Origin of the sequence: Armatimonas rosea, assembly GCF_014202505.1 — a bacterium.
Classification (GTDB): Bacteria; Armatimonadota; Armatimonadia; order Armatimonadales; family Armatimonadaceae; genus Armatimonas; species Armatimonas rosea.
Window position 1 is genome coordinate 109,644 of record NZ_JACHGW010000008.1, and the last position, 54,809, is coordinate 164,452.

Annotated in this window: 55 protein-coding genes, 3 tRNA genes and 1 riboswitch (2 of these 59 cut by a window edge); of the genes, 30 read left to right on the top strand and 28 right to left on the bottom strand. The window is 63.6% G+C overall.

The features are described 5' to 3' along the window. A protein-coding gene (locus tag HNQ39_RS27665) for an outer membrane protein assembly factor BamB family protein (RefSeq protein WP_184203842.1) crosses the window boundary here: on the bottom strand, window positions 1–718 show its 5' portion. 557 nt of this gene lie to the left of the window's left edge; the window shows 718 of its 1,275 coding nt (coding positions 1–718); the start codon lies at window positions 716–718; its stop codon lies off the left edge, out of view. Between the two features lie 3 nt (window positions 719–721). Next, window positions 722–1,843 (bottom strand): iron-containing alcohol dehydrogenase, encoded by a 1,122-nt coding sequence (locus HNQ39_RS27670; protein WP_184203843.1) that lies wholly within the window; start codon window positions 1,841–1,843, stop codon window positions 722–724. 191 nt (window positions 1,844–2,034) lie between these two features. Here HNQ39_RS27670 and HNQ39_RS27675 point away from each other — a divergent pair, with 191 nt between their 5' ends. The 11 genes from HNQ39_RS27675 to HNQ39_RS27725 all read left to right on the top strand — a co-directional run bounded on the left by HNQ39_RS27675 (window position 2,035) and on the right by HNQ39_RS27725 (window position 13,712). After that, on the top strand, window positions 2,035–2,724 hold the full coding sequence (locus tag HNQ39_RS27675; RefSeq protein ID WP_184203844.1) for a M15 family metallopeptidase: 690 nt from the start codon (window positions 2,035–2,037) through the stop codon (window positions 2,722–2,724). Continuing rightward, window positions 2,721–3,005 (top strand): DUF3817 domain-containing protein, encoded by a 285-nt coding sequence (locus HNQ39_RS27680; protein ID WP_184203845.1) that lies wholly within the window; start codon window positions 2,721–2,723, stop codon window positions 3,003–3,005. The genes HNQ39_RS27675 and HNQ39_RS27680 overlap by 4 nt, the downstream gene beginning before the upstream one ends. A gap of 9 nt (window positions 3,006–3,014) precedes the next feature. Next, window positions 3,015–3,494: a hypothetical protein gene (locus HNQ39_RS27685; RefSeq protein ID WP_184203846.1), complete on the top strand. Its 480-nt coding sequence runs from the start codon at window positions 3,015–3,017 to the stop codon at window positions 3,492–3,494. 9 nt (window positions 3,495–3,503) lie between these two features. Then, window positions 3,504–4,400 (top strand): hypothetical protein, encoded by an 897-nt coding sequence (locus HNQ39_RS27690; protein WP_184203847.1) that lies wholly within the window; start codon window positions 3,504–3,506, stop codon window positions 4,398–4,400. Between the two features lie 223 nt (window positions 4,401–4,623). Further along, window positions 4,624–6,402 (top strand): glycoside hydrolase family 127 protein, encoded by a 1,779-nt coding sequence (locus tag HNQ39_RS27695; protein ID WP_184203848.1) that lies wholly within the window; start codon window positions 4,624–4,626, stop codon window positions 6,400–6,402. A 3-nt stretch (window positions 6,403–6,405) separates the two neighbouring features. After that, window positions 6,406–7,119 carry a metal-dependent hydrolase gene (locus HNQ39_RS27700; RefSeq protein WP_184203849.1) on the top strand — a complete coding sequence of 238 codons (714 nt, stop codon included), beginning with the start codon at window positions 6,406–6,408 and terminating at the stop codon, window positions 7,117–7,119. 236 nt (window positions 7,120–7,355) lie between these two features. Beyond that, a complete protein-coding gene (locus tag HNQ39_RS27705; RefSeq protein WP_184203850.1) occupies window positions 7,356–8,867 on the top strand; it encodes an NAD(P)H-hydrate dehydratase in 1,512 nt (503 codons plus the stop codon). After that, on the top strand, window positions 8,864–9,739 hold the full coding sequence (locus HNQ39_RS27710; protein ID WP_184203851.1) for an FHA domain-containing protein: 876 nt from the start codon (window positions 8,864–8,866) through the stop codon (window positions 9,737–9,739). Before HNQ39_RS27705 ends, HNQ39_RS27710 begins: the two co-directional genes overlap by 4 nt. A gap of 93 nt (window positions 9,740–9,832) precedes the next feature. Beyond that, window positions 9,833–11,158 (top strand): FHA domain-containing protein, encoded by a 1,326-nt coding sequence (locus HNQ39_RS27715; RefSeq protein WP_184203852.1) that lies wholly within the window; start codon window positions 9,833–9,835, stop codon window positions 11,156–11,158. Window positions 11,159–11,162: 4 nt separating this feature from the next. Then, window positions 11,163–12,515: a vWA domain-containing protein gene (locus tag HNQ39_RS27720; RefSeq protein WP_184203853.1), complete on the top strand. Its 1,353-nt coding sequence runs from the start codon at window positions 11,163–11,165 to the stop codon at window positions 12,513–12,515. Between the two features lie 198 nt (window positions 12,516–12,713). Next, window positions 12,714–13,712, top strand: coding sequence for an FHA domain-containing protein (locus tag HNQ39_RS27725; protein WP_184203854.1), 999 nt, complete (start codon window positions 12,714–12,716; stop codon window positions 13,710–13,712). Window positions 13,713–13,776: 64 nt separating this feature from the next. On the opposite strand, the gene HNQ39_RS27730 is transcribed toward HNQ39_RS27725, so the two are convergent. From HNQ39_RS27730 to HNQ39_RS27740, 3 genes are read right to left on the bottom strand one after another with little or no spacing between them, the layout of a single operon-like run. Next, on the bottom strand, window positions 13,777–14,175 hold the full coding sequence (locus HNQ39_RS27730) for a hypothetical protein (RefSeq protein ID WP_184203855.1): 399 nt from the start codon (window positions 14,173–14,175) through the stop codon (window positions 13,777–13,779). Between the two features lie 37 nt (window positions 14,176–14,212). Beyond that, complete coding sequence (gene metX, locus HNQ39_RS27735; protein ID WP_184203856.1) at window positions 14,213–15,358, bottom strand: homoserine O-acetyltransferase MetX; 1,146 nt, start codon at window positions 15,356–15,358, stop codon at window positions 14,213–14,215. Next, complete coding sequence (locus HNQ39_RS27740; RefSeq protein ID WP_184203857.1) at window positions 15,355–15,621, bottom strand: NIL domain-containing protein; 267 nt, start codon at window positions 15,619–15,621, stop codon at window positions 15,355–15,357. The genes metX and HNQ39_RS27740 overlap by 4 nt, the downstream gene beginning before the upstream one ends. A gap of 161 nt (window positions 15,622–15,782) precedes the next feature. Here HNQ39_RS27740 and HNQ39_RS27745 point away from each other — a divergent pair, with 161 nt between their 5' ends. The 5 genes from HNQ39_RS27745 to HNQ39_RS27765 all read left to right on the top strand — a co-directional run bounded on the left by HNQ39_RS27745 (window position 15,783) and on the right by HNQ39_RS27765 (window position 20,325). Beyond that, window positions 15,783–16,199 carry a hypothetical protein gene (locus HNQ39_RS27745; protein ID WP_184203858.1) on the top strand — a complete coding sequence of 139 codons (417 nt, stop codon included), beginning with the start codon at window positions 15,783–15,785 and terminating at the stop codon, window positions 16,197–16,199. A gap of 10 nt (window positions 16,200–16,209) precedes the next feature. Then, window positions 16,210–16,470, top strand: coding sequence for a hypothetical protein (locus HNQ39_RS27750; RefSeq protein ID WP_184203859.1), 261 nt, complete (start codon window positions 16,210–16,212; stop codon window positions 16,468–16,470). A 34-nt stretch (window positions 16,471–16,504) separates the two neighbouring features. Beyond that, on the top strand, window positions 16,505–16,810 hold the full coding sequence (locus HNQ39_RS27755; RefSeq protein ID WP_184203860.1) for a hypothetical protein: 306 nt from the start codon (window positions 16,505–16,507) through the stop codon (window positions 16,808–16,810). A gap of 144 nt (window positions 16,811–16,954) precedes the next feature. Further along, window positions 16,955–18,550 carry an ABC-F family ATP-binding cassette domain-containing protein gene (locus HNQ39_RS27760; RefSeq protein WP_184203861.1) on the top strand — a complete coding sequence of 532 codons (1,596 nt, stop codon included), beginning with the start codon at window positions 16,955–16,957 and terminating at the stop codon, window positions 18,548–18,550. Window positions 18,551–18,747: 197 nt separating this feature from the next. Further along, window positions 18,748–20,325 carry an aldehyde dehydrogenase (NADP(+)) gene (locus tag HNQ39_RS27765; RefSeq protein ID WP_184203862.1) on the top strand — a complete coding sequence of 526 codons (1,578 nt, stop codon included), beginning with the start codon at window positions 18,748–18,750 and terminating at the stop codon, window positions 20,323–20,325. Window positions 20,326–20,803: 478 nt separating this feature from the next. Here HNQ39_RS27765 and HNQ39_RS27770 read toward each other — a convergent pair whose 3' ends face one another. Together HNQ39_RS27770 and HNQ39_RS27775 are read right to left on the bottom strand one after the other, a co-directional pair. Further along, complete coding sequence (locus HNQ39_RS27770) at window positions 20,804–21,871, bottom strand: tetratricopeptide repeat protein (RefSeq protein ID WP_184203863.1); 1,068 nt, start codon at window positions 21,869–21,871, stop codon at window positions 20,804–20,806. A gap of 66 nt (window positions 21,872–21,937) precedes the next feature. Further along, a complete protein-coding gene (locus HNQ39_RS27775; protein WP_184203864.1) occupies window positions 21,938–22,717 on the bottom strand; it encodes an alkaline phosphatase family protein in 780 nt (259 codons plus the stop codon). Between the two features lie 178 nt (window positions 22,718–22,895). On the opposite strand from HNQ39_RS27775, the gene HNQ39_RS27780 reads away from it, so the two are divergent. The 6 genes from HNQ39_RS27780 to HNQ39_RS27805 all read left to right on the top strand — a co-directional run bounded on the left by HNQ39_RS27780 (window position 22,896) and on the right by HNQ39_RS27805 (window position 28,059). Continuing rightward, window positions 22,896–24,479: an NAD(P)/FAD-dependent oxidoreductase gene (locus HNQ39_RS27780; protein ID WP_184203865.1), complete on the top strand. Its 1,584-nt coding sequence runs from the start codon at window positions 22,896–22,898 to the stop codon at window positions 24,477–24,479. Window positions 24,480–24,727: 248 nt separating this feature from the next. Then, window positions 24,728–26,311: an anthranilate synthase component I gene (trpE, locus tag HNQ39_RS27785; protein WP_184203866.1), complete on the top strand. Its 1,584-nt coding sequence runs from the start codon at window positions 24,728–24,730 to the stop codon at window positions 26,309–26,311. 136 nt (window positions 26,312–26,447) lie between these two features. After that, on the top strand, window positions 26,448–26,744 hold the full coding sequence (locus HNQ39_RS27790) for an antibiotic biosynthesis monooxygenase family protein (protein ID WP_221290400.1): 297 nt from the start codon (window positions 26,448–26,450) through the stop codon (window positions 26,742–26,744). Then, window positions 26,741–27,124, top strand: a complete 384-nt coding sequence (locus tag HNQ39_RS27795; RefSeq protein ID WP_184203868.1) for a hypothetical protein — start codon at window positions 26,741–26,743, stop codon at window positions 27,122–27,124. The genes HNQ39_RS27790 and HNQ39_RS27795 overlap by 4 nt, the downstream gene beginning before the upstream one ends. Next, the gene (locus HNQ39_RS27800) at window positions 27,117–27,506 is read left to right on the top strand and encodes a hypothetical protein (RefSeq protein WP_184203869.1); all 390 of its coding nucleotides are present in this window, start codon (window positions 27,117–27,119) and stop codon (window positions 27,504–27,506) included. The genes HNQ39_RS27795 and HNQ39_RS27800 overlap by 8 nt, the downstream gene beginning before the upstream one ends. Continuing rightward, complete coding sequence (locus HNQ39_RS27805; RefSeq protein ID WP_184203870.1) at window positions 27,490–28,059, top strand: anthranilate synthase component II; 570 nt, start codon at window positions 27,490–27,492, stop codon at window positions 28,057–28,059. Before HNQ39_RS27800 ends, HNQ39_RS27805 begins: the two co-directional genes overlap by 17 nt. Window positions 28,060–28,069: 10 nt before the next feature. Here HNQ39_RS27805 and HNQ39_RS27810 read toward each other — a convergent pair whose 3' ends face one another. Together HNQ39_RS27810 and HNQ39_RS27815 are read right to left on the bottom strand one after the other, a co-directional pair. Further along, entirely contained in the window at window positions 28,070–28,321 is a 252-nt protein-coding gene (locus HNQ39_RS27810; RefSeq protein ID WP_184203871.1) for a hypothetical protein, read from the bottom strand. A 337-nt stretch (window positions 28,322–28,658) separates the two neighbouring features. Continuing rightward, entirely contained in the window at window positions 28,659–30,605 is a 1,947-nt protein-coding gene (locus HNQ39_RS27815) for a DUF6785 family protein (protein ID WP_184203872.1), read from the bottom strand. A 93-nt stretch (window positions 30,606–30,698) separates the two neighbouring features. After that, window positions 30,699–30,763, top strand: a riboswitch (S-adenosyl-L-homocysteine riboswitch). A gap of 195 nt (window positions 30,764–30,958) precedes the next feature. On the opposite strand from HNQ39_RS27815, the gene ahcY reads away from it, so the two are divergent. Next, window positions 30,959–32,386, top strand: a complete 1,428-nt coding sequence (gene ahcY, locus HNQ39_RS27820) for an adenosylhomocysteinase (protein ID WP_184203873.1) — start codon at window positions 30,959–30,961, stop codon at window positions 32,384–32,386. A 60-nt stretch (window positions 32,387–32,446) separates the two neighbouring features. Here the strand turns inward: ahcY and HNQ39_RS27825 are convergent, their stop codons facing one another. The 9 genes from HNQ39_RS27825 to HNQ39_RS27865 all read right to left on the bottom strand — a co-directional run bounded on the left by HNQ39_RS27825 (window position 32,447) and on the right by HNQ39_RS27865 (window position 37,161). Further along, complete coding sequence (locus HNQ39_RS27825; protein WP_184203874.1) at window positions 32,447–33,076, bottom strand: formylglycine-generating enzyme family protein; 630 nt, start codon at window positions 33,074–33,076, stop codon at window positions 32,447–32,449. Continuing rightward, window positions 33,073–33,522 (bottom strand): HNH endonuclease, encoded by a 450-nt coding sequence (locus tag HNQ39_RS30895; protein ID WP_184203875.1) that lies wholly within the window; start codon window positions 33,520–33,522, stop codon window positions 33,073–33,075. The genes HNQ39_RS27825 and HNQ39_RS30895 overlap by 4 nt, the downstream gene beginning before the upstream one ends. Continuing rightward, entirely contained in the window at window positions 33,519–33,746 is a 228-nt protein-coding gene (locus tag HNQ39_RS27835; protein WP_184203876.1) for a hypothetical protein, read from the bottom strand. The genes HNQ39_RS30895 and HNQ39_RS27835 overlap by 4 nt, the downstream gene beginning before the upstream one ends. 72 nt (window positions 33,747–33,818) lie before the next feature. Continuing rightward, complete coding sequence (locus HNQ39_RS27840; protein ID WP_184203877.1) at window positions 33,819–34,427, bottom strand: cytochrome P460 family protein; 609 nt, start codon at window positions 34,425–34,427, stop codon at window positions 33,819–33,821. Window positions 34,428–34,469: 42 nt separating this feature from the next. Further along, window positions 34,470–34,835 (bottom strand): competence type IV pilus major pilin ComGC, encoded by a 366-nt coding sequence (locus HNQ39_RS27845; protein ID WP_184203878.1) that lies wholly within the window; start codon window positions 34,833–34,835, stop codon window positions 34,470–34,472. A 32-nt stretch (window positions 34,836–34,867) separates the two neighbouring features. Further along, window positions 34,868–36,445, bottom strand: a complete 1,578-nt coding sequence (locus tag HNQ39_RS27850; protein ID WP_184203879.1) for a TROVE domain-containing protein — start codon at window positions 36,443–36,445, stop codon at window positions 34,868–34,870. A 149-nt stretch (window positions 36,446–36,594) separates the two neighbouring features. Next, window positions 36,595–36,666, bottom strand: a tRNA-Trp gene (locus HNQ39_RS27855). 147 nt (window positions 36,667–36,813) lie between these two features. Continuing rightward, window positions 36,814–36,942: transfer RNA gene (locus HNQ39_RS27860), tRNA-OTHER, on the bottom strand. A 146-nt stretch (window positions 36,943–37,088) separates the two neighbouring features. Continuing rightward, a tRNA-Met gene (locus HNQ39_RS27865) sits at window positions 37,089–37,161 on the bottom strand. Window positions 37,162–37,233: 72 nt separating this feature from the next. On the opposite strand from HNQ39_RS27865, the gene HNQ39_RS27870 reads away from it, so the two are divergent. The 4 genes from HNQ39_RS27870 (at window position 37,234) to HNQ39_RS27885 (ending at window position 41,797) form a co-directional block, all read left to right on the top strand. Then, on the top strand, window positions 37,234–38,949 hold the full coding sequence (locus HNQ39_RS27870; RefSeq protein ID WP_221290402.1) for an amidase: 1,716 nt from the start codon (window positions 37,234–37,236) through the stop codon (window positions 38,947–38,949). Window positions 38,950–39,008: 59 nt separating this feature from the next. Then, window positions 39,009–39,809: a mechanosensitive ion channel family protein gene (locus HNQ39_RS27875; protein ID WP_184203880.1), complete on the top strand. Its 801-nt coding sequence runs from the start codon at window positions 39,009–39,011 to the stop codon at window positions 39,807–39,809. Window positions 39,810–39,927: 118 nt separating this feature from the next. Next, window positions 39,928–40,968 (top strand): LacI family DNA-binding transcriptional regulator, encoded by a 1,041-nt coding sequence (locus HNQ39_RS27880; protein ID WP_184203881.1) that lies wholly within the window; start codon window positions 39,928–39,930, stop codon window positions 40,966–40,968. Between the two features lie 13 nt (window positions 40,969–40,981). Beyond that, a complete protein-coding gene (locus HNQ39_RS27885) occupies window positions 40,982–41,797 on the top strand; it encodes a PIG-L deacetylase family protein (protein WP_184203882.1) in 816 nt (271 codons plus the stop codon). On the opposite strand, the gene HNQ39_RS27890 is transcribed toward HNQ39_RS27885, so the two are convergent. From HNQ39_RS27890 to HNQ39_RS27900, 3 genes are all read right to left on the bottom strand, one after another. Further along, a complete protein-coding gene (locus tag HNQ39_RS27890; protein WP_184203883.1) occupies window positions 41,771–43,072 on the bottom strand; it encodes a zf-HC2 domain-containing protein in 1,302 nt (433 codons plus the stop codon). The genes HNQ39_RS27885 and HNQ39_RS27890 overlap by 27 nt on opposite strands. Beyond that, window positions 43,065–43,610 (bottom strand): RNA polymerase sigma factor, encoded by a 546-nt coding sequence (locus HNQ39_RS27895; protein WP_184203884.1) that lies wholly within the window; start codon window positions 43,608–43,610, stop codon window positions 43,065–43,067. The genes HNQ39_RS27890 and HNQ39_RS27895 overlap by 8 nt, the downstream gene beginning before the upstream one ends. 64 nt (window positions 43,611–43,674) lie before the next feature. Then, a complete protein-coding gene (locus HNQ39_RS27900) occupies window positions 43,675–44,622 on the bottom strand; it encodes a PEP-CTERM sorting domain-containing protein (RefSeq protein WP_184203885.1) in 948 nt (315 codons plus the stop codon). A gap of 67 nt (window positions 44,623–44,689) precedes the next feature. Between HNQ39_RS27900 and HNQ39_RS27905 the strand changes: the two genes are divergently transcribed. Continuing rightward, window positions 44,690–45,847, top strand: coding sequence for a HEAT repeat domain-containing protein (locus HNQ39_RS27905; protein WP_184203886.1), 1,158 nt, complete (start codon window positions 44,690–44,692; stop codon window positions 45,845–45,847). Window positions 45,848–45,887: 40 nt separating this feature from the next. Here the strand turns inward: HNQ39_RS27905 and HNQ39_RS27910 are convergent, their stop codons facing one another. The 7 genes from HNQ39_RS27910 to HNQ39_RS27940 form a co-directional block, all read right to left on the bottom strand. Then, window positions 45,888–46,664, bottom strand: a complete 777-nt coding sequence (locus HNQ39_RS27910) for a GNAT family N-acetyltransferase (RefSeq protein WP_184203887.1) — start codon at window positions 46,662–46,664, stop codon at window positions 45,888–45,890. Next, window positions 46,651–48,582 (bottom strand): COG1470 family protein, encoded by a 1,932-nt coding sequence (locus tag HNQ39_RS27915; RefSeq protein WP_184203888.1) that lies wholly within the window; start codon window positions 48,580–48,582, stop codon window positions 46,651–46,653. Before HNQ39_RS27915 ends, HNQ39_RS27910 begins: the two co-directional genes overlap by 14 nt. A 197-nt stretch (window positions 48,583–48,779) precedes the next feature. After that, window positions 48,780–50,087: a c-type cytochrome domain-containing protein gene (locus tag HNQ39_RS27920; RefSeq protein WP_184203889.1), complete on the bottom strand. Its 1,308-nt coding sequence runs from the start codon at window positions 50,085–50,087 to the stop codon at window positions 48,780–48,782. 70 nt (window positions 50,088–50,157) lie between these two features. Continuing rightward, window positions 50,158–51,666, bottom strand: coding sequence for an ABC transporter permease (locus tag HNQ39_RS27925; protein ID WP_184203890.1), 1,509 nt, complete (start codon window positions 51,664–51,666; stop codon window positions 50,158–50,160). Beyond that, window positions 51,667–52,602 (bottom strand): ABC transporter ATP-binding protein, encoded by a 936-nt coding sequence (locus tag HNQ39_RS27930; RefSeq protein WP_221290404.1) that lies wholly within the window; start codon window positions 52,600–52,602, stop codon window positions 51,667–51,669. Between the two features lie 4 nt (window positions 52,603–52,606). After that, a complete protein-coding gene (locus HNQ39_RS27935) occupies window positions 52,607–53,305 on the bottom strand; it encodes an SIMPL domain-containing protein (protein ID WP_184203891.1) in 699 nt (232 codons plus the stop codon). Continuing rightward, window positions 53,302–54,120 carry an ABC transporter permease subunit gene (locus tag HNQ39_RS27940; protein ID WP_184203892.1) on the bottom strand — a complete coding sequence of 273 codons (819 nt, stop codon included), beginning with the start codon at window positions 54,118–54,120 and terminating at the stop codon, window positions 53,302–53,304. The genes HNQ39_RS27935 and HNQ39_RS27940 overlap by 4 nt, the downstream gene beginning before the upstream one ends. Before the next feature lie 110 nt (window positions 54,121–54,230). Between HNQ39_RS27940 and gatC the strand changes: the two genes are divergently transcribed. Both gatC and gatA read left to right on the top strand, forming a co-directional pair. After that, window positions 54,231–54,530, top strand: coding sequence for an Asp-tRNA(Asn)/Glu-tRNA(Gln) amidotransferase subunit GatC (gene gatC, locus HNQ39_RS27945; protein WP_184203893.1), 300 nt, complete (start codon window positions 54,231–54,233; stop codon window positions 54,528–54,530). Between the two features lie 2 nt (window positions 54,531–54,532). Continuing rightward, window positions 54,533–54,809 carry the start of an Asp-tRNA(Asn)/Glu-tRNA(Gln) amidotransferase subunit GatA gene (gene gatA / locus HNQ39_RS27950; protein WP_184203894.1) on the top strand. Its footprint extends 1,184 nt past the window's final position, so only the first 277 of its 1,461 coding nucleotides appear in the window; it begins with the start codon at window positions 54,533–54,535; the stop codon falls past the right edge of the window.

The following is a 54,809-nucleotide window of genomic DNA, read 5'->3' on the forward strand; positions in this document are numbered from 1 at the left end:
CGCCGCCGGAGATCAGCAGCTGGGTCTTTCCCTTGACGGTGTGGGGGATCGGGGTGCCATACGACTCACGAGACTCATTACTCGCCTCGCTGGGACGCGCACTCCGCCAGAGCTCCGCGCCCGTGCTGGGGTTGAGCGCCAGCAGAAACGACTCGGGGACTCCCTTGCCGCGCGGCCCGACCGGCTGGTTGCGCTGGAGGATCTGGATGTAGAGCTTGTCCTTCCAGAGCTGGGGGCTGCTGGAGAAGGTCCACTGGAAGGCAAAGTCGCCGTAGTCTTTCTGGAGGTTGCGCTGCCAGAGCTTCTTGCCGCTGTGGGTGAAGGCCGCCAGGTCGCCGTTGCCAAAGAAAAAGACCACCCGCTTGCTGTCGGCGACTGGCGACGGTGCGGCGTAGTGGCTGCGCTCATCGAGGCGGACCTTGTTGCCCTGGCCGCCGGGCTGGTAGCCGCTCCCCATCGCGTCCTGCCACTTCACCTTCCCGGTCTTGCGGTCCAGGCAGTAGGCGAGCAGGAGCTGCTTGTCGATATCCGCCGACGTGATATAGACACTGCTACCCAGCACGATCGGGGTGGCGGCGGTGGGGCCAGGCATGGGGGCAGTCCACTTCAGGCCGGTTGTCGGGGAGAACTTCACGGGCAGGTCGCTGGCATCGGTGGAGCCGTTGTAGCTCGGGCCGCGCCAGTTTGCCCAGTCCTGTTTACTCGTTCCGTCTTGCATAGGTCACAGTGCCTTTCGGTAGAGCCCGGCGAGGTCCACAGCGGTTACCGGGCGTGGGTTGAAGCTCGCGGTCCACTGCCGCGCGGCCTCCGTGGCAAGGGTCTCGATCGCCTCGCCGCTGACTCCACATTCACCAAGCGTGGTCGCCATCCCTGCCTGCTGGAGCCAGAGCGTCACTTGCTCGCTCAGCGCCTCGGGGCTCTGACCGAGGGCCGCGTAGGCGCGTCGCGTCGTGGTGTCCTCGGCGTTGAAGGCGATCACGTGGGGGAGCATCACCCCGACCGCTTGCCCATGGACCACCCCAAAGTGCGCGGTCAGCGGGTTTGCCACCGAGTGGGCGATCCCCAGCATCGAGTACTCAATCGCCAGCCCCGCCCAGGTCGCGCCCAGCAGCATCGCCTCGCGCGCCTCCAGGTCGCTCGAGTTTTCCAGGACTCTGGAGAAGCTCGACGAGAGTAAGCGAAAGGCCTCGTGGGAGAAGAGCAGCGAGTGTGGTGTGCGTGGCTTGGTGACCGCGGTCTCGATCGCATGGACCAGGGCATCGATCCCGGTCTGGGCAGTCACGGAGCGTGGGAGGGTGAGGGTGAGCTCGGGGTCGAGGAGCGCGAGGGTGGGCTCGGCTCCGGTCTCTCCGAGGGCCATCTTGGCGTGGCTCTGGGAGTCGGCGATCAGGGCGTGGCACTGCACCTCGCTGCCCGTGCCCGCCGTCGTGGGGATCGCGATGGTCGGCAAGAGCGGCTGGGTGAGCCCGCGGCGGCTCGGGCTGGCGACCCAGAAATCGCTCAGGGGGCCGCCGTTGGTGAGGAGGAAGTTGGTCCCCTTGGCCGTGTCCATCGCCGAGCCCCCGCCCAGCGCGATGAGAAGATCCGGGGCAAAGTCTTGGGCAACCTCCAGACAGGCAGCGACATCTGCGGTGGTTGGGTTCTCGTGGACCTGGGCAAAGACCGCGGTCGCCACGCCCGCTGCCTGCAAGATCGCCTCTGCCCGCCCGAGGTGGCCTGCCTGCACAATGCCGGGGTCGGTGACGAGCAGCGCCCGCGTCCCGAGCCCCCGTGCGAGCTCGCCCAGCCGTGCCAGTGCCCCCGCGCCGCAGACAATCCGCGTGTGTAGCTGCCAGTCAAACATGGGGGGATTGTACCTAATTGCCCGAGGAACAAGTCCTCGGGCTTAAAAGGGCGACGGGCACCTACGTGCCCAGTGTATTCGGTTGGCTGCGAAGGCAGCCGTCGCCCTCTTAAGCCTGGACACTCGTTGTCTGGGTTTCTGCGTTGTCTGGGCTGATCTGTCTGGGCCTACCGTCCGGGTACAATCTCCCCATGCCGCGCCGCCTCCACACTGCGACTTTTGACCCGGCGCTCGCTGCCCGCCTGCGTGCCGTGAGTGGCCCGGAGCCCATTGCCGCGCTGAACCGGGTGAAGGAGCACGAGTGTGGCGAGCCGCTGGTGGATATCCGCAAGCACTGCCCGGGTGTGCAGGTCTCCCGAAAGTGCCTGCCCTATCTCCGCCGCACGGTCGCCGACAAGCTCAACCAGGCACAGGCGGCCCTTCCCACCGGCTACCGCCTCCGAGTCACCACGGCTCTGCGCACCAAAGAGACCCAGCAAGGGCTCTTTGACACGTACTTCGCCGAGCTCACCGAGAAGCACCCGGACTGGAGCTACGCCACCCGCCGCCGCCAGACCTGCCGCTTCTTCGCTCCCTACGACCAGCCCGCCCCGCCTGGCCACTGCACCGGCGCTGCGGTCGATGTCCACCTGCTCCTGCCCTCCGGCAGGCTCGCCGAGCTACGCAAGCCGCTCACGGGCTGGAAGTCCGCGCGGAGCCTCGTGCATGGTCTGAGCGAGCGTGCCGTCCGCAACCGGGAGCTGATCTTCACCGCCATGCTGGAGGCGGGCTTCTCCAACTGCGCCGAGGAGTTCTGGCACTACAGCTGGGGCGATGCCGGCTGGGCCGTGCGGGTCGGGGAGCGCACCTGCGTGTACGGCTGGGTAGAATTACCCCGATGATTCAGAACCTGCGCCGCCTTGGCCTGATCGAGGCCCTCTCGTTTCTCTTGCTCACCGGAGTCGCCATGCCCCTCAAGTACCTGGCGCACAAGCCCGAGGCCGTGAAGATTGTCGGCACCGCCCACGGCGCGCTCTGGGTGCTCTATATCGGGATGCTGGGAGTCGCCTTTCTCACCAAAAAGCTCCCCTTCACCCTCGCTCTCTTGCTCGGGGTGGGCTCCGTGCTCCCCTTTGGCCCCCTGCTCTTTGAGAAAAAGCTCAAGGCGCTGGAGTCGAAGTAGCGGTACACGATGCCATCCCTAGAGCTTGCTCTCGAACTCACTCCCCTGGAGCTGGTGGATCTCCAGCGGTTCGCGGGCGAGAGGGGGGTGAGGTTTGAGACACTGATTAGCCAGTGGGTTCGGGAGAGAATCCAGCAGGAGCAAGAACGGCAGGCACAAGAGGCTAGGGAGTGGACCGCCCAAGACGTCCAGGAAGCCATTGCGCAGCTGGAGCGCTACAAGACCAATATCTACCAGCCCAAAGCCCTGCAAGCGCTCTACAAGCTAGAGAGAATCGCCCGAGAGAAGCCCATGCCCGGCCTGCGAGCCGCGCTGCCTTTCTTACGTCCCAACTGGTTCATGCTCACTCTTCCCACAGAGTATGCTGCCCTTCGAGCGACTATCGAAGCAGCCACCGCGCAGTGGAAAGACCTGCCCCGGCCGGCTGAGAGCGACGACGAGCTCCTCGATGCTGACTTGCCCCGGCCCGTCTCCCCGCCTGACGTATAATAAAGGCCCATGCCCGAGCTGATAATCTCCCTGACCGATGAGCAGCTTCAGCTCCTGCGCCGCGAGGCGGACCAGCAGCAGCTCACCCCCGAGCGGCTCGTCCTGCGCGTTCTCCAAGAGCAGCTACAGTTTCCCTATCCCACCTCTGAACCCGATGAGCCGCTTCCGCTCTGGCGCCAGGAGGAGGAAGCGCTGATTCCCTTGCTGGAGTCCTCGGACTCTCAGGAGCAGCAACGGGTGAAAGAGGTGCTCCAGCGGCGTGGCACGGGGGCCTTTGATGCGCTAGAGCAGGGGCTGAACCACCCCAGCCCGGTGGTGAGACACACGGTGTCGGAGCTGATCGTGGAATCGGACTCAATCCTGGCTCTACGTCCCTTGCTGATTGTCTACTCACAGGCCGAAGCCATGTACAAGGCCGCGTGTTACCAGGAGCTAGAGACACTCCTGGGACGCTACAGCCAGCTCCCCGACGATGCCTGGCGCGCGATTCGGCTCTGCACGCTCCGCACCGCGCCGCTCGTGGCGCGGCAGCTCAAGACGACCCTGGCCCTACCGCTGGGGCCAAAGGACGAGCTCGACCCACTGGTCTTTCGGGAAGAGTCCACGAGCCCCGAGATCGCGTCGCTGACCGCCCTCCTGCGCTGGCAGCGCACCGGAGAGGCCGCCAAGCTCGCCGCACAGGCGCTCCACCAGATCGCTCTGGCACACCCCGTTCCCACGCTCCGCCAGGCGCTTCCCTACCTCAACCGCGCCTGGCACATCCGCTTCGCCCACCCGGAGCTGATCCAGGCGCGCAAGGCAATCGAGGACGCCACCGCCCCCTGGAAAGACCTCCCGATCCTCGCCGAGAGCGATACCGACGTGTCGGGACGAGGCCTCCCGGTGCCTGTGGATAACTCGCCCTAGCCTGTGGATAACCTGTGGATAACTCATGATCCCCCATGGAAATCGCCAGGACGGTAAACGTCCGGCTATGGGGCGAGCAAGTCGCCGCCTCGCTTCGCTCGGAATAATTTTGTACCGACGAGGAACGAGGAGGCGGCCGAAGGCCCTATAGCCCGACGTTTACCGTCGAGGAATGCGGGACGTTTACCGTCCACGCAAAGACCCGTGCAGGTATCATAAGCCCATGGCCGACTCTGTAATTGTAGACACCCGGCGCAGTGCCCATGCCGCGCTTCGCCCCGTGCCTGTTGCTTCCGTGGTCCTGACCGATCACTTCTGGGCACCGCGTCTGGAGCGCAACCGAACCTCGACGATTCCTGGACAGCTCGCCCACTGCGAGGCAACGGGGCGGATTCAGAACTTCCAGCGCGCCGCGGGCAAGCTCGATGTCCCGTTTGAGGGGCTCTTTGCCTTCAACGACAGCGATGTCTACAAGTGGCTCGAAGCCGCCGCGTGGTCACTGGCAAGCCACCCGGACCCGGAGCTGGACGCAAAGGTGGACGCCGTGATCGCGGAGGTGGCTGCGGCGCAGCAGCCCGATGGCTACCTCAACACCTACTTCATGTTCGAGCGGGAGAGCGAGCGCTTCACCAACCTGCGGGACATGCACGAAATCTACTGCGCCGGACATCTTTTCCAGGCCGCCGTGGCGCACTTCCGGGCAACCGGCAAGCGCTCCCTGCTGGAGGTCGCCTGCAAGCTCGCCGACTGTCTCGCGCGGGTCAATCCGGGGGCCTGCGGCCACCCCGAGGCGGAGCTGGCACTGGTCGAGCTGTTTCGCGCGACCGGCGAGGGGCGCTACCTTACACTCGCCAAGCACATGATCGCGGTGCGCGGCCAGAAGCCCGCGCTCTGTGGCGGCGGTGCCTACTGGCAGGACCACGTCCTCTACACCGAGCTGACAGAAGTCACCGGCCACGCCGTCCGCATGCTGTATCTAGCATCGGGGGCGGCCGATGTGGTCCTCGAAGACGGCGACCCGGCGCTCCTAGCCGCGCTCCAGGCCCAGTGGGAGAGCTTCACCACCCGGCGGATGCATGTCACCGGCGGCGCGGGCGCGCGCTGGGAGGGCGAGGCCTTTGGCAAGGACTACGAGCTCACCAGCGAGCGCGCCTACACCGAGACCTGCGCCGCGATCGCCAGCGTGATGTGGAGCTGGCGTCTGTTCTTATTGACAGCCGATGCAAAGTATATCGATCTATTGGAGTGGACTCTCTACAACGCCGTCCTCCCCGGGCTCTCGCTCAGCGGGACGGAGTACTTCTACCAGAACCCGCTCGCGGACCGGGGAGGCCACCGGCGCAAGGAGTGGTTTGGCTGCGCCTGCTGCCCGCCCAACCTCGCCCGCACCTTGGCCCAGCTTCCGGGCTACTTCGCCGCCGAGCGCGACGGCGATATCTACCTGACGCTCTACGCCGATGCGACCTTAGAGGTGGGGGACACGACCATCACCGTGGAGACAAGCTACCCCGAGCGCGGGCAGGTGCATGTCATCGCACACGGCTCGGCGCGGCGGCTGTTTCTGCGTATCCCGGAGTGGGCCGGTGGGCCGAGCTGGCACATTGTCCCCTTGGAAGACCGCGAGGCGACCGTCACCCTGGACTTCCCGCTGACCCCGCGCCGGCTCTACGCCAACCCGCGCGTGCTGGCCTGCCGGGGCCAGGTCGCGGTGGCTCGTGGCCCGCTGCTCTACTGCGCCGAGGAGGCCGACCATGCGGGGGTGGACCTCTGGGACGCTACCCTGCCCGCCCAAGCGCCCCTCACCGAAGCGCCGCGCCCCGAGCTTCTGGGCGGCATTGTCGCGCTTCAGGCCACGGGGACGGTCCTAGAGGGGGCCGGGCCGCTCTATGCCTCCGCTCCGCACGGGCCGGGGCAGGAGCGCACCCTGACCTTGATTCCCTACTACGCCTGGGCCAACCGCACGCCCGGCACGATGACAGTCTGGCTAAAGGAGGACAACTAAACCATGATAACGACCTACTTGGGGCACTCCACCGTGCTCATCGAGACACAAAACAGCAAGCGCATCCTGATCGAGCCCTGGACCTACGGCAACCCGGCCTGCCCCGCGGCGCTGAAAAATCCCGGCCCGCTGGACTTAATCCTCATCACCCACGGCCACTCCGACCACATGGGCGATGCCGTGCGCCTCGCGCAGGAGAGCGGGGCAACCGTGGTGACGATGTTTGAGATCGCGCTCTTTCTGGGCAGCAAGGGAGTGGCCGAGAGTCAGCTGATCGGGATGAACCTGGGCGGCTCGGTGTCCCTGCCCGAGCTGGGGCTCACGGTCACCCAGGTGCCCGCACTCCACTCCAGCCGGATCGACGACGGGGGAGAAGTGGTCTATGCGGGAAGCGCGTCGGGCTTTGTCGTAACCGAAACGGGTGGTTCTGCGTTCTATCATGCAGGAGACACCGCGCTCTTTAGCGACATGCGGCTCATCAGCGAGCTCTACGCCCCGACCTTGGCGTTCCTGCCGATAGGGGACCGCTTCACGATGGGCCCCCGCGAGGCCGCCTATGCCCTGGAGTTTTTAAGCTCGGTCACCGAGGTGATCCCGATCCACTGGGGGACGTTTCCCCTCTTAGCGGGAACCCCCGAGGCGCTGGAGGCAGAGCTGGCAAAGCGAGGGCGAGCGGTCCGTGTGCATGGCCTAAAGCCCGGAGAGTCGCTTGCCTAGGGGCGATCTAGAGTGCGAAAAAAAATAATCAAAAAAAATATACTCCGGACGGAACAAAAGAAACCGGAAGTTTGTCCATAAAAAACTTCTGGATTTTTCGGAAGAAAGTTCTGAGAGCTCTAATACCTCTCACTCTCAGAATGGACCGATAGAAAAACGGGAAGTGCCTCTGGCTCTCTTGCTGCTACCCCCTCAAAGAGAGAGTCAGAGGGCCCTTTGGGTAGGTGGAGACGGCTATGAGAATCGCGACGGCAGCAGAGCTACGGGAGGCGGACCGCCAGGCGATAGACGACCTGGGAATTCCCGGTGCCTGCCTGATGCAGTCCGCGGGTGAAGCACTCGCCCGCGCCTGTGCCGGGGCGCAGCGGATCGCGTTTCTCTGTGGCAAGGGCAACAACGGCGGGGATGGGTTTGCGGCGGCGCGGCTTCTGGCAGTGGCAGGGAAAGAGATCACAGTTCTGCTCACGACGTCCGAGGAGGAGATCACCGGACTTGCCGCCACCCACCTCGCCCCGTTGCGTGCCTCGGGGGTCACGGTCGCTCCCTTCAGCGATGCCGCTCTTGCCGGCCATGACTTGCTGGTGGACTGCCTGCTGGGAACAGGCACACGCGGTGCGCCCCGTGGCCTAGTCGCCGAGGCGATTCGGGCGGCCAATGCCTCTGGGATTCCCCTCGTCGCTTGTGATCTTCCCTCAGGAGTCGATGCCGACACGGGGGAGGTTCCCGGCGACGCGATCCGCGCACGCGCGACCGTCACCCTCTCGGCACTCAAGCCCGGGCTCTTGCTCTATCCCGGCGCGGAGCTGGTTGGAGAACTAACCCTCGCCCCGATTGGCCTGCCGATTCTCACGCCACCGACACAAGAGCTGACAACGATTGGCTGGGTTCGCGCCACACTGCCCAAGCGCCAGCAAGGCCGGGATGCCAATAAAGGGGCGTTTGGGACGGTCTTGGTAGTGGCAGGTGCACGGGGGATGGCCGGGGCCGCCGTGCTCACCGCCACTGCCGCGCTTCGTGCCGGCGCAGGGCTGGTCTATCTCGCGGTCCCGGAGAGCCTCGTGGCGACGGTCGCCGCGCTCTCTGCGGAGGTGGTTGTCCGCCCTCTGCCCGAGACACCCGACGGCACCCACGGGGGAGAGGGGGCGCTTGAGACGCTCCTGCCGCTGGTGGCCCGCGCCGATGCAATTGCGCTGGGGCCGGGTCTCACCGCGGGTGCGGCTGTCCAAGACTTTGTCGAGGCGCTCCTGACACACACAAACCTGCCGCTTGTGATCGATGCCGATGGCCTCAACTGTATCGCCCAGAGAGCCGCGCTCCTGAGTCGCCTCAGCGGGCGGGAGCGGGTCCTCACTCCCCATCCCGGCGAGCTAGGGCGGCTCTTGGGGCTTCCTACCCGCGCGGTGCAGGCGAGCCGCACGGAGGTCGTGGGGCGTGTCGCGCAGAACTTTGGCTCGGTGACCTTGCTCAAGGGGGCCCGCACCTTGGTCGCGAGCCCGGCAGGTCAGCTATACTACAACCGAGAGGGCTCGGTGAGTCTGGCGACCGCGGGAAGTGGGGATGTCCTCACGGGCGTGATCGCGGCCCTGCTGGCCCAAGGGCTGACTGCGGAAAACGCCGCGCGCTGTGGTGCCTACTGGCACGCACTGGCGGGGGAGTCGCTCCCCGTGGGCTCTCTGGCAGGAGAGATTCGTGATGCCCTGCCCGCCGCACGGCTACGCTTAGAATCGGGGGATATTGGCGACCTATGAAGACACAACTAACCGCACTTGCTCTTGTCCTGGCGACGGGCGCACTGGCCCAGACACCGAAGCTGGAGCCGCCCAAGACCACCCTCGCCGCGACACCCACCCCCGCGCCCAAGGAGGCAGGCACCAAGGCGACACCCACCCCCGATCCCAAGGCGACGCCGGATCCCAAGGCCGCAACGGCAACCCCGACACCCGACCCGAAAGCCGCTACGCCTGCGCCCGCCGCGACTCCCGCGCCTATTGTTGTCGTGGTTCAGTCGCAAAAAGAGCCTGAGCAGAACAATGGCAGCAGCCTAATCGCCGGGTGGCTCGGTCTCGCGGTTCTCGGGGTGGGTGGGTTCTTTGGCTGGCGTGCGCTCAAGAGCAAGGGCCTGACGGTCACGGGAGCCTTCAAGCAGCTCGGGGTCGAGCTTCCGCAAGAGGCGCCCCCTGCCGCCGCCCCTGTGGGCAAGCCCGCGGTGGCCCCGCTCCCGCCGCTCCCCTCGCTCTCCGAACTGCCCTCGGCGGGTGCCGCACCCGCTGGTGTCGCCGTTGCCACGGGAGCCTCTGCCCCTGCCGCTCCACCGCTTCCCGCGCCCAGCGGCCAGCCCAAGCTGGTTGGCTACAGCGGCCCCGCCGCCGGAAAAGTCATCCCTCTGATGGACGCCCTCACCGTGGGCCGGGAGCCCGACAACGCGCTCTCCCTTCCCACCGACAGCACGGTCAGCCGCAAGCACGCGGTCTTTCTCCCCACCGGCACGGGCTGGGAGCTCTCCGACAGTGGCTCGGCCAACGGGACCTTTGTCAATGGCCAGCGCCTCGCCAACCCGCAGGTGCTCTCCCACGGCGATGAGATCAAGATCGGCTCCTCGAGGTTGCGCTATGAAGCGTGATACCAACCCCCTAACCCCCGCTGGGCGGGGGGACAATAAGGAAGGGGAATACCTCTTTTCCCCCCCGCGGAGCGGGGGCTGGGGGGGAGGGCTATGAACTTTCCGTCGCGCATCTTGCTCTTCCTGCTGGCGGGAGCCGCCGCCGGGCTCCTTGTCGTCTTCCTCACCGATGTCACCGGAATCCTACGCATCACCGACCAGTGGCCACCCACCAAGACCGACCTGAACAACACGACCGCGGCGGCGGTCTGGTTCGGCGGCTTCCTCGGGGCGCTCTTTGGAGTCGCCAGTAACCTGGCATCAGGGACCCGGGACTGGGTACGCGCGATTGGCTTTGGACTGGGAATCGGGATCGCGGCGGGGTTTGTGGGGATCACGTTTGGGATGGCGGTCTTTGCCCCACTCTATGTGGAGAAAGCGCGCAACCCGCTGGCATTTCTGGGCAACGTGGTCGCCCGTGGCCTCGGCTGGTGCTTTATCGGGGCGCTCGCCGGGACCGCGGAGGGCTGGCGCAAGCAGAGCGTCCGTGTGGGCCGCAATGGCTTGATTGGAGGCGCGATTGGGGGCCTCTTGGGCGGAGCGGTCTTTGAGATCGCGCCCTATCTCATGCCCGGCGTCCGCGCCGGGGCCGTCTCGCGCACCCTGGGCTTTGTGATCACCGGCGCGATGATCGGGCTGTTTATCGCGCTGGTTCAAGAGTGGCTCAAAGAGGCCTGGGTGAAGATCCAGGTGGGCCGCAATGAGTTCAGCAAAGAGATCCTTTTAGAGAAAGCCGAGAGCAAGATCGGGCGCAACGAGCTCTGCGATATCCCGCTTTTTGGCAACCCGCAGATCGGACGGAGCCATGCGCTACTGGTCGCGCTCCCCAGTGGCGGCTACGCCGTGCGCGATACCGGCGAGTCCCCGATTGGGGTCTTGGTCAATGGCGCAAAGATCGCTGGGGAGCAGAAGCTACGCTCCGGCGACCAGATTCAGATCGTGGACCGGGTGCTGGTGTTCTTTGAGAAGCAGGTCCGCCAGCGCACCGTGCTCGAAAATCGGGATGTGAAGCAAGCGCCCGCCGTGCCGGTCGCACAGCCGGGTGTGTCGCCGTATGCTTTGAACCCATCCCCCGGCCCCTTCCCTGCCACAGGGAAGGGGAGTAAGCTGGTTGTCGTTGCGGGGCCGCATGCGGGGCAGAGCTTTGCCTTGCAAGCGGGGCTGGTCTTTGGCCGCGACCCGGGCAACAGCGCCGCGCTTCCCGCCGATACCAAGGCATCGCGGCGGCACGCACAGCTTGTGGCCGAGGGCAGCGGCGTGGCACTGGAGGATATGGGGAGCACCAACGGGACCTTTGTCAATGGCCAGCGCATCACCCGTGTCGCGCTCGCGCCGGGCGACCAGATCGTGATCGGCAGCAGCACCCTGAGAGTGGAGTAGAACTATGGATCAGACAATTCGCGTGAATCCGACAATGATGGGAGGCGATCCCAACCGCACCCAGATGGCGCAGCCGACCGTGATGGGCGGTTTCCCCCAAGCCGCGCCGGGCGGCCCGTCGCTGGCGCTCAACGTTAAAGTGAGCAATCGCTACGCCTTTGCGGGCGACCGGACACGGGCGCACGTGCTGACACAGATTTCCGCAGGCGGCGCGGGGGGCTTTGTGCCGGGCGGCAAGCGCTTGCCGGTGAATGTCTGCCTGGTGATCGACCGCTCGGGCTCCATGGACGGCTCCCCGATCCAGTATGTCAAGAAGGCCTGCGAGCACGTCGTGGACCTGCTCACCCCCGACGATGTGCTCTCGATCGTGACCTTTGAGGAGTCGGTGGAGGTGCTCATGCCCGCGCGGCGTGTGACCGACCCGAATCTGATCAAGCAACACATCCAGCGCATTGTCGCCGGAACCACGACCAACCTCTTCGACGGCCTCTACGCTGGCGGCTCCCAGGTGGCGTCGGTGCCGATGGCGGGCTACGTCACCCGCGTCCTACTCCTCACCGACGGCGAGCCGACTGCGGGGCTCAAAGACTTCCAGAGCATTGTCCAGCAAGTTGCGGACCTAAAAGCACGCGGCATCACGGTCACGGCGCTGGGCTTCGGACCAGAGTACAACGAGGAGCTCATGGCTGGGATCGCCCGCCGCTCCGGGGGGAACTACTACTACATCGAGCGCCCCGAGCAGATCCCCGAGGTCTTCCAAAAAGAGATGCTGACGATCCTTGGTGTGACCGCCAAGAACATTCGCCTCACCCTCACGCTCCCGCGCGGGGTCACCGTCCGCCAGTGCTACGGCTCCCCGCCCGAGCTGGGCGCCCGCCACGCCGCGATCTCATTGCCCGATATCGAGCGCGGCGCGACCGTCACCAAGCTCTGGGAGGTGGACTACGACCCACACGCCGTGGCTACCTTCCGCACCGCAAAAGTTATCCTCTCCTGGGACGATGGCGCGACCGGCCAGCGCGAGACCCTCACCGCCAACGCCGTGGTTGAGTTCACCGGAGACGCTGCCCGCGTCCCCTCGGGTGCTGACCCTCTCGTCTCCCAAGAGCTCAACGCCATGCAAGCTGCCCGTGACCTCGAAAAAACGATGATGGGCATGCGCACTCAGCAGCTCAACCTCGCGGACCTAACCGCTGCTCTCAATAAGACGCAGCAGATGTTCACCCAGCAAGGCAACACCGAGGCCGCCAAGACCGTCCAGATGGCCGCGCAAGCCGCCCAGCGCGGCGACACCGGCGGCGCGGAGAAGACTCTGATTGGGACGATCTACAGCCTCGATCTCGGGAAGAGGAGCTAGGGCACTCCCCCAGAACACTCCCCCGGCTCGTTCCTCGCCACCCCCTCTCCCTCTGGATCCACGTTCCGTGGGAGGAGAGGGGGTAGGTAGAGCAGAGGGAGTATGTAAACGTGAAGCCCCTCAGACTCCCCCTTCCTTCGCCCCTCGGAACGAGGGTTTCAGGCGAAGGAAGGGGGCCGGGGGGATGGATGCAAAAAAATGCTTGATTACTACGCCATTCTAGGAGTCTCGACCAGCGCGACCGAGAGCGAGATTCGCACCGCCATGCGCGAGAAAACCCCCGCGGCCCAGCAGGACCCGGACACATTCGCGATCCTGATGGATGCCTTCGAGACGCTCAAAGACCCGCAAAAACGCGCCGAGTACGATGCGCAGCGCTCGGCCTCCCCTGCCCCCACGAGTGGGGGAGCCCGCGTGGCGGGTGGGGCGCTTGTCGTCGCCGGGGCGTGCCCGGTCTGTAACACGCTTGCGCCTGCCGACGAGGGCTTCTGCTCGGAGTGCGGCTACCTGCTCAGCAGCACCGTGGGGGCCACGCCGCAGGCCTCGCCCTTGCCCAAGCTGGTCGAGGAGAGCGGGCGTGAGCTGATGCTACGTGTCGGGGAGAGTATCGTGGGCCGCGAGGGCGCCGATGTCGCGCTGCCGCACCCGACCATCTCCCGCCGCCATGCGCGCTTCATTGTCTCGGGCGGCAACTATGTCACGCTGGAGGACCTTGGGAGCACCAACGGCACCAATGTGGCAGGCCAGCCGCTTCCCGCCGGGAGCCAGAAAGCCCTCACCCACGGTCAGGCGATCCAGTTTGGCTCGGTGAAACTCACAATCCAGATTCCCCATGTCGCCCAGCCGGAGCGCCGCTCGCTCGGTGCCAAAGACCCCGGCCGCGCCCCCATCGCCGCCCTCAGTGGCAGCGTCAGTGGAGCAAGACTGGAGGGGCCGTCGGGCTCGCACACGCTCAAGGCTGCGGTCACGACCGTGGGCCGGAAAGTCGGCAACGACATTGTGATCTCGACCGACTCGTTTGTTTCGGGGAGCCATGCCAAGCTTGTCTTTGAGAATGGTAAGTACTCCGTGATAGATATTGGGAGCACCAACGGGACGCGGCTCAACGGGCGCAAGCTCAGCGCCAATGTCCCCGAGGCACTTGCCAGCGGCGACACGATCCAGTTCGGCCAGACCGCGTTTACGTTTAAGGGGTGAGTGGCGCTTGACCAGCGGGCGGCTAAAGCGGCACCGCTGGTGCGGCAAGCAGGCTAAAGCCCGCTCAGGCTTGCTTAGGTAGGTGCGCGTGGACGGCATCCCAGAGCGCTTGGAACTTGTGGCGGTCGGGATGGGGGGAGTCGGCGGGAGCGATGACGTACTTTTCTACTCCGTTCCAGCGAAGGACCAGGAGGTAGGTAGAGAGATAGTCGTCGCTGCAGCCACTTGGCGGCGGTGCGGGGAGCTGGTCAGGAAGCAGTGCAAAGCCAAGCTCCTCAAATCGGAGCAAGAGCTGGAGCACGGCGTCCTGCCCCAGAAAAACCTGCTCTTGACGCGTCTCATTCGGAGAGTCCTGAATCCACTGGAAGAGATTGCCTTCGTCGTCGATACAGAGCTGCCATTTCGTAAAGTCGTAGAAACCGCCGGCCTGAAACTGCGCCCCAATCACCGCCCCCGGAGGCATGAGCTTTCCCGAACGAAAAAACGCACGCGCTCGCAATCTAGCCGCCCGTAATCCCGTCCATGAACGCGCGGAGAGGGGGGAGCATTTTTCGGTATTCCACCAGGAAGGCATCGTGGCCGTAGGACGAGTCCACGATAAAGCTGGTGACATCGACCCCACGGGCCTGCATGCGCTCGATCATCTCGTGGCTCTCACGGACCGGGAAGAGGTCGTCGCTGGAGATCCCGATCACGAGGCACTTGGCCTGGATGCGCGCCAGGGCATCGGTGAGCGACGGGTAGCCGCGGGAGACATCGTGGAGATCAATAGCCCGTGACAGATACAGATAGCTATTGGCATCAAAGCGCTTAACCAGCTTCTCGCCCTCATCGTGGAGGTAGCGCTCGACATCGAAGCGAGCGTGCAGGTCGTGGCGGAAGGCGGACTCCTGGTCGGTGCGGGTGCGGCCAAACATGTCCTGCATCGTCGCATCGGTCAAAAACGTGATGGTCGCGATCATGCGGGCCAGCGCGAGGCCGGAGTCGGGGCCGCCGCCTTCGCTGTCGTAGTAGCTGCCGCGCTGCCACTTGGGGTCGAGCAGGATCGCGCGGCGGGCGCACTCGTTGAAGGCGATGCTCCGCGCCCCGACCCGTGCGCTCGTGGCGATGGGAATGCAGTTCTTGACACGCTCCGGGTAGATCACGGCCCACTCCAGCGCCTGCATCCCGCCCATCGAGCCGCCCGTGACTACCGCTAGCTCCGTCACCCCGAAGTGCTCGCGCAGGAACTGCTCCTGCACCCGCACCATGTCCCGGACCGTGATGATCGGGAAGGTCATGGCGTAGGGCTTGCCGGTCAGCGGGTTCACCGACGATGGCCCGGTCGTCCCGCGGCAGCCGCCCAGCACGTTGGGCGCGATCACACAGTACTTGTCGGTGTCGAAGACCTTCCCCGGGCCGATGAAGCCGTCCCAGTAGCCCAGGCTCCGGTTGCTCCAGTCGTACTTCCCGGCGGCGTGCGACGAGCCGGTGATGCCGTGGAGCACCAGGATCACGTTGTCCTTGGCCGCGTTGAGCTCGCCGTATTTTTCGTAGGCGACCGTCACTTCCGGGAGGGTCTGGCGGTTCTCGCAGATAAACTCCCCGAGAGTCACACTCTCTTTGGTCACCAGCCCGATACTACACTCGACCTCATCGGGGCTCATCTGCCAATCACCCACTCGTCTTCACCGGTCGCCCCACCCACCTGAACCTCAATTCCCTCGGTCGCGGCCCACTCCAGGGCGGCGTCGATATTGGCGCGGGTACCGGTCAGGTCCAGTACGGTGTAGCCGCCGATCTTGGAGTCGATATTGGCCTTGCGGATGGAGAACTTCAGGTCCCAGTCGTGGGCGAAGTGCCAGATAATGGGCTTGGTGGCCTCGGCCAGCGGGAAGTTAAGCTGCACGCGGATGGTCTCAGTAGTCACGCCTTTATTGTACCGGGGATTGGCCGGGCAATAAATTACCCGGCAGAGAGTGGGGAGCGTCCCGGGGACGCGCAGAGCACAAGCCCTTCCCCGCGTCCTCGGGACGCTCTCTCCCTGTGCCGGGTAATTTATTGCCCGGCCAATCCCCGGTACAATATTCCATGCGATCTTTGCTTCTTAGCGTCGCCCTTGCTCTCCTCACCCTACCTGCAGCGGCGCAGGTGCAGGTTCAGCTGGGCGGGACTGCGGGGTTTGGCTCGTCGGACCCGTACTCCGTGGGGGATGCGTACGCGTCTGCCTCGCTTAAGGTGGGAAGCGCCTTGCATCTCTACAGCGAGAGCCTCTACGCGCTACGCCGCAGCCGCCAGGGCTTTAGTGGCACGGGAGTCTCGCTCCAGCTCGATGTGGACTCAGGCTACTTTGGCGCGGGTGTCGGTAGCTACGGCTGGCGCGGCACGGGGACACGGCTCTTTATCGGCTGGCCGACCGGGCCCCACCAGACCTTCGAGCTCTCCTACACGCGCCTCCGCACCGGCGGCCCCACCGACCCCGTCTTCACCTATGGCATTCGATTTTAGGAGAGCGTCCATGCAAAAACAGAAACCGCAAACCCCTTTCGTGCAGCTCCAGCCGCAGCCCATCACGCCGCTGGCTTGGGTGCTGATGGCGATGATCCAAGTCCTCGCGTTTCTCGGCTCGGTGAGGCTGAGCATGCACCACGGGGAGTCGCAGGCGCAGGCAGTGCGGCTGGCCTTGAGGATTCTCTTGCTCGTTGTCCCCACGCAGCTCCTCCTGATCCTCTGGGGCCGCCGCTGGCTGGTGAAGGTCAGCCAATCGTCACCGCGCTAGTGAGGTTTGTTTTCTCACTTCTGTATAATGAAGTATGAAAACGGCACGTATCCTCTCTCTCCTCTTCTTGGGACTGCCCGTGATGGCACTCCTGCCTGCCCAGGCCCACAACGGCGCACGGCAGTCGTATACGTTTCGTTTCAAAGGGAAGACCTGGACCATTCAGTCGGAACGGATACAGCGCAAAGGTACGCTTCTAACCTTCATGGGCAATGTCAAAGCTACCAGCAATCGCGGCGATAAAATCTTTGCCGATCGTGCCGAACTATGTAAGACCCCAGGACACGAGCAACTAACCTTAAGTCCTGTTAAGATTGGCCATATTGTCACAGACCAATAGACGAGGACTATGGGGCTTTCCGCCATCCCGAGGGTACCCGGCGGGCTGCTTTAGCCGCCCGACCCCATGACGCCGCCCGATGATTATGCGTTTCATTAGCGAAAGCCCCCCTCTACGCGATACAATCGGGGGGTTTTTCCAAAAATGTTGACCGCTGAAAAAATATATAAATCGTTTGGGCCGCAGGACGTGCTCAAAGATATCACTCTGCAACTTGGGGACCGCGACCGGATCGGTGTCGTCGGGCTCAACGGGCAGGGTAAGTCCACTCTGATTAAGATTCTCGCCGGGCTTGAGGAGCCAGACAAGGGCGTGGTGCACCGCCACGGCTCGACAGTCGGGTACCTCAACCAGGAGTCCCAGTGCCGCCTGGGAGTGACGGTCGGGGAGGAGATGCGCTCCGCCTTCCCCGATATGGCCGATGTCGAGGCACGGCTCATCGCCGCGTCGCAGGCAATGGCCGGGGACGCCAGCAAGTCCGATGTCGCCGCGCTCAACAAAGCCACCGACGACCTGACGAAGCTGGAGGCGCACACCATGGACGCTCGCATTGGGCGGGTGCTCTCGGGGTTGCGCTTTGAGCTGGATGCCGTGGACCGCCTCACCGATACCTACTCGGGGGGGTGGCAGATGCGAATCGCCATGGCCAAGCTCCTGCTACAAGAGCCCGACTACCTCTTCCTCGACGAGCCCACCAACCACCTGGACACCGAGGCTAAGTTCTGGCTGATGTACGACTACATCCCCAGCTACCCCGGCACCGTGATCTGCATCTCCCACGATGTGGAGTTCCTTAATCTCACTAGCGAGGAGATCTGGGAGGTCAAGGACATGGAGGTCAATAAGTTCAAGGGCAACTACGACGACTACGTGCGCCTAGACGACGAGCGCTACCAGCGTGAGCTCAAGGCCTACGATGCCCAGCAGCGTGAGATCGCGGACTGGAAAGAGTTTGTCCAGCGCTGGCGTGGCAATAAGTCTAAGGCGGGAATGGTCGAGAGCCGTGTCAAGCAGCTCGAAAAGATCGACATCCTTCCCAAGCCCAAGGAGCGCCCCAAGACCATCTACCTCCAGTTCCCCGAGCCGCCGCGTGAGGCCCCGGAGCCGATCAGTATCGAGGATGTCTACAAGTCCTACGGCGAGAAGAATGTCCTCAATGGCATCACGCTCCCGATGGTACGCCAGGACAAGATTGCCCTCACCGGCCCCAACGGCGCGGGAAAGTCCACGCTCCTGAAGCTCGTGGCGGGAGTCGAGCAGCCGACCAAGGGGAGGATCATTGTCAACCCCAAGACCGAGATTGGCTACTTCGCCCAGCACCAGGCTGAGGCGCTCCTGCCGCAGCGCACGGTCTACGAGGAGACGCTGGCGGGGATCGATCCCAAGATGGAGGAGCTCGCCCGTGGCCTGCTGGCGCGCCTGCAGTTCCGCGGCGACGATGCACCCTTCAAGAAGATCGGGGTTCTCTCCGGTGGGGAGCGTGCCCGTGTGGCGCTCGCCAAGTTCCTGTTGCGCCCCGCCAACTTCTATCTTCTGGATGAGCCCACGAACCACCTGGACCCACTCGCCCGTGAGGTGCTGATCGAGGCGCTCAAGAAGTTCGAGGGGACGATCCTCATGTCGACCCACGACCAGCTCCTGATCGACACGGTCGCCACCGGCATCTTCGACATGTCCGACGGCCAGTTCACCATGGTCCTCGACCCCGCCACCGAGCGCATTAAACGCGTCAACGTGTGAGGCCTTGAGGCTTCTTAAGCCGGAACCACAAGGGTTCCGGCTTGAGAGGGCGACGGGCACCTTCGTGCCCAGTGTATTGGTTTGGCTGCGAAGGCAGCCGTAGCCCTTTCAAGCCCGGACACTTATTGTCCGGGCTTCTGCGTTGTCCGGGCAAACTCATCCCTCGGGCTTCCTTAGACGGGGTACAATAGGGTGCTATGTCCACCCTCCACCCCGTTTTAATCGCCGGGCAGTGGCGCGCCGCAGACGCGCCCTCCGCGACGTTCTCCGCCACCAACCCGACCACCGGCCAGCTCCTCGCCGACGATGTCTACCCTGTCTCTAGCAAGGCCGATGTCGATGCCGTGCTTGTTGCCGCCGCACAGGCCGCGCCCGCACTCCGTGCCACCAGCCCCGAGACAATCGCTGCGTTTCTCAACCGCTACGCCGACCTGCTCGAAGCCAACCGCGACGCGCTAGTCGCCGCCGCCCACGCCGAGACGGGCTTTCCGACCGAGCCGCGCCTGAACTCGGTCGAGCTTCCGCGCACCACGGGGCAGCTTCGCCAGGCCGCGCAGGCCGCGCTTACCCGTAGCTGGACCCGCCCCGTGATCGACACCAAGACCGGCATCCGCTCCCTCCACGAGCCGCTCGGCGGCGCGGCGCTGGTCTTTGGTCCCAACAACTTCCCCTTCGCCTTCAACGCCATCGCGGGAGGGGACTTCGCCGCGGCGATCGCGGCCCGCTGTCCGGTGATCGCCAAGGTCCACACCAGCCACCCGACTACCAGCCGCCTCATGGCCGAGTGCGCCCACCAGGCCGCCACCGAGATCGGGCTGCCCGTGGGGAGCATCCAGGTGCTCTACCGCATGGACCACAAGCTCAGCCTCGGAATGATCGAGAACCCCGCGGTCGCTGCCGTGGGCTTCACCGGCAGCCGCTCGGCGGGGATGCAACTCAAGGAAGTGGCCGATCGGCACGGCAAGCCAGTCTACCTGGAGATGTCGAGTGTCAACCCGGTCTTTATCCTCCCCGACTACCTAGCCGCAAACTCGGAGGCGCTGGCGGCGGAGTTCTTCACCAGCTGCACGATGGGCGCGGGGCAGTTCTGCACCAACCCCGGCCTGCTGGTCCTCCCCGGCGGCGAGCTCGGGGCGGCGTTTGTGGCGGCGGCGGCAGCGAAGTTCGCCGAGGCAAAACCGGGCGTGCTCCTCAATAAGGGCGGCCGCGATAGCCTCGCCGAGGCCGTGGAGACCCTCAAGTCCGCAGGGGCAACCGTGGTCTGTGGTGGGGAGGTCTTTGACGATCCGGGCTTCCGCTACGCCAACACGATCCTGACGGTCACCGGCGCGCAGTTTATCGCCGACCCGGAGACGCTCCAGACCGAGGCGTTCGGCCCGGCGAGCCTGCTGGTGCTCTGCGAGAGCGGCGACGAGATGCTGGCGGTGGCCAACGCGCTGGAGGGGAACCTCACGGGGACGGTCTACGCCAACGACGAAGGTGCCGACGATGCGTTCTACACGAAGCTTGCTCCGGCGCTACGTGTCAAGGTGGGGCGCCTGCTCAACAACAAGATGCCCACGGGAGTCGCGGTCAGCCCCGCGATGAACCACGGCGGTCCTTTCCCCGCCACCGGCCACCCGTTCTTCTCCAGTGTGGGCATTCCTCACGCCATCAGCCGCTTCTCGATGCTGTGTAGCTACGACAATGTCCGGCCCCACCGCCTCCCCGCCGAGCTCCAAGACGGCAACCCGCTGGGCATCTGGCGCCTTGTGGATGGCGATTGGGTGAAGTAGGCGCATGTGGCCCAAAGGGTTCCCCAGACTTCTAGCGCCTCGGATACCTGAGACACTAGAAGTCACTAGTGGTGAGTACTATCGCGACGGGGGAACCACCTGCCTGGAAGCCACGGACGAACAGGGTAAGCCTCGGAGACTTCGCCTGGATCAACAGCTGAGCTCTCCGGGCTGGCTCTATCTGGATAACTGGCGTGTTCCCTACCGTAGTGCCGCGGAGCAGAAGATTCTTCAAGCGCTTACGCGCTGCCTGGAGAGTCGGCCTCCACTACCCCCTCTGCCGGATCTGAAGCCTGGAGAGCTGATAAAAAGGCCCGGAGGCGGCTTTATCGTTTTGGGGAGCGCCGATCTAATCCCCTCCTTTACTCTGGACGAAATGGGACGAACCACGAGCTACATTCAGACAGTGATCCAACGTGTTCAGTCCGATACCTATGGCCAGCACCATAGAGTTCACCGAAGAAGGTGATCTTTTGGCTTAGCGTAGAGGTCGTTGCTTCGGGAGCGGTTTCTTTTTTACCACGGGTTTTGCTCTTCGGACGGGCGGGAGCTTCTTGCCGGTTGTGGGGAGCGTGGCGGGGAGGATGCGGCGGGGGAGCGCGATGGTCGCCGGAAGAATTGGGCGTGGGGTCGGGGTGGGCGCTGTGATTCCAGAGGGCGGTGGAATCTCCAACGGGGCCTCGGCTCGTCGCGTGGCTACTGGTGTCGGTGAGGGCTCGGGTGATAGGGGCTCGGTCTCGCCGGGATCCGCCGCCGCCGGCGTGGGCTTTATGGGGCGCTCGGGGAGCACCACGGGCGCGACTCCGGGGTCCGGTGTGGGGGCCAGCGGCAGTGGTGCACGAGGACGGAGACTACCTGTCGTGCCGACGCCGCGTGTGGGGGAGGAGCCCGTCAGGATCGCCAGGGTGCTGAGCTGCCCATCGGGGCTCGTGGCGAGCTCGTTCTTGATAGCCGTGATTCGCAGGGGCTCGGGCGAGGGCGATGCGCTAGGACTTGGGCTGGGCTTCGGGCGCGGTGTCGGCTGGTCCGGGAAGAGCGACTCCTTGAAGTCCATGGCATTGAGCCCCGCACGGGCGGCCTCTTTCTGGAGCGAGTCCGCGTTGGGGTCTTTGATAATTCGTAAGAGCACCTGCCGCGCCTTGTCTTCGTCGCCTTGACCCCGAAGCGCGGTGGCGAGGGCGAGCCGGGCGGGGATATCTTTCTTGTCCTTGCCGACCAGCACCCGGAAGACCTTCTCCGCCTCCGCAAAGCGCCCCACCCGCAGCAGACAGGCCGCACGCCCTCGAACCGCCTCGGGGTTCTCTTTATCGCGCTGGAGGACCCACTCCGCCTCACCCAGCGCCTCGGAGAAGCGCTCTGCCTTGAGCGCTTGCCGCATGGAGTCGACATGGTAGAGAAACGTGTTGGGGGTGGGGGAGGGCGGCAGAAAGAGAAACCACTCCCGCACTTGGAAGCTGCCTGAGAGCAAGTAGAAGCCCACGGCGGAGGCTGCTGCCAGCCCCAACACGCTCTGTACCAGCTTCCACTCTTTCAGGCGATCGTTCATGTGCACCCATCCCCCAGCCCCTTCCCTCGCTCTCAATCCGACTTTGTCGGGACAAGGGAAGGGGAGCTACAGAAACGCCTCGGCCACCACGCGGCCATCCCACTCGCGACAAGCGGGGACTCCCAGCGCGTGGGCGAGCGTCGGACAGACATCGTACAGGTAAATGGGCTCGGTAAGTTCCCGCCCTGCCGCAATCCCCGGTCCGTGCAGGATAAAGGGGATGGTCATGTCCTCGGGGGAGTCCGTGCCATGGCTCCTGTCGTGGCCACCGTGGTCGCTCACCACGCACACTACACCGTCCCAGTGGGCCAGCACCTGTGCCAGACAGGCATCGGCGTTCTCGATGGCCTTTAGGTAGGGCTCGCTCATCCAGCCGTGCGCGTGCCCGGCCTCGTCGGGGTGCCCAAAGTAGACAAAGACAAAGTCCAGGGAGTCATTTGTCAGCGCCGCAATCGCCGCATCGGCCACCTTCTGGTCGGTCTCAAAGACATGCCCCTCGCCGTAGCAGACACTGACCTTGAGGCTCCCTGGCGCGGCCAGATCGCGTAGCTGCTCCCAGTTGTAGAAAAAGCCCACGCGCTTGCCGTAGCTGGCCGCGGCATCCATCACGCTCGGGACGGGCCGGGCGAGCGGGGTAAACGTGTTGCTGGTGATCCCATGACGCGGCACATCGACGCCCCGCAACATCGACGTGTGGCACGGTAGGGTCACGGAAGGCATCACCGACGACGCCTTCCAGGTGTGGGCTCCCTCCCGCGCGAGGCGCTGGAGGGTCGGGGTGTGGCAGGAGAGAATGGCATCGGGCCGGACACCATCCAGAGAGCAGAGCAAAACACGCTGGGACATGAGGCTATTTTACACCAGATGCGTCGGGGGGTGGATGCGTCGGGGGGTGGAAACCCCCGCCTCAAGTTTGAGGGAGCGTCCCGAGGACGCGTGGGTGCAGTGGGCTCTCCGCGTCCTCGGGACGCTCTTTGCATTTTGCCGGGGATTTCCCATCCCCGGCGGGGGTAAACTACTCTCCATGACCTTTGACCTCGCCATTGTCGGCTCCGGCTTTGGCGGCTCCCTCCTTGCGATGGTCGCCCGCCGCCTGGGCAAGTCCGTCTTGCTCCTGGAGCGGGGGAGCCACCCGCGCTTTGCGATCGGGGAGAGCACCTCGCCCCTGATGAACCTCCTGATCGAGGAGCTCGCCCACACCTACGACCTCCCGCGCCTGCTCCCCTTGGCGACCTACGGCACGTGGAAAACCCACTACCCCGAGCTCGGCGTCGGCCTCAAGCGCGGCTTCACCTACTACGGCACGCAGCCCGGCGAGCGCCTGCTGGTCGCGGCCTCCCCTGGTGACCCCTGCGCCGACACCCACTGGCTCCGCGCCGATGTCGATCACTTCCTGGTCAAAGAGGCTATCGCGCTAGGGGCCGAGTACCACGAGAACACTCCCCTCACACGCCACGAGTACACGGGCGGTCTCTGGCACCTCAACGAGCACACCGCACGCTTCTTGGTCGATGCCACGGGCCCAGGAAAGCTCTGGAGCAACGATGTTAGCTTTGCCGGCTACCCAAAAACGGAGGCTCTCTACTCGCACTTTGTGGGGGTGCGTGGGGCATCGGCATCCCTCCCCGGTTTGACATCCCTCCCCCCGGCCCCCTCCCTTCGCCTGAAACCCAACTTCGTTGGGGCGAAGGGAGGGGGGGGACCCACCCCCACTCGTTCCTCGTCTCCCCTCCCTTCGTCCCCGCGAAGCGGGAATAAGAGCGAAGGGAGGGGCCGGGGGAGGGATGTCCCCTACCCCCCCGATGCCGCCGCGAGCCACTATGTCTTTCCCGGCGGCTGGATGTGGATCTTGCCCTTTGACAACGGTGTCACTAGCGCGGGGTTTGCGGTAGAGTCCTGGCTCGCCGACGAGCTAGAGCTCGCGGGCAAACGGCACGGAGCCTGGGAGCGGTTTCTGGCACGCTTCCCCGCCATCCAAGCGCAGTTCGCCGATGCCCAGCCGGTCGAAAAATGGCACTACGCTCCTAAGCTCTCCTACCGCGCCCAGAACGTGGTCGGCGATGGCTACTTACGGTTGCCGTCGGCTGCGGGGTTTATCGACCCGCTCTACTCCACGGGCATGCCGCTCACGCTGCTGGGCATCCAGCGCATCGCGGCGCTCATCCAACACGACAAGCTCCAGAGCCCAGAGCTGCTCGCCCACTACGAAGCAACCACTTTTGCCGAGCTGGACTGGGTCGCGGAGTTTATCGGGGCCAACTACGCCGCCTTTGCCGACTTCCCGCGCTTCGTGGACACCACCATGTTCTACTTCGCCGCCGCCAGCTTCTCCGAGCTCGCCCGTCGTACGGGGCGCAGCGACCTCGCCAAGGGGTATCTGCTCACACAAAACGAGCGCTTTCGCGCCAACTTCCACGCCTGGCAGCAGGGGATGCTCTCCCTCACCGATGCCATCGCGCCCTGGAACGCCGCCGGGCTCGCCGATCCGAGTAAGGACAACCTCTACGGCGTGGACTTGGAGGACGTGGTTAAAGGCGCGAGTAAGCTCGAAAAGACTGAAGAGGAGCTGCGCGAGATTGTCGCCACGGCGGACTGGGCGCAGTGTTGAACCCGCTGAACCCACCCTGGCCCTCCCTTGCCGCAAGGGTGGGTTCGAGGCGGGTGGGTTCGGTTTGACACTCCCCCCCGATGCGTGGTATCGTAGCCGCAATGCAGACGCGAGAGCAAATCGTTCAGTGGTGGTGGCGCACGGGGGCTTGCCCGGTGCGCGCTACGAGCTGAGAGACGCCGACGCTGCACACGAAAGAGAGGCAGGCTCCCGAGTTGAACAAACCGGGGGCCTGTTTTATTTTGTCTATGTTTCCGACCACACCCGATCGAGCGACCTTTAAGGCACTGGCAACCCAGGGCAATGTGATCCCTGTCTGCCGGGAGATCTTAGCCGACATGGAGACCCCTGTCTCGGCGTTTAAGCGCCTGGCACACCGGCCCAACGCGTTCCTGCTGGAGTCCGTGGAGGGCGGCGAGCGCATGGCCCGCTACTCCTTTCTCGGCTCCGACCCGCGTGTCGTGCTCCGTAGCCGCGGGACGAGCGTCAGCCTCACCGAGCGCGGCAAGACACGGCTGATCCCACTCTCCAAGGGCGAGGACCCGCTGCACGTGCTGGAGGCGGAGCTGGCGAAAGTCAAGTTTGTGGAGACCCCGAACCTGCCGCGCTTTGTGGGGGGGGCCGTGGGCTACATCGGCTACGACTGGGTGCGCTTCTTGGAGCCGATCGGGCAGCAGACCCACGACGATCTAGACCTCGACGATGTCTATTTAATGCTCACGGACACGCTCTGCATCTTCGACCATGTCAAGCACCGGATTATTGTCCTAGCCAACGCGCATATCGAACCGGAGACCGACCTGGATGCGGCCTACGACGAGGCCTGTGAGAAAGTAGAGGACATGATCGCCGCGCTCCGGGCACCGATCCCCGATCTGCTGGGGATGCCCAATAAGCGCAAGGGCGACCCGCCGCCGTGGGAGTCCAACCTCACCCGCGCGCGCTACGAGGAGATGCTCACCGAGGCCAAGGAGTTTATCGCAGGGGGCGATATTATCCAAGCCGTGCTCTCGCAGCGCTTCTCGCGGCCCTTCGACGGCGATGCGTTCGATGTTTATAGAGCGCTGCGCTCGCTGAACCCGTCGCCGTACATGTTCTTCCTCAAGTTCGACGATGGCCCGATCTTGGTGGGGGCATCGCCGGAGATTCTCTGCACGGTCGAGGAGCGCACGGTGCGGGTGCGGCCCATCGCCGGAACCCGCAAGCGCGGCGAGACGCCCGAAGAAGATGCTGCACTCGAAGCCGAGCTCCTCGCCGATGAGAAAGAGCGCGCCGAGCACATCATGCTGGTCGATCTAGGGCGCAACGATATCGGGCGGGTCTGTGAGTACGGCTCGGTTAAAGTGACGGATTTGATGATTATCGAGAAGTACTCACATGTGATGCATATTGTGAGCAATGTCTGTGGCAAGCTCCGTAGCGAGGTCACCCCGATGGATGTCCTGCGCGCGACCTTCCCTGCCGGGACGCTCTCTGGCGCTCCCAAGGTGCGTGCGATGCAGATTATCGAGAGCCTGGAGCCGACCCGGCGCGGGGTCTACGGCGGCGCGATTGGCTACTTCTCCTACAACGGTAACCTCGATGCCTCGATCACGATCCGCACCGCCGTGATCCACAACGGAAAAGTCCATGTGCAGGCTGGCGGAGGGATTGTCGCCGACTCGCAGCACGCCGCCGAGTTTGAGGAGACCGTCAATAAGTCCGCCGCTGCCCGCCGCGCAGTCGAGTTTGCCGAGGCCGGCCTAGACACGGTCCCCGTGCTCGCCGAGGTGGTCGAGGGACGCTTCACGCGGCTTGAGATCATCGAGCCCCAGACCAGTGCGAGGAGTTGAAAATTCCTCGCTGAAGGCGCTTCGCACCGAACGTCCTGCCGGACGGAGCTCGTCTCCGGCCCAGAGGGCCTTCGGCAACTTGTTGCCTCTAGCGAGGGGTTTTCAACTCCTCGGGATGACCGCCAGAAAGAAACCCATGATAATCACCGTTTTCCGCAACCGCCTCCGCCCGGAGGCCACCGAGGCCTACGCCGAGCTCGCGCCCAAGATGGTCGAGCTGGCCAAGCAGCAGCCCGGCTTTCTCTCGATGAAGACCTACACCGCCGCCGACGGCGAGCGGGTTACGATCGCCGAGTTCGAGAGCGATGAGGCGGTAATGGCGTGGCGCGACAACGCGATCCACCAAGACGCACAAGAGCGCGGCCGCACGGACTTCTACGCCGAGTATGTCTCCCAGACCTGCGAGGTAATCCGGGAGTCCCGCTTTCCATGAGGCCCATCCCGCCGCGCCCGGAGCTCCAGCGGGCGCGGCTCGACTCGGAGGACCTGATCCGGCTCGCGCACCTCTTCAGTGGCTCGCTCCAGCTGGAGTGTCCCAAGTGCCACACGATCCTCAAGCCCAGTGTCGCCAACCGGGAGCTCCGCCTCGGGAGTAGCCCCGACCTCTCCGCGATCGCGCCCAACCAGCCCAGCCGCCCGCGTCTGCTCTTCTACTGCCACCTCTGCCAGCGCCCGTTTGGGTACCTGCAGGGCGAGAGCTGGACCGCCGAAAAGCTCGACTCCACGGCGGAGGGAACCCGCTGGAGCCACCTAGAGATGGGCGAGGAGCCAACCAAAACACCGCGCTTGGAAGACTTCGACCTCGATGACTGAGCCTGGGATAGACAAGGCCTGGTGCGGCTACCTGCGCTGCTATGTCGAGGCGGAGAGCGCCGCGCACGCGCAGCCCATCGCCGACCAGCTGGGAGCGCTGCTCGCGCCCTTTGTCGAGCCGACACTCCGGCCTATCGAGTGCTACTGGAAGATCGCGGAGTACCAGGAAGTGTGCTTTGAGTGGCAGCTCGACGACTCGCCCGAGAGCGTACACCAGGGGATTCGAGCGGCGCTTGGGCCCCAGTGGCACGAGCAGAATGAAACGGATGCGGTCTGGGACTTTCGGATGCACGCACCACTCATCGTCCCTGAGGTTCGCTGGGCGCAGCTCGAATACTTTTTATGCTCTGCAATGGTAATAGATAATGATATTAGTAATTGATAACTACGATTCGTTCACGTATAACTTGGTGCAGTATCTTGGAGAGCTGGGCCAGGAGATCGTGGTCCACCGCAACGATGCCATCACGCTCGACGAGCTCGCGGCTCTCAAGCCCGACCACTTGCTGATCTCGCCGGGGCCGTGCTCGCCGGCGGAGGCGGGGGTCTCGGTGGCGGTGATCCAGCGCTTCGCGGGGGAGATTCCCATTTTAGGGGTCTGTCTGGGGCACCAGAGCATCGGGCATGCCTTTGGGGGCAATATCGTCCGGGCACAGCGACTCATGCACGGCAAGACCAGCACGATCCACCACGAGGGAGTGGGGGTCTTTGCGGGCCTGCCCAACGACTTCCCGGCTATCCGCTACCACTCGCTCGTGATCGAGCGTGCGAGCCTGCCCGAGTGCCTGGAGATCACGGCGACCAGCGAGGACGGCGAGATCATGGGGGTGCGGCACAAGACCCTGCCCATCGAAGGTGTCCAGTTCCACCCGGAGTCCGTCCTCACCGAGCACGGCCACGCCATGCTACACAACTTTCTCCACTGCTCGGGCTAACTTGTTTGTTTTAAAGAGAGAGGCTGACCGACTTACCGCTCTCCAGCATGTAGATGTGCGCTTGGCTAAGCACAGGAGTCACACTACTGAGAGGGAAGTCCATGGCGATTAGCTCGGCATGCAAACTCTTTAGAAGTCCACGAAGCAGAGCCATCTGACGTGAGGAGTGGATTGTGGCATCTTGCAAAAAAGTAGCCAGAGTGTGGGCGGCTTCGTAGCGAGTGCAGACTGCTGGGAGAGGCTTGCCGGTCACCTGATTCATCGCTTCTCGTATCCCATCAAATGTTGGTAAGATAGCCGACGCTTGGGCTGGCTTGCGTTCATAGATTCGCGGCGGGTTTGCCGTGGCATTAAGGTTTAGATCAAGTACTACGGGGTTCTGTGTAGGAGTCTGTCCCCAGGCACTTGCTCCCATTATAGAAAACATTGCACCTATGAATCGTCTCATGAATATTGAGTTCCTTTTAGGTGTTTTGAGGGAGCGATTTTACATTTCGTTTCATCTGATTTTGATAAAAACACTGTCTCATGGTAGTGGGCTCGCAGGTCTGGTGGGAGCCAATAAAGAGCCGTGCCCTCGTGCCACTATGAGCGCTTCGCTAGCCGCCCCAGAACGAGTAGGGCTGGATGTCCAGCGCCCAGCCCACCAGGTGCCAGAACGAGCCCACGAGGCACTGTCCAAGGATCAGCCCGAGGAAGAAGGGCATGGCCTGGCGGTACAGACGCACGCCGCCGTAGCGCAGGATCAGGCCCTTGATGATCCAGGCAAAGAGCAGGGGCATCCACACCAGGTTCATGCTCCACGAGCCCGAGATGGCGTAGCCGATGGGGTGGAACGGCCACCAGGGGAACTTGATACGCGCGATCATCAGCAGGGCGCAGAAGAGAAAACCCACCCCCATCGCTCCGTTGGCGACCCAGTTGGGGGGCTGGGGCTGGGTGATCCAGCCATTGAGGCGGTTGTAGGCCTCCCCGGAGAAGCCTGTTCCCCCGCGCATCTTGCCTGAGGCACCAAAGTCGTAGGCCAGGTGCAGGTAGGCCCAGAACGCGAAGAACGCCCCAAATGCGCCCGCCAAGACCAGCCCCACAAACATCGTCCGCTGGCTCAGCTTGACATCCTTGGCCGCCTTGAGCCCCTCGACCGCAAAGGGCATCGGGTGCGAGCGGTAGGCGCGGTTGAACCAGTAGAAGAAGTTGAGGATGGTCAGGTCCTGCCCGGAGAACGCCGGGGTGCCAAACGAGCGGGTCAGGATATGGTCGGGGCCGGAGAAGTGCAGGTCATGGACCGGCGGGCCCAGCTCCGCGCGGATGCGACCCACGGCGAGGGCCAGCGCGATATAGAGAAAGAACGCGGCAAACGAGACCAGCGGCGAGAGTCCCATCCAGGCAAAGAAGGCCACCAGCGCCACAAAGCCTAGCAGGAACCCGATCAGCGCCTGGCGGTAGCTCAGCGCCTCCTGGGAGTCGTCGAGGTCTGTCTTCTCCTTCCAGATACTCTTCCACATCTGCCCGAAGTAGCTGCGCCCGTTCCAGAGCAGGAAGACCAGGATGGCGATATAGCCACCAAAGGCCTGCTCGCGCACAAACGGGAAGTCTGGTGTCACATCCCAGGCCATGAGCCGCGAGAGGATCAGCTGCGCCTTCCAGAACAGATAGAAGAACCAGCACGAGAAGAGCAGATCGAGCGGCAGGAGATACCCCAGCCCCACTGCAAAGGGATAGAACGAGTAGCACGTAAAGCCTGCCGCATTGAAGGGCGAGGTCGCGAAGATCCCCGTGCCGTCCACATCCGTGTGCTGGAGGTTGATCTTAGGGAGCTGCGGATAGAGCGATGCCAGCCCATTGAGGATCTCGACCGAGGCTACCAGCCCAAAGCCAACCCAGAAGAGCTTGTTGTTCCAGATGGTCTCTTTCTTCTGCTCGGTGAGCTGGAGCGGGAGCTCGATCACGGGGAAGGGGAGGCGCTCGCGGTCCTGCCAGCCCTGGCGCATGAGCACCGAGAGGCAGAGCATGGTCCAGAACAGCACCGCGACAAAGCCGGTCCAGAGCAGCACCGGGGTCTTCCAGGCGGCGAGATGCTCGGGGGTGTAGAGGGTGGAGTGGCCCTGGTAGAAGAGCTTGAGCGCCTCTTTCTCCGCGGGGGTATCGCCCACCATCACCGCCTTGGGCAGATAGGGGCCAAAGCGCTCCAGCCAGTTGTTGGTGGCGTTGCCCATCTGGTAGGGGTGGGCCAGCATCGGCAGCAGCGCCGAGCACATGTCCTGCCCCGCCAGTGCGCCGCCCACCGCGACCATGGCGTAGATCTGGAGGATCTCCGCCTGGGAGAGCGCGAGCTTGGGGGCAAAGCGCCGTAGCGGCCAGTTAAAGAGTAGCACGAGGCTCAGCAAGAACAGCGCATTGGCAAAGAGAGAGATCGTGGAGAAGTACGGCCCCTGCCCGACACGCTCCGCGCGGATGACCCAGAACGCATTGAGCAGGATAAGAACCAGCGCAATTGGAAAGGTCAGTAACCAGCGAACACGCACCGAGGGCGTTGAGTCTGCCATAGCGTCTAAGAGTTCGTGGAGCGGCACTGAAATTCCTGCTTTTTTATTGTAAGGATACTTTAGAAATTTTTGAGCGTGGTATACTCCTATCAACGCTGAGGAGCGCTGCAACCCGCGAGAGCGGACCAGGCTCAGCTATAGAACCGCGCTCACCTTGAGTCCACCAAGGTGGGCTTTTTCTTTGTACCGTGACGGTAAACGTCCGGCTTTGGGGCGTCGTGCCTCCGCCGCCTCGCTTCGCTCGGAAATTTACCGACGAGGAACGAGGAGGCGGCCGAAGGCCCCATAGCCGCACGATTTCCGTGCTGGCGCGTCCGCGCCCGTGTCGTACCAAGAATTTTTGTGAGAAAATTATGTCCGAGACCAAGACGGAAACCAAGACCCTCGCCACCGACTTTATCGTGGCCGATCTCTCCCTGGCCGACTGGGGCCGCAAGGAGATCGCGATCGCCGAGACCGAGATGCCCGGCCTGATGGCGATTCGCAAGGAGTACGCCGCTAGCCAGCCGCTCAAGGGCGCACGCATCACCGGCTCGCTGCACATGACTATCCAGACCGCCGTGCTGATCCAGACCTTGGAGGCGCTCGGAGCGCAGGTGCGCTGGGCGAGCTGTAATATCTTCTCGACCCAGGACCACGCCGCCGCCGCCATTGCCTACGGTGGCACCCCGGTCTTTGCCAAGAAGGGGGAGACCCTCGAAGAGTACTGGGACTACACCCACAAGATCTTTGAGTGGACCGACGGTGGCTTCACCAACATGATCCTCGACGATGGCGGGGATGCGACCCTGCTGCTGCACCTGGGCACCAAGGCCGAGTCCGATCTCTCCGTGCTGGACAACCCCAGCTCCGAGGAGGAGACCATCCTCTACGCCAGCATTAAGGCCAAGCTCGCCACCGACCCGACCTGGTACTCGACCCGGCTGGCCGAGGTGCGCGGTGTCACGGAGGAGACCACGACCGGAGTCCACCGCCTGCTGGAGATGAGCCGCAAGGGCGACCTGAAGCTGCGTGCCTTCAATGTCAACGACTCCGTGACCAAGTCCAAGTTCGATAACCTCTACGGCTGCCGTGAGAGCCTTGTCGATGGCATCAAGCGCGCCACCGATGTGATGATCGCCGGAAAAGTGGCCGTGGTCTGTGGCTACGGCGATGTGGGCAAGGGAAGCGCCCAGGCTCTGCGCGCCCTCTCCGCCCAGGTCTGGGTGACCGAGATCGACCCCATCAATGCGCTTCAAGCCGCGATGGAGGGCTACCGTGTCGTGACCATGGAGTACGCCGCCGACAAGGCCGATATCTTTGTGACCACGACGGGCAATAAGAGTGTCATCACCCGCGCCCACATGGACAACATGAAGGACCAGGCCATTGTCTGCAACATCGGGCACTTCGACAACGAGATCGATGTCGCGGGCCTGGAGAGCCTGGAGTGGGAGGAGATCAAGCCACAGGTCGATCACGTGATCTGGCCCGACGGCAAGCGCATCATCCTGCTGGCCAAGGGGCGCCTCGTCAATCTGGGCTGTGGCACCGGGCACCCGAGCTACGTCATGTCGTCCAGCTTCGCCAACCAGACCCTGGCGCAGATCGAGCTCTGGCAGCACCCCGACAAGTACGAGGTCGGCCAGGTCTATGTGCTCCCGAAGCACCTCGATGAGAAGGTCGCCCGCCTCCAGCTCTCCAAGCTCGGCGCGATGCTCACCGAGCTCACCCCGGAGCAGGCCGCCTATATCGGCGTCAAGCAAGAAGGCCCCTACAAGCCCGACACTTATCGGTACTAGGAACCTCTCCCACCCCCAGCCCCTCCCTCCCCTAAAGGCAAAGGAGGGGTATTTTTGTATCTATTCCAGTCCTAGTACAACCCCACGGAATCCAAGCTCATAGCTACGATGCTTTTGGCCGTAGAACGGAGAGCGTTTTGTTCGCCAGTCAGGGCCGCGTGTCGCCCGTGAAATCATGGGGGGAGGCGCGGCCTCTTTGGCTTTGATCTCCCGAGCGATCTCTTCAGCAACGAGGCGAATCTCTTCCTCGTCTGGTTCTGTGAGCTCATCACCCATGATGACATCGCAGGGATACTCTTCCCGAAAAGCCTGCCACTCCGCTTCAATCTGAGCCGCCGTAATCTCATCCAACGCATCTTGGCACCATTCGTAGATGCCAGATCCAATATGGAATTTGTTTACCGCTAGCTCCCATTGCTGCGTGGTGGGGAGTATCATTCCAGCCCACTGAAGATACGCCTGAGCATCTTCCCAACTGACCCCGACAACAAAACGATCTTTGTGAGCCATCCCACCGCCAACTTTCATGCTCCACGGGACAGAGAAGTTGGTGGCCTCACAAAACTCTTCCCACATAGCCACGGTGACAGGCACTCTACCGATATAAAACGCACTGTCACAATCAAGGGGAACGCTGACAAGCTTTGATTTATATTGTTCCAAGGTTCTCGGAGCGGAAAAGAAACTCATAGGCTACTTTCTCCCTCGTCGTCAAAGGGAAAAAGGCGCTCTAGTCTTTGGAGACGGTGCTCCATCTGCTCTAGCTCTCTTCGGAGTTCCTGGTGCGTTCGTCGTTCAAGGCGGCGCTCTTGCGCACGGAAACGCTGACGAATCAGAGGAGGGCGATTCAGATGGAGAAGATGGATCTGACGCTCTCCTGCTGGGGTAAGGGCAGTGAGGTATCCATCGGATTCTAGGCGCAAATTGGGATCGTCGGGCCAGTAATCCCCTTTGAAAGCGTTGCAGGCGAAGCAACAGTAAACCAGATTTTCGCGAGTATCCTGCCCTTGGGAGGCGACGGGCTGAAAGTGATCCAGGGTCAGCGCGGAGCCAACATCCTCTTCACAAACCCCACAGTAGCCACAACAGGCTCCATAAAGAGAACGTATCTCGCGACGTAGCCGGGCAGAGATCATGCGGCTTTGAGGAGCTGGGCGATCTCCGCATCTATCCGTCGCCGTCGTCGCTGAGCCACTTTCCAGGCATCTTCCAGGTTTTTGACGATGGCAGTCTTCTCTGCCAGGAGGCTCTCCAGACGCAGGTTACGCTCGCGTAGCTCGGCTGTCTCCGCTTCCATCCGATCGCTTGCTGCATCTAGGAGGGCATCGAACTCAGCAACGATTTTTTCGGTTTCGGGCATCAGATTCTCCGAGAGAGGGTTCAACAAGGGAAGAGTTTTTCCCTTCCCAACTTACCGCCACCGGGGAGAGAGCTATCTTCGGGTGCCGGGAAACTCGTAGTCCGGGTGGGCTTTGTGCAGCGCGTCGTTGTACTTTCGTGCGGCCCAAGGGACAAAAAGATGATCCGGGCCGGTCGCTGTCGCGTGGCAGGAGACACAGTTGGCGAGCTTTCCCTTCGCCAGGGGGCCGCCTTTCTCCCGGATGAAGAACTCCCAGTCGCCGCTGGCCGGGTTGTAGCCCGCCTCGCGCTTGATCATCCCCGCCACGCCCCCGAGCGAGTACTTGTCCTTCACCAGAACCGCTCCGGGTGGAAAAGTTGTGGCACCTGTCTTGAGGGCCTTCTCGGCGAGAGCATTGCTCAGCACGTTGATAACAGAGGAGGCATGGGGGCCACTGAGTTTTTCCGCGGCGGCGATCTCTTCGGGTAAAGGGCCGCGGCATAGCAGGGTCAGTACTTTATTGACGTGACGGTCTTTCTCCAAGACGCGGTAGCCGGAGTAGGCTTGTAGCACTTGCTCCGGGGTGGGGAGTGATGTAACTGGGGTAGGTCGCGGTGTAGGGGGCCTCTGGGAGAGCACCAGCACTCCTAGCCCCAACCCAACTCCCCCAACAACAATGTTTCCGATCAGACGCGGTATCATAGCGGCCTCCTAACCTGTAGTGTACCGCTTTAGCAAGGGGGACTACGGCAAGACGTGGGCGACGGCGGCGTTGGTGCCGATGGAGCAGGTGGGGTCGGTATCGAGGTTGTTGACGGTGTAGGTGCCGCCCGAGGGGCACGTGGGGGTGTTTCCCTTGATGTAGGTAGTCGAGCCGTTGCCACAGAATACCGAGAGGGCGGGCATGGTGGAGCCGGCGCTGAGGTGGTTGTCCATCGCGTACTGCTGCTTGGCAGAGTCGATCTGGCGGAGGTTGCGGACACACGAGCGCCCTTGTGACGACGCGCGCGCACGGATGAAGTTGGGAATCGCGATCGTCATCAGGACCGTGACAATGAGGATCGCTACCATGATCTCAATCAGGGTAAAGGCATTTCGGGCACGTTTCACACCGAGATTGTCGGTGTGAAACGTATTTTCCCTTAGCGCACGAAGTCGGACAGCAGCTGCGGCGTTGCCGTGTCGAAGCCGACCACATCTAAGCACCCACCATCGCTGGGATCGGCGATAGAGAAGCGATTGCTCACCATCCCCACGACGATTAGCTTGGCGGGGATGCCCATGGCCTGTCGGTAGTCGCGCAGGGCCTGCACCGGGTGCACCTTCCCGTGCCAGGTCTCCGAGTCCGTGTAGACCACGAAGGCATCGGCTTTCACCTGATTCTCCTTCGCCCAGAGCATCGGCTGGGCGCAGTCCGTGCTGCCAAACGGCAGGTTCGAGATGCCGCGAACCACATCATCGAGCCGCTGGCGGGGCGTGATTCTCAGCTCGGTCAGCTTGTCCTGGAACGCCACCATTCGGTAGTTGTCCTCGGTCGCCGCCGTGATCAGTGCCATCGCCGCCGACGCATCGCGCGGGGTGAGGCCGGGGATTCCTGCGATATCGCCAAAGCTCATCGAGCCCGAGACATCCAGTGCCAGCACCCAGCGCCTCTTGGTCGCCTCGACATTGCCGAAGCTCGCGTAGAACGCTGCATCCAGCGCATCCACCAGCTTGCCCACCGGCTTCCAGGTGCTACTCCCACGGACGCCCTTGCCCGACCCGTAGGTCTTGAGCGCCGCCAGCACCGCGATCGGATGAACCCGTGCCTTCTTCAGCGAGTCGGGGTTGGTCAGCCGCTCGCTGACGGCCTTGACCTGCTCGCTGTCCTCGAAGATGCCCACGCGGGTCAGGGTCGCCAGGTTCCGTAGCAGCGCCGTGAGCGGCATCCCACTTGCCAGCAGCGCCTCCCACACCGACTTCTCGGTCAGGAACGGGGTAGGGATCGCCTCGCGTGGCAGGTTGGTGTCACGGATCAGCCCCACAAGCTCCGCGGCTGTCTCCGCACGCTTCGCCTGCTCGAAGGCCGCGACCAGCGCGGGGATATTTTCCCCTGCACTTCCCTGCGTGATCCAGTGGTAGAGCGCCTTCTTCTGCTCGTTCTCCGGCTTGGGGTGACTCAGACGCAGCAGATCCCGGTGGCTCCAGCCATCGCGCTGCTGGTACTTGACCGCCTGGTAGGCCAGTGCATCGGCATCCTTCTGGGCGTACCACGCCCCGACGGCGTTGCGTAGCCCACGACCCCAGCCGCGCATGCCATCGACAAACTGCGCGAAGTGGAAGAGATGTGTCCCGGTCCGGCAGACGGTCGGTAGGGCGGCCAGTGCGGCAGCGCGTGTCTTGTCGTCGCCCTCCGCCGCCGCGATCGCCAGCGCAAAGATCGCCGGATCGTTCTTGGGTGCCCGGCCCGAGTCGGAGACCCGCGCAATGGTCTTCACCGCACGCAGACCGTCGGCCTGGACGCATGCCTGGACTGCCTGCGCGTTGTCTATTGTCAGCTTCTGCTCGCTGGCGTAGTACGAGCCGCCCTCAGAACCCAAGATCAAGAATCGCTCTAGCTGTGTCCAGCAGTCCACCGGGAAGCTGTAGCCCCCCGCCGAGTTGAGCACCTGCTTGGTGCCGGGAATCGGCTGGCTCTGCGGCGTCGCGTTCTTGTTTAAGATGTTCTTTAGGTAGCTCATTTTGTGTTTTCTCCTCGCGATTTCCCCCCTAACCCCCGCCCGGCGGGGGGACAATAAGGTAGGGAGTATTGGGAAATGTTTTTATGGCCGGCACGGCCTTCGTAGCGCGTAGCGCTCTCCAGTCCCGCCCCTCCAACGGGCGGGAAAAACAGGGGTGACAGGACTCGAACCTGCAACCTTTGGATTTGGAGTCCACTGCGCTACCATTGCGCCACACCCCTAGGAGATTTTGAAAGAAGGCAGAACGGGCAAGGAGCGCCGTCGGAGCTGTGTTTGGCTGGCAGGTTTTTCCGCTTGCGCGAAGACCAGCCGGTGTTGGCTTGATCAGATAACCCGATGGCTACGGCCCGTTCTTAAATTTTCCGCGATAGGAGCGGTGGGACTCGAACCCACGACCCGGCGATGAGAAATCGATAACCGTCACCTTCGGCCCGGCACTGCAACCAGGCAAGGGGCGGAAACGGAATTCCTGCTCTACCCAACTGAGCTACGCTCCTACAAAAACAACCGCAGCGGGCATTGAAAATACCCGGCTCCCCGAAAGGAGCGTCCCGAGGACGCGCAGGCGGCGTATCCCTCTGCGTCCTCGGGACGCTCCCTCTTCTTAGCCGAGGACTTTCAGCCCCCGGCAAGGGTGAAACAGGCGCGAAGGTGGGACTTGAACCCACGCTCTCCAGATTATGAGACTGGCGACTTAACCGCTTGTCCACTTCGCAGCAGTGCCCGCGGCGTGTCAACCACTGGCGAGAGCAATATCGCAGGGTTTTATGTCCGTGCTAAAATAGTCCATGAAAAAAATCAGCCGACGAGAGATGGTAACGGGAGCCGCCGTGGCGGCGGTGGGGGCGCTGGCGGGCGAGGCCGAGGCGCAGGAGACCGCAAAGAGTGAGAAGCTGACCACGGGCGAGCTCGCGGCTGCCGATAGGCTGATTGGGCGAGAGACCACGGAGGCGGAGCGGGCGCAGCTTCTGACGGGGATGCCAGGGTTCCAGCAGAGCCTCAAGGCCGTACGTACCAGCGCGCTGATCGGGCAGCTCCCACCCGCCTTTCACTTCAACCCGGTGATCGCGGGGGTGACCCTGCCCACGGGCAAGAGCGAGGTCAAGCTCTCCAAGGCCAAGACTCCCAAGTTTGAGGGCGATCTCAAGAGCCTGGCCTTTGCCAGTGTCGCGACCCTCACGCGCCTCTTGGTGACCAAGAAGCTCACCAGTGTCCAGCTCACAGAGATGTATTTGGAGCGGCTGCGCACCTACGGCCCGCGCCTCTTGTGCGTGGTCTCGCTTCTGGAGGACACGGCGCGGGAGCAGGCTGAGCAGGCCGATAAGGAAATCGCGGCGGGCAAGTGGCGCGGGCCGCTGCATGGGATTCCCTACGGGCTCAAGGACCTCTTTTTTGTGAAGGGCACCCGCACCACCTTTGGCGCGCCGCCCTATAAAAACCAGACCCTGGAGGGGCTTGAGGCGACGGTCGCGACGCGCCTGCGTGACGCCGGGGCGGTGCTCTGTGCCAAGTTCTCGATGGGGGAGCTGGCGATGGGCGATGTCTGGTTTGGCGGGATCACGCGCAACCCGTGGGACGTCACCCGGGGCTCGTCGGGGTCGTCGGCGGGCTCGGCGAGCGCGGTGGCGGCGGGGCTGGTGGGCTTTGCCATTGGCACCGAGACCTACGGGAGCATCGTCTCCCCGAGCCGTGAGTGCGGCGCGACCGGCCTGCGCCCCACCTTTGGCCGGGTCTCCCGCCACGGCGCGATGGCCCTCTCCTGGACCATGGACAAGATCGGCCCGATCTGCCGCAGTGTCGAGGACTGTGCGCTGGTCTTTGCGGCGATCCACGGCCCCGATGGCCACGACGACAGTGTCTTGGAGAACATTCCCTTTAGCTGGCGGCCCGAGAGCAAGCTCTCCGCGCTCCGGGTGGGCTTCGATGAGGCGGGCTTTGAGCGGGCGAGTGGGGCGCAAAAAGAAGTGCTGACCGTGCTCCGAGGGCTGGGAGTCGTGCCCAAGCCCGTCAAGCTCCCCAAGCTGGACCCCGCGTACGGGGCGATCCCGGGCCTGACCATTCATGCGGAGGGGGCGGCGGCGTTTGCGGAGCTAGCGGCCTCGGGGGGACTGCGGGAGCTGGTGCAGCAGGGCAACAACGCTTGGCCCAATACGTTCCGTGAGGGCGCACTCGTCCCCGCCGCCGACTACCTCCAAGCCCAGCGTGTTCGTCGCCGGCTCCAGCAAGAGATGGTCGCCGCGCTCAGTGCGGTCGATGTCTACGTCACACCCGCGGGGAGTGCGCCCAGCATCACCTACACCAACCTCACAGGGCACCCCACCCTGCTTACCCGCTGCGGCAAGAGCGAGCGCGGCCTCCCAATCTCAATCGAGTTCACGGGGAACCTCTTCCGCGAGGAGGCGATCTTGCGCCTCGCCTTCGCCTACGAGCAAGCAACCGAGTGGCATACCCAGTGGCCCGCTGTGGAAAATCTCCCAGTCGAGCCTCCCGCCCTCAAACGCTGATTTTAGGGAACATCCTTCTGCCTCTCTGCGACAAATACACCGGATGAAAGGTAGAAGGAATGAATAAAGTGATGGAGCTGCTCTCTACTAAAGGCGTAGAACTTGGTCAGCAGCTGTTGATGGCATTTTTAGCATTTATTGTAGGGCGCTGGGTCATTGGTATGGCAGGGAAGCTCCTGACAACCTCGATGTCGCGCCAGAAAATCGACTCCACCCTGACACAGTACGCCGTTTCTGTGGTTACAGGGGTCTTAAATATCATCTTGGTGATCTCGATTTTGGGAATCCTCGGAATCCAGACCACGAGTTTTGCCGCACTTCTTGCCGCTGCCGGTCTTGCCGTCGGCACCGCGATGAGCGGCCTGCTCTCCAACTTTGCCTCAGGGGTCTTTCTGATGGTACTGCGCCCCTTCAAGGTGGGAGACTTTATCAGCGCGGGGGGGATCACGGGCACGGTGACCGAGATTGGGATCTTCGCTAGTAAGATCAACACCCCGGACAATGTCCTAACAGTCGTGGGCAATGGCAAGATTTTTGCGGATAACATCCAAAACTTCTCCCACAATGCCTACCGCCGTGTGGACCTCACGCGCCACTTCGGTGCGGATGCCAATCTCCCAATGATTGCCTCGGAGCTACAGCAACGCCTGCTGGCGATCCCAAATGTCTTGAGTGAGCCTGCACCCAATATCGAGATTCTGGAGTTTCGTGCCGGGGGGCCACTGCTGGCCATTCGTCCCTACTGTCACAACGATAGCTACTGGCAGGTCTACTTCGACTCCAACAAGGCGATCTTGGCCTACTGTGACGAGAAGGGCTTCGCCGCTCCCGAGCAGGCTGTAGTGGTGCGCCAGCACTAGCCTTCAGGCACCCTGCGAGAGCTGAGCCGGGTGGAGGGTCTCTCCGCCCGGTCTTGCATTTTTTTTGTTCAGGTTGTTTAATATCTCTACCCAATCGGTTGGGGGAAAACTTCATTCTATGGAAGAGCCTGGACGTCGCCGCTCCGTGCGGCTTGAAGATATCGCTCAGCGTGTCGGAGTCTCCCGCTCGGAGGTCTCGCGCGTGCTCAACAACCGCCTACGCGAGGGCCGCAGTGTTGGGGTGGAGAAGCAGCAGCACATCCGGCGTGTGGCGCAAGAGCTGGGCTACCAGCCCAACAAGGCCGCGCAGAACCTTGCCCAAGGCCGCACCGATACGATTGGGCTGGTGGTCGAGCCGGGAGGGGACTACGAGCTCTCGCCGCACTACCATGAGATTATCGGGGCCCTCACCGGAACCCTGAGCGAGTTTGGCCTCCAGCTCCTGCTCCACTCCTGGAAAGACAATGCCGCTGACTCCTTGGCCCAGCTCGCCCGTGCCCGGAGCTGCGATCTTCTGGTGCTCACGGACATGCGCACCGACGATCCCCGGCCGGCGCTGCTACGGGCGATGAACCAGCCCTTTGTGATCCGTGGGACGGCGCTGGAGCCCGAGAGTCTCGCGGTGGGGATGGACAACCACGCCGTGGGAAAGCTTGCGGTCGAGTACCTGGCAGGCTGGGGGCACCGCCGGATCTTTTTCCAGAATATTGGACGGGACTTTCGGGCGGGAGAGGGGCGCTACCAAGGCTACCTGGACGCTTGCAGGGGACTGGGCCTGGAGCAGAGCGCGCGCTACGAAGATCGTGTCTGGGGAGAAGAGGGACTCTATGCCTACACCCGCTCCCTCTTCACCCAGCCCGACCCGCCGACGGCGATCTTTGCCTCCGATGAGCTGGGGGCGCTGGGGGTACTGCGCGCCCTGAGTGATCTGGGGAAGCGTGTCCCCGAGGATGTCTCCGTGCTCACCTGTCTGAACGCGCGGTTCATGCGCCGCATCCTGCCGACCACCACCACGATCCTAGTCCGACAGCACGAGGTTGCCGCAGAGGTGGGGCGCACGGTGGGGCGGCTCCTGAGCGGTGAGCCGGTCGAGCGCAAGCAGTACTACCTCTCCCCCCTCCTGGAGGAGCGCGGCTCCTGTGCACCACCGGCTGCTTAGGCTACAATAGCCCATGCACATTCTCTGTATTGGCGCCCACCCCGACGACAACGAGCTCAATGTGGGGGGGCTGGCCACCCGCCTGCGCCGTCGCGGCGACTCGGTAAAGTTTGTCTCGGTGACCAATGGCGATAAAGGGCACTTCGCCGATGAGTACAAGATCGCCCCTGAGGCGCTGGCGGCCCGGCGGCTGATCGAGGCCCAAGAGGCGGCGGCGGTGATTGGAGCGAGCTACGAGACCCTGGGCGTGCACGACGGCGAGGTCTATGTCGATCTACCCAGCACCGAGGCGATGGTGCGCTGCCTGCGCCGCTTTGGCGAGCCCGGCAAGGGCCCCGATCTCGTGCTCTTCAACCGCCCCCTCGACTACCACCGGGACCACCGCTACACCGCTCAGCTTGTCTTAGACGCCACCTACATGCTCACCGTCCCGCTGATGTGCCCCGATACGCGCCACCTGGACCGCATGCCGGTCTTTGCTTATTGGTACGACGATTTCAAAGACATCCAGCCCTTTGTCGCCGAGATTCAGGTGCCGATCGACGACTGCCTCGATGAGAAGACCCACATGGTCTGCCACCATGAGTCGCAGTTTTTTGAGTGGCTCCCCTACAATGCCGGTGTTCTCCACGAAGTCCCCGCCGATGAGGCGGGCCGCCGTGCCCGTGTGCGAAGGATTGTCGAGCGCCGCGGTGCCTACCGCGCCGAGCGCTCCGCCGCCGCTCGAATCAAGGGGGGCACCTGCCAGCACGCCGAGGCCTTTCGGGTCTGTGAGTACGGCCGCCAGCCCGAAGGCGACGAGCTACGGCACCTTTTTGGGCTGGACTGAGCCTTCGTCGTTTTGCTCCGCTTCCTTGATGGTCACGGTGAGCTTGAGCAGAGGCATGGTAGCTCGCATTGCACGGCCGCCTCCCCCAAAACCGCCGAATCCCCCCGCGCCGCCACCGAGCGCGCCTGTCTGTGCACCAGGTTTTTGCACCGCACGCGTAGCGGGCTCCTGGTCGCTACCGGGCCGGCTATTCGTGACGGGTGGGGTCTCGGTGAGGGCACCAAGGGCCTTCATGCGCTCTAGTAGCGGCTCTCGTCCTGAGGCGGACACACGCAGCTCTAGCTCGGGGCTCTCGCTACTGAGGTCCACCTCCAGCTCCGCCGCGAGCTTCCGAAGCGCCTCTTGGGTCTCGGCTTTCTTCCCCTTGGGAACGGTGAGCGTGTAGGCTGTCGGGGGGGCGAGTTTTGCCTTTGCGCCAAAGCCTCCTCCAAAACCAGAAGCGCCTCTCGCGATTGCTTGCTCGGACCTTTTGTCGGAACTGTCCTTCTTTGCCATTCCCAAGCTCTCGTTTCCCGCTTGGTCAGGACTGAGCGAGGGCTCGGGGAGATGGATATACCGCCTCTCGCTGTTGGATCGGAGCTTGAGCTGCTCCGCGGTGGAGGCCGCCAGTGCTTGCTCCCCGGCCCGCGCGGTGTCTAGCTCCGCGCGGCGGGGCGCGGCGAGAGGAGGCTGAGGCAGGTTCGCCGCTTTTGGCGCGACCCTCTCGGCGTCTTCCTTGACCGGGGACACAGGTGCTGCGGGGCGGCTTGCGGAGGCTACGCCCGCAAGTGCCATCTGGGCGGTTTTCTTCTCAGGGAGGGCTGCTACGGCAGGCGCACCCATCCCGGTGTCTTGGGCGAGACTCTCCCCTGTGCTTTGTATTTGGGGAGCCACGGCGGGGCTGACAGTCTTTGCGACTTCGACGGCGGCACTCGTCTGCGGGGTAGCCGAGCCGGAGGTGCGCACCCAGAGCCAGGCGGCGCAGCCCATCGCCAGGACCCCGCTAAAGGCCGCCATGGGGCCAGGGCGACGCCAGAAAGGCAGAGAGAAGGGACGGGGCGCGGCTGACTCTGGGAGGCTGGCGAGGATGCGGGCGCGCAGAGCATCGGGGAGCGGTGCGGCCGCGGGCAAGGCCTCGACCAGTGTCGTGGAGAGCAGGCGGAGCCCCTCCAGCTCGCTCTGGCAGGCTGCGCAGTCGGTGAGGTGGCGCTCGACCGCCACGCGGCGGGCTGTGGGGAGCTCGCCATCGAGGTAGGCCTTCAGGTCCTCTTGCAAGGCGCTCTTACACTCAGGCACGGACGTAGCCCTCCAGCTGGACGCGGAGCTTGCGAAACGCATGAAAGAGCCGCGACTTGACGGTCCCCACGGGCACCCCCAGCGCGGTGGCGCACTCGCTGTAGGTGAGGCCGTGGAGCTCGTGCAGCACGACAATCTGGCGGTGCTCTTCGGTAAGCGTGCCCAGGGCCGTCTCCAAAGTCCGCGCCAGCTCTTTACGGGCAGCGGCACGCTCGGGGGCATCGGTCTCGGAGGCGGCCAGCGGGAGGTCGTCGTAGGGGACGCTCTCCGGTTTCTGACGGGCACGGTGTTTCAGGCAGTGGTTCATGGCAACCCGGTAGATGAAGGTCGAGAGGGCGGCCTCTCCCCGGAACTTGGGCAGGCTGGCATGCAGCGCCACAAAGATCTCCTGGGTGAGGTCGTCGGCGTCGGCGTCACAGCGGGCGTAGCGACGTGCAAGCCCATGGACTCGTCCTCCGAACGTGTCCAGGAGCCAAGCAAACGCCGCTGCATCGCCACGACGCAGTCCCGCGATCCAGCGGGCCTCCTCCGATTTCATCGTCGCTTCTTTTGTACCAGAAAGCCGCCTGAGGGTTCAAAAGATTCTCCGTGCTGAGGAATCTTTAGCTGTCCCGCCGCTGCCGTGCGAGCCCGAGGCCAGCCACTCCCAAGGCGAGCAAGCCCAGTGTCCCCGGCTCGGGTGCAGACGACGAGAGCGTGACAATGCTAAAGTGGCGGAAGCTCGCACCCACCTGATTCAGGATGCTCGTGGTGGTGTTGGTGGTCGTGTTGATACGCTCCAGCCGGGTCCCCGCCGAGTAGATCAGCTCGCCATTGCCCAGCTCCCAGACACCGCGGACACCCAGCCCGGGCGCGTAGGTCGCCACTTGGGTCCCGCTGTTGACCCCCGTGTACTCGTAGATCGCTGTGGGAAGCGAGAAGCCCGAGACCACGAGGTTGCCATTGCTACGGGTGACAAGCTGCTGGGGGAAGTTGAGCTCCGTGCTGCCGTTGGAGTTGTAGTACTTGCCCAGGTAGGTTCCGCTCAGGTCAAAGCGCTCAATATCGTCGCTGGTGCTATCGGTGATCAGCACATCGTTTGTCCGAAACAGAATATTCCAGGGAGACGCACTCGCCGTCGGAAGGGTAGCAAAGGTCGAGAGAGTGTTGGTGGTCAGGTCGTAGCGCTGGACGGTTCCCGCGAGGGTGCCGCCTCCGACAGAGATATAGAGGCTTCCCCCCCGGACGGCGATTCCTCGCAGGTTGCTAATTCCCTGCGCGGAGCCCACCACGGTTCCGAGAAATGCCCCGCTGTAGCTGTACTCCCGCACGGAGTTGACCACCTGATCGCTCACCAATATGGTCCCCCGCCCGCTATCAATTGCCTGGATCGGGGTGGTGAAGTTCAGGTCCGTGATGAAGTTCGCATTGATAATCGCTCCAGTGTTGGGGTCCAGGGCCAGGATGCGGTCGTTGCCGGAGTCAGGGACCAAGAGATAGGTCTGGGCATGGGCGATCCCGGCAAGGGTGAGCAGAGGGAGCAGGACAAGAAAGCGCTTGAGTGTTGACATGCCCGCAATAGTACTTAATTCTCTGTGGAATTAGCAAGCTCAAGCCACCTGGCGATAAGGACAAAGAATGAGTTTCGAGCAAGACCTAGCACGAGGCCGTGGCCGCGCGGTGCTTTTCCTACAAAGCGCCGACCAGGCCACTCGTGAGCGCTACCGTGAGCCGATTCTCCACGCCTGCTGCAACAACTACGCCTACGATACTCAGATTGAAGGGAGCCGTGATGCCTATCTTCTGGACATGCTGGAAGTCACCAAAGATATTGCTTGGTATACCCCCCACCTCCGTGCCGCTTTCTACGATCCCACTCTCGACACCGATCAGCTCTTTGGCCTCTGCACTCGGCTCCACCAGCGTGGGCACGCCGATTTCACGACTGACCTCTACGCTGCCGCCGAGCAACTTGCCGCACAGGGAAACTACGACTGGGACGATAAGCTGCTTGCCTTGGGAGATGCAAAAACCTGGCAGCATATTGCAGTGCTCTTGGGCACCTACCCGCTGCCCGAGGACGAGGACTGGCGTCTGGACTACCTCTACGAGGAGGCGCAGAAACTTCTCGGACGGCGTGTTGCACGTCATGCTGCGCCGCGTGACGTCATCTTTGCGATCCTTGCGCTACGGTTTCAGCGGCGACGGGAACGGAAGCGCAATAGGACCACCTATCGTGCGCCCGATCTAAGCGAGCCGATGCCAAAAAACACCGAGGCACTCAAGCGCTGGCTCATTCGTTTTCGCAATCGGCCTTTCCCCGGTGATCCTGCCGATCTGATTGCCCTCACCTACCACGAGAACCCGTATGTTACTTGGCGCGCGATGCTTGCCCTCGGAAACCTCACCGATCCACGCATCCGTACCCGTGCTCTTGAAGCTCTCGCCGACCCCGAGGAAGCACTCTACCCCGCCGCTGTCCGACTCCTCGCACGCAACACAGATGCACGTGACCTTGTGCTTCTGACAGGGCTTTTCCGCGATATACAGGCGCGCAACGAAGAAAGCCAAGTCTACACCTTTAGTGTCCACTTCCGCGACTACGCCAAAGGCAACCCTGAGCTACCACTCACACCGCTCCTGCTCAGCATCTACGAAAACACTCCTAGCTCTTTCACTCGCCGTACCTATGTTGAGCTTCTCCTGTCGCGCAACGACGCACCCCCTTGGCTCCTGACAGAGTGTCGCTACGACTGCGACGAAGAAACCCGCTCCCATGTCGCGGAGCGACTTTGAGGCCGCGGGCCAGCAGGGCAAGGCCCGGTGTCCGCCTCGTTCACGAGGTCCGGGGGCGGGGCGGGTTGTAGAGATAGAGCGTCCCGATCTGCCGGTAGCCGACCGTCGGGTAGAGCAGGGCACCGCTGTGGCTGGCGAGCAAGACACTCGCCGTCGCGCCGCAGGCTCTATCGTCGGCGAGCATCTGTGCCAGCAGGGCGCGGGCGATTCCCTGGCGGCGGTAGGCGGGGAGGACAAACATGCTATGGCACCAGCCGCATCCCGCCGCCGCGACACGGCTCACCCAGCCGACAAGCTGCGGCACGGCCGTGTCTTCGGCGATATAGCCGCGCATCGGAGGCGGGTCTTGCGTCAGAAACTCCGGGAGGAGCTGCCGTCGCCCTGCCGCCTTGGTGAGCGCATCGAGCTGCTCGGGGGTGGTCACCGGGCTCACCGGAAACGGTGTGGTGTGCGTGGGCAGGGCGGCGAGGTCATGGACAAAGAACGGCTCCGTGGAGCCCAGGCGGTAGCCCAGCGCCTTGAACTCCGCGCGCATCGCTCTATCGTCGGTGCCCTCGGGGAGCAAGTAGCAGATGAGGTAGCGTCCCTGAGCGTGTGCCTGCGCGAGCCGATCCACTTCCAGGGGGGGGAGCTCCCAGGCGATCAGCTCCTCGTTGCGGTAAGGGTCTCGGGGACGCTTGCGGGGCGCATCGTGGAGCCGCCAGAGGCTTGGGCCGAGGCGCTCGGCGACAAACGGGTGCGTGAAGCTCCGCGTGACACAGAAGCCCTCCACAAAGACCTCAACCGCCTGCTCCAGGGAGAGCTTACTTGGTGACATTGAGGGTCAGGGGGGGGGCGGCGTGCGGGGAGAAGCGCAGCTCATCGACCACGGAGCGGGCGAGCAGGGTAAGGCGCACCTCACCGATCGCGGCAGTTCCCTCGGCTTTAAAGACCAGCTTGTGCTCGGACTGCTTCTCAGGGACCTCGGGGTTGGTGACACTCACCCCGGCGGGAAGCCCCGTGACAATCAGCGGAACCTTGGCATCGAAGCCCGGCTTGCGGGTCAGCTTGACCACGAGCTCCGCGGTCTGGCCCGCCTTGAGCTCCAGACGCTCGCTGGCAAGAGCGACAAGCAGGTCTGAGGGGCCGGTGACACTGGCGTAGGGCAGGGGAACGGGGCGGGTGGTGCGCTTGAGCTGATCGTTCTCCTTGACATACTCCTCTTGGAGCGCCTGTGCCCGCCGGGTGATACCCTGCGCCGTCCCGGTGACCTTCAGCGGGAGCGCGGGCGAGGGCATGGTCCCGGCGGCGGCGGTCAGAAAGAGTGTCACCTCGCTCTGCCCGCGGGGGATGAGGGGCGCGCCGACAAGCTGCACACCGGGGGGCAGGCCCTCGAAGCTCAGGGCGATCTCGCTATCGAGGCCGTATTGCCGGGTGGCGCTGACCGTGACCGGAATCCGATCCCCCGGCCCCACCGAGAGGCAGTCCGGGGCAACCCCGAGCGAGAACTGCGGCGCGGCGAGGGCGATTCGCAGGCGGTAGCCAAAGTCCGTCCCCGAGCGGCCGTTGAGATCGGTCACCTGGGCCGTGAACTCGCCATCGTGGGGGGCGGTGAAGGTGATAAACGGGTCTTTCCCATTCACATCGTCGCTGCGGAACTGCTCGCCACCGTCTTTGTTGTAGATCGTCAGCACGCCATCGAGCTTGGAGCCCAGGCGCGAGGCGAGCACCTCCAGCAGGAACACCTGGCCCTTGGTGGCAGCGAAGCGGAAGTTGTCTATGTCGGGGCGGTTAGGGGAAGGCGACAAGAGCTGCCCGTTGATGGTCACCGGCAGCGTGACCCGCTGGCCCTGCGCGATCGTGTCGTTGGGCTCGGCCTCAGTCACCTCGGGGTAGGGGCCAACATCGAGGCGCAGGCCGGGCATAAAGGGAAGGGGCTCGAAGGGCAGCTCCGCGGGCATGCTCATGGCCGTATCGGGGGCGGCCAGGTTGGTACCACTAAGCGTGAGATGTGTGGTCGTACCGACACGGCCCCCGAGCGGGAAGGCACTCGTGACCGCGGGGAGCTTACCGACACTCAGCCGGTAGTGGTGGTCGGCGCTGCCCTGGTAGCGCAGGTCCCGGACCAGCAGAAAGTACTCGCCGCTCTTGCGGGGGGTGAAGACAAAGCGGGCATCGGGGCGGGCGAGTGCACTGGCGGAGGCGACCTCATGGCCCTCGGTGTCGCGGAGCACCAGCACGGGCTCCATGGTCGCGGCGGCGCCCAGAGTGGGACCGGCTAGCGCCTCGGCGACAAAGGGCTCGTTGGCGGTGAGCGTCACTTTGTAGACATCGACATCCTCAGCCCCATCGCTCTTCGCGTTTACCGTCACCGGCCCCGTGAGCACTTGCGCGGTCTGGGGCGTGTTGTTGGGCTCTTTCTCCGCCACCTCCGGCCACTGCCCGACCGTCACGTAGCCCGGCTCCGAGATTCCCAAGGGGGTGGCGACTCGGAAGGCATAGCGTCCCAGCGCGAGGCCCGGCGCGAGCGCGAGGGTCGCAGTGAGCTTGCTCTCCGGGTTCTTCGCCCCTGCGGCGGGGGTCTCCGGCTTGAGCGCCGCGACCGTGATCCCCGGACTATCAAAGACCAGCGCCGTCCCGTAGCCGATATTCACCCCTGCGATTGCGAGCTCGACACTCGTCCCGCGCTGTCCCCCCGTCGGCACGACCGAGCGCACCTTGGGCCGCAGGGTCTGGGCCGTGGCCGGAAGCGTCACGAGCAAGGCACCAAGGATGCCCAGGACGGTAAACGTCCGGGCTCTAGGGCGTATTCGCGTGGACGGTAAACGTCCCGCTATAGGGCCTTCGGCCGCCTCCTCGTGCCTCGTCGGTAAAAATGGCCTTGGTGCTAGAAACTTGAGCGAAGCGAACGGCCGCAGGCCCCATTGCCCCACGTTCACCGTGCGGGAGAGTTTCATTTGGTGGAGAAGCTCCCTTCGAGTTTGTTGGGCTCCAGGCTCCAGAGAAAGACCTGGCCGTCGAAGGTGCCCGCCGCGAGGTGTTTTTTATCCGGGCTGAAGCGCACGGCGTAGCACCAGTCCTTGGGCTCGGTGAAGGCGACTGTCGTGCCGCCGTTGCCGACATTCCACACGCGGATCGTCTTATCCCCCGAGGCAGTCGCGGCGAGCTGGCCGTCGCTGCTGGTGGTCACCGCAAAGACCGTCGCGCCGTGTCCGCCGAAGTTGCGCACATGGCCCCCGCTCTCCGGGCCGATATTCCAGAGCTTGGCGAGCCTGTCGGTGCTGGCGCTCAGGAGCTGGCCGCCCGCGGTGAAGCAGACATCAGTGACGGGCTCCTCGTGGGCACCGATGGAGTAGAGGCGCTTGCCACTGGCGATATCCCAGAGCTTGACACTCTTGTCGTTGCCCGATGAGGCGAGGAGCTTGCCGCCGGGGGCAAACGCCACGCTAGAGACCGCATCGGCGTGGTCGCGGAGGGTCTGGCTGAGCTTGCCCGTGGCGGCCTCCCACAGCTTGACCGTCCGGTCTGCGCTGGCGGTGGCGATTAGCTTGCTATCGTTGGAGAAGGCCACCCCATTGACCGTGTCGGTGTGGTCGCCAAAGGTGCGGACCTCCTTGTCCTCCGCGACACTCCAGAGCCGCACCTGGCCCAGTGCCCCGGAGGCTCCGCCGCCTGCCGCCAGGAACTTTCCATCAGGCGAGAAGGCCAGCGAGCGCACGGTATCGAGGTGCCCGCTCCAGACCTTGGTCACCGTGCGGGTCGCCGGGTCGCAGAGCAGGACGCGCTGGTAGGTGCCCACCGCGAGGAGCTTGCCGTCGGGGGAGTAGGCCAGGGAGTTCACGGGGGCGGCTACAGAAAGCAGCTTGCCCACGGGCTTGGGTGCTGCGATCACGTTCGCGGCGGTTGCGGTCTTGGCGGTCGTGCTGGTCGTGCCCACCACCGCTGTATCAAGCTTTGCGCCGGCGTCCACCCAGCGCCGGATGGTGTCGATATCGGTTGCCCTGAGCCCCGAGCCAGGCGGCATGAGCGGCTTCTGTGCGCCCGTGAGCATGCGCACCAGGCGGCTCTGGTCGCTCTTGCCGGGGACAATGGCTACGCCCGCCTTGCCACCCTTCATCAGGGCGGTGTACGAGTCGACCGAGAAGCCTGCGGTGGGGAGCTGGGCGCTGTGGCACCCTAGGCAGGCAGTACGCAAGATCGGGACAACCTCTCGCTGAAACGAGGGCGGTGTTTTCGGGGGCGGCACCTGTGCTGCGGGCATAATAAACAGTATAACCGTTTTTGCCCCCGATTGGCACCGGCAGCAAAAACGGTTACACCGTGTCGCGAAGCTAGGCCCGACGGGCGCGCTTGAGCAGGCTCAGGGAGACAACTCCGATCAGGCTTGTGAACGCACAGTTGAGCAGCCACATCGTGCTGTGGTCGTAGAAGAGGGCTTTGATAATGCGGCCCTGCGAGTTCTCAAGATAGAACGTGCTGATCAGCGGCGAGAGGCAGTAGCTATTGACCCAGGCCGATGCGGGCTCGTCGTAGTTGCGGAAGCTCTCGGTGCTGAGCGGGAGGAAGTAGACCGCTGCGAGGATCGCAAACGAGAGGGCCATCACTCCCCAGCGGTTCTTGAGCTTCTGGGAGAGCAGGAGGGTCAGGCTGCCAAACCCAAAGAGCGCACTCAGGGAGATGGCGACCGCGGGCACCGCGTGGCGGACAAAGTTGGTGACGGGTGTCCAGTACTCCGATGAGTGGCGTGCGAACTCCACCCCGACACTCAGCAGAACCGCAGAGAGCACCATGAGGGCCGTCACAAAGAGCAGGCCGGAGACCGGGTTGCCTTCTTTGAGCCGCAGGAGCTGCTTGCGGAGCGGCGTGGTGCCCAGGCCCTCGCCCGAGACAAAGAGCGGGATGAGCAGCAGGGGCAGGAGGATGATCCCCACAGCGGCTCCTTCAAGCGTCGCCGCGTGCCCACAGGCAAGGAGCACGATCAGGCCGATAAAGCTCGTGGTCAGCCCACGGAGCAGACCAGAGCGGTCGGTGCGGGGGTACTCAATGCGGTGGAGCGCGACCACGGTCAGGATCGTGCCAAGCAGGCCATTGACCATGATTCCCATCAGCCAGCTTGGCACATTAAGCCCAAAGTAGCTCTCGGTGAGGTTCCCGGCGACCATGGCACCGACAGGGTTGACACCGAGTAAGAAAAGATGGGAGCGGCTGTGTACAGTCGCGGTGCTCAGGTCCAGCGAGGTCAGCGCCGCAGGGAGCGTGCTAAAGAAGAAGACTAAGATCGTCCCGTAGGTGAGCACTGTGGAGGTCGTGGTGTTCTTGGCAAACGACGAAAACGCGATCCCGGTGGCACCGTAGAGAAACGCAGACGCCAGCAGCAGGACATAAGCGGCCGTCACTTCCTGGGGCGAGACCCCGCCCAGAAGAAAACACAGCGCCACTAGGGGCACCGACGAGAGCAAGAGGAGCCCGACAAAGCCGACCGCGGAGGTGAGCTTGCCTAGGACAATGCTTCGGCGCGGTAGCGGGCTGACCGAGAGGGCCTCAAAGGTGCGCTGCTCGCGCTCAATGGAGAGCGCCCCGGAGGTCAGTGCTGGGGTGATGAGCCCCACCAGAGCCGCCTGCACCACAAAGAGCACCCCGTAGAACATCCGCCCCATGTCGTAGGACTGGGTCGCGGCGGCCCCTTGGCGCTCCTGCGTGGCGATCCAGCTCAGGTAGGTGCCGCCCAGGATCAGCGAGAGCAGGCCCAGGTAGAGCAGCAGAATCCAGAACGCCTTCGCGCCCCGCATTCGGGTACGTAGCTCCTTGGTCAGGATGGGGTTTTCCCAGTTGATTGTCATTTACGCCACCAAACCCTTTGTCACACGCAGGAAGATATCTTCCAGGTCGGTATCTTGCTCGGCGAAGGTCTGGACACGGACTCCGTTCTGGATCAGCGCCAGTAGCACCCCGGATTGGTCGTCGAGCGTGCCGTTGTAGTCCACCCGAATCGTCTCGCTCACCAGCGCGACATCGCGGACATGGTCCACATCGCGCAGGATCGCCATCGCTTGCGCACGGTCGGCCTCGGGGACACGCAGCTCCAGCACGCGCCCCCCGAGCACCTCCTTCATGATCTTCTCAATCGGCCCGGCGACAATCATCTCACCCCGCTCGATAATCCCCACCGATGTGCAGAAGTCGGCGAGCTCGGGGAGGATGTGGGAGCTGACAATAATGGTCTTGCCCATGTTGCGCAGCTCTTTGAGAAGCTCTTTAATCTCGATACGCGCCCGTGGGTCGAGGCCCGATGCGGGCTCGTCGAGGAGGAGCACCTTGGGGTTGTGCACCAGGGTGCGTGCCAGACAGAGCCGCTGCTTCATCCCGCGGGAGAGCGACTCGACATAGGCATCTTTCTTGACCGAGAGGTTGGTTAGGTCCAAGACCAGGTCGATCAGCCCCGGCCGGTCGCCCTTGGGAACCCGATAAGACGCGGCGAAGAAGTCCAGGTACTCCCACACCTTGAAGTCGTCGTAGACCCCGAAGGCATCGGGCATGTAGCCGATCTTGGAGCGCACCGCCTCCGGGTCCTGGGAGACCTCGATCCCATCGACTTTTGCGCTCCCCGCCGACGGGTCCAGCAGGGTCGCGAGGATCTTGATCGTGGTGGTCTTGCCCGCGCCGTTGGGGCCGATAAAGCCGAATATCTCGCCCTCATTGAGGGTCAGCGAGAGGTTCTTGACGGCCACAAGGTCGCCGTACTCTTTTCGTAGGTGGTTGATCTCTACCAGTGGCATATCTCTACTCTTTGCCTCCCAAAGTGGTCAGTCGGTACTCAAGCCGGACCCGCACGGAAATGATAATCTGGTTCGATGTGATAGGAGTCCGGTCTCCTGCTGAAATATTTGCACGGTTGGAGTAGTAGTTCATGCCATTGAATTCCCCGGCGATCACTCCGCCACTCTCATCTTCCATCAAGCTTTCCAGGGTTAGTTTGCTCCCCCCGGCCGCCTCGGCAAGAGCCTTGGCCTTGCGCTGTCCGTCCTGAACCGCTTGTTTCAGGGCAAGGTCATGGAGAGGCTCTGGGTTGGTTACCTCAAAAGCCAGATCGCTTGCGGTGTTGGCTCCCGCCTTGAGGGCCGCATCGACAACCTTGCCTGCATCGGCGAGCCTGCGGATGGTCACCTCGAGAGCGTTACTGACCTGACGAATCTTCGAGCCTCCATCGGTCGCCTGTACGCCGAAACCGACCGTCTGGATGTCTTTGGCCTCGATCCCAAGCTTGCGCAGTGCGGCGATAACCGCCTCCAGTCGCTGGGCGTTCTGTCGGGCGGCGACTGCTGCATCTGGGCCGCGCGTCTCGACACCGAGTGTCACTCGCGCTCGGTCGGGCTTGGCGAGGATAACGCCTCTGCCCGTCACGGTCACGAGGGCGGGCTTGGTCTCTTGTGCCCACGCGGTGCCCAGGCAGAGAACCAGTGTCGCAAGAAGGGCTCTCACGCGCTCATCTCTTTGGGGCCGTGGGCGAGCTTGCGGGTGATCGCCACCAGCAAGAGCACCGCGCCGACCAGCGAGCCTAGGGTGAGCAGAACCGCGACCTCAGGGTGGATGTCGTTGCTCTGGTTCATGGTCAGCTCGGTCATGGCGTAGTAGGGATTGCTCCACAGCGGCATAAAGCTCAGGGTCGCATCACGGCCGTAGGAGTTGTAGCCCGCCACGGACTGCCAGAGCGAGAGCGCCAGCGGAGAGCCCAGCACCAGAAACGCGACCGTCCCCGCCGCCGTTGCGGTGGCGACCTGGGTTCGTCGGCAGGCCCAGGAGCAGAACATCCCTAGCGCGCCATAAAAGAAAGTCGTTGCCAGCAGGAGCACGTGGGCCAAGACAAACTGCGCGAGGGTCACCGTGCCCACGCACGCCGCGGCGATATTGAGGGGGAAGAAGACCAGCAGGGTCGCCAGGGTCGGCAGGAGCCCCCCGATAAACTTGCCCCCGACAATCTCTGTGTGGGTCAGCTTGGAGAGCAGGAGCGCGTTCCAGGTCTGCTTCTCCCGCTCGATCGTGATCGTCGAGGCCAACATCGCCGGGGTGAGGAGCACCACGAGGCTTGTCTCAAAGACCGTGAGAAACATCCCGAAGGCATCGCGTGCGCCTGTCTGGCTGTAGAGGATCGCCCGCAGGCTGAACCAGTAGAACAGTGGGATGACCAGCCCGACGATACAGTAGATCACGATCCGGTTCGCTTTTGACTGACGACGGAGCTGAAATCGGGTCGTAATCTCTTTGTAGAGCACGGGGTTTTCGGTAAAGACAGACATGGCAAAAGTCCTTCTCCTAGCTTAACGCTATTATGGCCGCAACGGTTACGGCTCGCTACAAAAAATCCTTTGGCGCAAGGTGGCCGGGAGAGGGGCGGTATAATGGGCGCATGGCCTTGACCACAGAAGATGTTCGCAAGGTCGGGACGCTGGCCCGCCTTGCCCTCTCGGACGATGAGATCGCGACGATCACTCCCCAGCTCAATGACCTCCTCGACCAGTTTGCCCGCCTGCAGCAGCTCGATACCACCCAGGTCGCGCCCACCAGCCACGCCGTCCCGGTGACGGCACTGCTGCGCGACGACGAAGTGAAGCCCTCGCTCTCGCAGGCGGAGGTGCTCACGCTCACCGGGCACACCGATGAGATCATGGGCGGCTTTATTGTCCCGCAAGTGCTGGGAGGAGACTAGCCATGGAGCTTACCCATCTCACCGCGACCCAGATCGCCGCAAAAGTGAAGGCAAGAGAGGTCTCCGCCCGCGCGGTCACCGAGGCGTTTCTGGCACGGATCGCGGCGCACGACGAGGCCGTGGGAGCGTTTTTGACGGTCTTAGAGGAGCAGGCGCTCGCCCAGGCCGATGCGGTGGACGCCAAGCTGGCGGCGGGCGAGGACCCCGGCCCGCTCGCGGGGGTTCCCGTGGCGCTCAAGGACAACCTCTGCACCCGTGGGATCGAGACGACCTGTGCCA

Bases quoted from the DNA above. Each gene is read 5' to 3' on its own strand.
- HNQ39_RS27670 (WP_184203843.1), bottom strand. From the start codon at position 1,843: ATGTTTGACTGGCAGCTACACACGCGGATTGTCTGCGGCGCGGGGGCA.
- HNQ39_RS27675 (WP_184203844.1), top strand. From the start codon at position 2,035: ATGCCGCGCCGCCTCCACACTGCGACTTTTGACCCGGCGCTCGCTGCC.
- HNQ39_RS27680 (WP_184203845.1), top strand. From the start codon at position 2,721: ATGATTCAGAACCTGCGCCGCCTTGGCCTGATCGAGGCCCTCTCGTTT.
- HNQ39_RS27685 (WP_184203846.1), top strand. From the start codon at position 3,015: ATGCCATCCCTAGAGCTTGCTCTCGAACTCACTCCCCTGGAGCTGGTG.
- HNQ39_RS27690 (WP_184203847.1), top strand. From the start codon at position 3,504: ATGCCCGAGCTGATAATCTCCCTGACCGATGAGCAGCTTCAGCTCCTG.
- HNQ39_RS27695 (WP_184203848.1), top strand. From the start codon at position 4,624: ATGGCCGACTCTGTAATTGTAGACACCCGGCGCAGTGCCCATGCCGCG.
- HNQ39_RS27700 (WP_184203849.1), top strand. From the start codon at position 6,406: ATGATAACGACCTACTTGGGGCACTCCACCGTGCTCATCGAGACACAA.
- HNQ39_RS27705 (WP_184203850.1), top strand. From the start codon at position 7,356: ATGAGAATCGCGACGGCAGCAGAGCTACGGGAGGCGGACCGCCAGGCG.
- HNQ39_RS27710 (WP_184203851.1), top strand. From the start codon at position 8,864: ATGAAGACACAACTAACCGCACTTGCTCTTGTCCTGGCGACGGGCGCA.
- HNQ39_RS27715 (WP_184203852.1), top strand. From the start codon at position 9,833: ATGAACTTTCCGTCGCGCATCTTGCTCTTCCTGCTGGCGGGAGCCGCC.
- HNQ39_RS27720 (WP_184203853.1), top strand. From the start codon at position 11,163: ATGGATCAGACAATTCGCGTGAATCCGACAATGATGGGAGGCGATCCC.
- HNQ39_RS27725 (WP_184203854.1), top strand. From the start codon at position 12,714: ATGCTTGATTACTACGCCATTCTAGGAGTCTCGACCAGCGCGACCGAG.
- HNQ39_RS27730 (WP_184203855.1), bottom strand. From the start codon at position 14,175: ATGCCTCCGGGGGCGGTGATTGGGGCGCAGTTTCAGGCCGGCGGTTTC.
- metX (WP_184203856.1), bottom strand. From the start codon at position 15,358: ATGAGCCCCGATGAGGTCGAGTGTAGTATCGGGCTGGTGACCAAAGAG.
- HNQ39_RS27745 (WP_184203858.1), top strand. From the start codon at position 15,783: ATGCGATCTTTGCTTCTTAGCGTCGCCCTTGCTCTCCTCACCCTACCT.
- HNQ39_RS27750 (WP_184203859.1), top strand. From the start codon at position 16,210: ATGCAAAAACAGAAACCGCAAACCCCTTTCGTGCAGCTCCAGCCGCAG.
- HNQ39_RS27755 (WP_184203860.1), top strand. From the start codon at position 16,505: ATGAAAACGGCACGTATCCTCTCTCTCCTCTTCTTGGGACTGCCCGTG.
- HNQ39_RS27760 (WP_184203861.1), top strand. From the start codon at position 16,955: ATGTTGACCGCTGAAAAAATATATAAATCGTTTGGGCCGCAGGACGTG.
- HNQ39_RS27765 (WP_184203862.1), top strand. From the start codon at position 18,748: ATGTCCACCCTCCACCCCGTTTTAATCGCCGGGCAGTGGCGCGCCGCA.
- HNQ39_RS27770 (WP_184203863.1), bottom strand. From the start codon at position 21,871: ATGAACGATCGCCTGAAAGAGTGGAAGCTGGTACAGAGCGTGTTGGGG.
- HNQ39_RS27775 (WP_184203864.1), bottom strand. From the start codon at position 22,717: ATGTCCCAGCGTGTTTTGCTCTGCTCTCTGGATGGTGTCCGGCCCGAT.
- HNQ39_RS27780 (WP_184203865.1), top strand. From the start codon at position 22,896: ATGACCTTTGACCTCGCCATTGTCGGCTCCGGCTTTGGCGGCTCCCTC.
- trpE (WP_184203866.1), top strand. From the start codon at position 24,728: ATGTTTCCGACCACACCCGATCGAGCGACCTTTAAGGCACTGGCAACC.
- HNQ39_RS27790 (WP_221290400.1), top strand. From the start codon at position 26,448: ATGATAATCACCGTTTTCCGCAACCGCCTCCGCCCGGAGGCCACCGAG.
- HNQ39_RS27795 (WP_184203868.1), top strand. From the start codon at position 26,741: ATGAGGCCCATCCCGCCGCGCCCGGAGCTCCAGCGGGCGCGGCTCGAC.
- HNQ39_RS27800 (WP_184203869.1), top strand. From the start codon at position 27,117: ATGACTGAGCCTGGGATAGACAAGGCCTGGTGCGGCTACCTGCGCTGC.
- HNQ39_RS27805 (WP_184203870.1), top strand. From the start codon at position 27,490: ATGATATTAGTAATTGATAACTACGATTCGTTCACGTATAACTTGGTG.
- HNQ39_RS27810 (WP_184203871.1), bottom strand. From the start codon at position 28,321: ATGAATCAGGTGACCGGCAAGCCTCTCCCAGCAGTCTGCACTCGCTAC.
- HNQ39_RS27815 (WP_184203872.1), bottom strand. From the start codon at position 30,605: ATGGCAGACTCAACGCCCTCGGTGCGTGTTCGCTGGTTACTGACCTTT.
- ahcY (WP_184203873.1), top strand. From the start codon at position 30,959: ATGTCCGAGACCAAGACGGAAACCAAGACCCTCGCCACCGACTTTATC.
- HNQ39_RS27825 (WP_184203874.1), bottom strand. From the start codon at position 33,076: ATGAGTTTCTTTTCCGCTCCGAGAACCTTGGAACAATATAAATCAAAG.
- HNQ39_RS30895 (WP_184203875.1), bottom strand. From the start codon at position 33,522: ATGATCTCTGCCCGGCTACGTCGCGAGATACGTTCTCTTTATGGAGCC.
- HNQ39_RS27835 (WP_184203876.1), bottom strand. From the start codon at position 33,746: ATGCCCGAAACCGAAAAAATCGTTGCTGAGTTCGATGCCCTCCTAGAT.
- HNQ39_RS27840 (WP_184203877.1), bottom strand. From the start codon at position 34,427: ATGATACCGCGTCTGATCGGAAACATTGTTGTTGGGGGAGTTGGGTTG.
- HNQ39_RS27850 (WP_184203879.1), bottom strand. From the start codon at position 36,445: ATGAGCTACCTAAAGAACATCTTAAACAAGAACGCGACGCCGCAGAGC.
- HNQ39_RS27870 (WP_221290402.1), top strand. From the start codon at position 37,234: ATGAAAAAAATCAGCCGACGAGAGATGGTAACGGGAGCCGCCGTGGCG.
- HNQ39_RS27875 (WP_184203880.1), top strand. From the start codon at position 39,009: ATGAATAAAGTGATGGAGCTGCTCTCTACTAAAGGCGTAGAACTTGGT.
- HNQ39_RS27880 (WP_184203881.1), top strand. From the start codon at position 39,928: ATGGAAGAGCCTGGACGTCGCCGCTCCGTGCGGCTTGAAGATATCGCT.
- HNQ39_RS27885 (WP_184203882.1), top strand. From the start codon at position 40,982: ATGCACATTCTCTGTATTGGCGCCCACCCCGACGACAACGAGCTCAAT.
- HNQ39_RS27895 (WP_184203884.1), bottom strand. From the start codon at position 43,610: ATGAAATCGGAGGAGGCCCGCTGGATCGCGGGACTGCGTCGTGGCGAT.
- HNQ39_RS27900 (WP_184203885.1), bottom strand. From the start codon at position 44,622: ATGTCAACACTCAAGCGCTTTCTTGTCCTGCTCCCTCTGCTCACCCTT.
- HNQ39_RS27905 (WP_184203886.1), top strand. From the start codon at position 44,690: ATGAGTTTCGAGCAAGACCTAGCACGAGGCCGTGGCCGCGCGGTGCTT.
- HNQ39_RS27910 (WP_184203887.1), bottom strand. From the start codon at position 46,664: ATGTCACCAAGTAAGCTCTCCCTGGAGCAGGCGGTTGAGGTCTTTGTG.
- HNQ39_RS27920 (WP_184203889.1), bottom strand. From the start codon at position 50,087: ATGCCCGCAGCACAGGTGCCGCCCCCGAAAACACCGCCCTCGTTTCAG.
- HNQ39_RS27925 (WP_184203890.1), bottom strand. From the start codon at position 51,666: ATGACAATCAACTGGGAAAACCCCATCCTGACCAAGGAGCTACGTACC.
- HNQ39_RS27930 (WP_221290404.1), bottom strand. From the start codon at position 52,602: ATGCCACTGGTAGAGATCAACCACCTACGAAAAGAGTACGGCGACCTT.
- HNQ39_RS27940 (WP_184203892.1), bottom strand. From the start codon at position 54,120: ATGTCTGTCTTTACCGAAAACCCCGTGCTCTACAAAGAGATTACGACC.
- gatC (WP_184203893.1), top strand. From the start codon at position 54,231: ATGGCCTTGACCACAGAAGATGTTCGCAAGGTCGGGACGCTGGCCCGC.